This window comes from Paenibacillus gyeongsangnamensis (genome assembly GCF_027533625.1).
Lineage (GTDB): Bacteria > Bacillota > Bacilli > Paenibacillales > NBRC-103111 > Paenibacillus_G > Paenibacillus_G gyeongsangnamensis.
The window spans coordinates 230,687-288,357 of sequence record NZ_JAQAGZ010000005.1 but is presented as its reverse complement, the minus strand read 5'-3'; the positions used below and the strand labels follow the sequence as shown (position 1 = coordinate 288,357).

Below are 57,671 nucleotides of genomic sequence, written 5' to 3'. Positions count from 1 at the left end.
TTCGACGTTTCGCTTGCTTTCGGCTGATGCTTCTTCTCGACGAACTTCTTGATCTTGTCCGTCATACCGTCCTTGATCGTCGTAATCAGCTGATCCTCGCTGATCCCTTTGGACTGCGCAAGCTCGGCAACCGATTGGCCCGACTGCAATGCCGTCATCAGCTCCTGCTTCGTGATTCCGAGAGCTTTGGCCAGGGCAGCCGGATCGGCGAAGGCTTCGTGGCGGCCTTTCTCATGACCTTCATGCTTCACCGTATTTTCTACTTCCTTCTTCAAGCGGTCCGCAAGTCCGGACTTCATCTTATCCGCTTGAGTCTGCGTGATTTTGCCTGCGGTGACAGCCGAATCGATCGCCTGGTTCTCGGCATCCGTCAGCTTCTGCAGAAGAACGTCCTCCGTCACGCCTTTATCCTGGGCGATTTGAGCGAGGGTTTTGCCCTGCTTCAACTGGTCCTTGATCGTCGCTTCATCCACGCCAAGAATCGTTGCCGTTTGCTTCGCGAGCTTGCCCTCGCGGCCGAAGCCGCGGTGCTCGCCTTTTTCCTTGCCGAAGCCGGTGTTCTCCACGACCTTCTTCAGCTTGTCGGCCAGACCGGACTTCCGCTTGTCCGCCTCGGCTTGCGTGATGTTACCGGCGGTAACGGCCGCATCGATCTTTTGGTTCTCGGCATCCGTCAGCTTCTGCAGGAGCACGTCCTCCGTGACGCCCTTATCCTGGGCGATCTGCGCCAGCGTTTTGCCCTGCTTCAGCTGGTCTTTAATCGTCGCTTCATCCACGCCAAGAATCGTAGCGGCTTGTTTCAGCAAGTTATTTTCATGTCCTCGTTTGCCTTGGTCATTCGCTGCCTTCGTCGTGCTGTCGGCGGTTAAAGTTCCCGTCGCCGCATTCGCTTGCGTAATGTGCAGCGCGCCGGCGCCTCCGATTAAGAATGCAGCTGCGATCGTGCCTGTCATCAATTTTTTGCCGATTGGTTTCATGGTTCCTCTTCCACCTTTGTCTCTAGATTTTGTGTTGCTTGCCTTACATCTAGAAGTTTAGACCCCATTTATGAAATGCCCATGAAACCAACATTAGCCAGTCCTAAAAGTTACCTTAAATTCAGATAAAAGGGAGGAAAGCTTGTTCGCACACGAGCACCTGACGGGCAAACCGGCCCTTGCGGATGATGCACCGGTCCAAAACCGTAAAACCCGCATGCCGAAGCCCCGCGTCCATCGGCTCCGTCGTCACGAAAACGGCGCGTCCCGCAAGCCTGCGGGCGCTCTCCAGCATCTGCCGCTGCTCCTCCTCCGGCAATACGGAGCATAAATTATAAGGCATATCCAGGATGGCGGTATCCCAGCGCCCGCTGAGCATGCGCATATCGTGCAGGTGGACGACATCCGGGAAACCGAAATGCGCCAGATTGGCGCGCGCGCCGCGAAGCGCCAGCGGATTGATGTCGAAGCCTTCGATCCCGATCCCCATGGACAGCGCTTCGATCAGAACCGTGCCGATGCCGCAGCACGGATCAACGGCGCGGATGCCGCGCGGGTCCGGTACGGCGATATTGGCGACAGCCCGGGCCACCCGGGTGCTGAGCGCCGTGGAATAATTTTGCGGCTTCGCGTTATGTTTCAGCCAGACCGCCTCATTCCCGGCCAGTTCGCCGAACCGCCAACTCCCTGCGGCGAATGCCAGCCCGAACTGCCGCTCCGGCGTCCGCATCTCCGCCCTCCCCCTCAGACGGGCACCGACTTGGCGTTCCAAGGAACGCCGCTCGTCATAAGCGAAGCCGTCATCCGTGTCCACGAACACGACCTTGAAGGTAGCCCCGTCCAATCGTATCGCGGCGGCTAGCTCAGCCAGCTCCTCCAGGCTGTCGGCCTCGTGCATGACCGTCAGCTTCCGCTTGATGAACGGGCTTCGGCTCGGGTCCAGGCTTCGCGCGCTGAAGAAGTACCCGTCCGCCGGCGTCACGCCGAAGAGCATCCGCAGCTCCAGCCCGCACAGCTCCTGCTCATCCTCGTGGCAGGCATACGTATATAAATGATTGTTCATCTCTTAGACAGCCCCATTCCGCCCATAGCAGTTCGTCCTGTTGATCCGCTCTTATCATACCAAAAGAGAACGCCGCACCGCTATTTGTCGAAATGCCTCCTTTCTCGTGCCCTCCGGCACCCAGCAACAATCCTCCCGCCGGCTGCAAAGCCGCCAGGATAAACGGCTACACCGTCCTTGTCTTACAAGGAGCAGCGCATTTACCAAGGTTGATGCGAAGCTATAAGCTACGAAAACTTATAAATTTTTATCAACCAAAAAAACCGCAGACTCGGCCAATCGCCGGCAGCCTGCGGTTCTCGCGCTAATATTGGAACGGCGGAGCGATCTTCACCGCCGGCGGCTCGTCGATCTTTACCCAGCTTCGGATCATCGACAGCAGCTGTGCGCTGTTGACCGGCTTCGTGATGTAATCGGAAGCGCCCGCCTCCAGGCACATCTCCCGGTCGCCCTTCATGGCCTTGGCCGTGAGCGCGATGATCGGAAGCTCCTTGAATTCCGGCTTCTCGCGGATCGCCCGGGTTGTCTCGTATCCGTCCATCACCGGCATCATAATATCCATCAGTACGATATCGATGTCCGGCGTTTGCTCCAGAAAGGCGATCGCATCATGGCCGTTATCGGCCGGGATGACCTTCATGTTGTGGCGCTCTAGAATCGTCGTCAGGGCAAAAATGTTCCGTACGTCGTCGTCGACGACGAGCACCTTTTTATACTCGATCATCTCGTCCGACTGATACAGCTTCACGAGCGTCTGCCGCGTATTCTCGGGCAAATCCTCCGCCTTGCGGTGCAGGTACAGGGTCGTCGCGTCCATGATCTGCACCGGCGACTTCACTTCCTTGATCACGGCCGATTTCGTTAGCTCCTCCAGCTCGGTCTCTTCGTCACGTGAAAGCTTCGTGCTGCGGTTCAGCACGAGCGGCACATATTTATTCTTCAGATTCTTCTGCATCTCGCGCACGAACTGAATGACGTTCATATCCGGCAGATCGCTGTCGATCAGCACGCAGTCGAAGGCCTTGCTGTTCAGCTGATTGAGCGCCTTGCGTCCGGTATCGACGGAGATCGTTTGGACGTCCTTGCTGCCGACCATGTCCACCATCTGCTTGCGCCGCTCTTCGTCGCCTACGGTCACGAGCAGCTGATGAACACTCTTGTCCGCATATTGGTTCAGCTGATCGAGTGCATTCTCCAGCTCTTCGTTCGTTACCGGCTTGCAGATGTGCTTATATACGCCCTTCTGCAGCAGCCCGATCTCATCCTCCTCCACTGTAATGACGCACACGGGAATGTGACGAACGCTGATTTCGTTCTTCAGATGCTCGATCACGAGCCAGCCGTCCGTCTCCTTCAGGCGCAAATCGAGCGTAATCGCGACCGGATGGAACCGCCGCGCGAGCTCCAAAGCATCCGTTCCCGTGGAGGAAATGACTGTCTTGATGCCTTTCTTCCGCAGCAAATCGAGCAAAATCTCATTGAACTTCCGATCGTCCTCAATGACGAGGAAGACACGGTCCCCCGGCTTGATGTGATCCCGGTCGTCGGCTATTTCGTTGTCCACAGGCGCCGGAGCGGTGCGCGTCTGCTTCGGCGGGGTCACGTCAATGACCTCGGGAACGTATTTGGGCTTTGGCTTCGGATCGGTAAAATCGTGATCGAGCGGCAAATACAAATTGAACGTGCTGCCTTTGCCGACGACGCTGTACAGCGTAATTTCGCCGCCCAACATTGCAGTGATCTCGCGGGAGATGGCCAGACCGAGACCGGTGCCGCCATACTCGCGGTTGGTGCTGCCGTCCGCCTGCTGGAACGCCTCGAATACAATCTGCTGCTTCTCCGGAGCGATGCCGATACCCGTGTCGCTGACCGAGAAGCATATCACCAGCTTCGCACGGTTCAGCCGCTCGTTGTCGGGCGTCCAACCGTCCAAGGCCCGGCGGATCAAGAACATGACTTGTCCTTCCTCCGTAAATTTAAAGGCGTTGGACAGCAAATTTTTGAGGATCTGCTGCAGCCGCTTCTGATCGGTTACGATCAAGGGCGGGATATTCGCCTCCGTCTTGATGCGGAATTCGAGCTTCTTGCTCTCCGCCATATGGCGGAAGGTGCGGTCGAGTCCGTCCGTCAGCTCGTTCACCGGAACTTCGCTGTAGTCCGGCGTGATGGTGCCGGATTCGATTTTGGACAGATCGAGAATATCGTTGATCAGATTCAGGAGCTCGAGTCCCGAGTCCTGAATCGTCTTGGCGAATTTCACCTGCTGCTCGGACAAGTTCGCATCCGGGTTCTCCGACAGCTGCTCGGCAAGAAGCAGCAGTGAATTCAGCGGTGTCCTCAGCTCATGAGACATGTTGGCCAGAAATTCGGATTTGTATTTGGACGTAAGCGCAAGCTGTTCGGCTTTCTCCTCGAGGAAGCGCTTGGCGACTTCGACTTCGTTGTTCTTGCTCTCTACTTCGGCCTTCTGGATGACGAGCAGCTTCGCTTTATCCTCCAGCTCTTCGTTCGTATTTTGCAGCTCCATCTGCTGCTTCTGCAGCTCTTCGGTAAGCGATTGGGACTGCATAAGCAGCTCTTCCGTCCGCTGGTTCGCCTGCATCGTATTGATGACGATCCCGATGGATTCCGTCAGCTGGTCGAAGAACGCGACGTCGATTTCGCTGAAGGCGCGGAACGAAGCCAGCTCGAGCACCGCCAGCACCTGATCCTCGAAAATGATCGGCAGCAGCACGATATTGAGCGGCGTGCTCTCGCCAAGTCCCGAGGAGATCATGACGTAATCGTTCGGGACATTCGTCAGCAGAATCCGCTGCTTCTCGATGAGACATTGCCCTACGAGGCCTTGGCCTGCGCGGAATTCGCTCGCGAGATGCTTGCGCTGCTGATACGCATAGCTGGCGAACAGTTTCAGGACCGGCTCTCCGCCGACCGGCTCATTGATGTAGAATACCCCATGCTGCATCGAAACGAGCGGCGCCAGCTCGGAGAGGATCATGCGGCTGACCGCATACAGATCCCTCTGTCCCTGCAGAAGGCGCGAGAATTTGGCGAGATTCGTCTTAAGCCAGTCCTGCTCGGTATTGATGCGGGTCGTCTCCTTCAGGTTGCGGATCATCTCGTTGATGTTGTCCTTCAGGGTCGCCACCTCGCCCGCGGCCGCCACGTCGATGCTTCGCGAGAGGTCGCCCTTCGTTACCGCGGTCGCTACGTTCGTGATGGCGCGCACCTGCGTAGTGAGCGTACTCGCCATATAGTTGACGTTGTCGGTCAAATCGCGCCACGTCCCAGCCGCGCCGGGAACGTTCGCCTGACCGCCCAGCTTCCCTTCCGCACCGACCTCGCGGGCCACGGTCGTTACCTGATCGGCGAACGTCGCCAGCGTCTCGATCATGTTGTTGATCGTATCGGTCAGCTCCGCGATCTCGCCTTTGGCGTCGACCGTCAGCTGCTGCTTCAGATTCCCGTTCGCGACGGCCGTCACGATCTTCGCGATGCCGCGCACCTGGTCGGTCAGGTTCGTCGCCATAATATTGACGTTATCGGTGAGATCCTTCCAGATCCCGCCGACGCCGCGCACCTGCGCCTGGCCTCCGAGCTTGCCGTCCGTACCGACCTCACGCGCCACCCGCGTCACCTCGGAGGCGAACGAGCTCAGCTGGTCCACCATCGTATTGATCGTGTTCTTCAGCTCGAGCAGCTCGCCTTTGACGTCCACCGTAATTTTCTTCGACAAGTCGCCGTTCGCGACCGCCGTCGTTACACCCGCGATGTTCCGGACCTGGTTGGTCAGATTGCTCGCCATATAGTTGACGGTATCGGTCAAATCCTTCCACGTTCCGGAGACATCTTTCACGTCCGCCTGTACGCCCAGCTTCCCTTCCGTCCCGACCTCCCGCGCCACGCGAGTCACCTCGGCGGCAAAGTTCGAAAGCTGGTCCACCATCGTATTGATCGTGCTCTTGAGCCGCAACATCTCGCCTTTGACATCGACCGTAATTTTCTTCGACAAGTCGCCTTTCGCGACCGCCGTGGTGACGTCCGCAACGTTGCGAACCTGGTCGGTCAAATTGCTCGCCATGGAATTGACGCTCTCTGTCAAATCCTTCCACGTGCCGCCGACGCCCTTCACCTCCGCCTGGCCGCCCAGCTTCCCTTCCGTACCGACCTCGCGCGCCACCCGCGTCACCTCGGAGGCAAACGTGGAGAGCTGGTCCACCATCGTGTTGATCGTATTCTTCAGCTCGAACATTTCCCCTTGAACGTCGGCCGTAATTTTCTTCGACAGATCCCCGTTGGCGACCGCCGTCGTCACGACCGCGATGTTACGCACCTGGTCGGTCAAATTCGAGGCCATGTAGTTTACGCTCTCGGTCAAATCGCGCCACGTGCCCGCCACGCCCTTCACCTGCGCTTGTCCGCCCAGCATCCCGAGCGTACCTACCTCGCGCGCCACTCGCGTTACCTCGGAGGCGAACGTGGAAAGCTGCTCCACCATCGTATTAATCGTATTCTTCAGCTCGAGAATTTCGCCGCGGGCGCCCACCGTAATTTGCTTGGACAGGTCCCCCTTGGCGACCGCAGTCGTGACCTCGGCGATATTCCGCACCTGATCGGTGAGCGTCCCCGCCATGAAGTTCACGCTGTCGGTCAAATCCTTCCAGGTACCCGATACGCCTTTTACGTCGGCTTGCCCGCCCAGAATCCCTTCAGTCGAAACCTCGCGGGCCACCCGGGTCACCTCCGACGCAAACGTCGAGAGCTGATCCACCATTGTATTGATCGTGCTTTTCAGCTGCAGCAGCTCGCCTTTGACGTCAACGGTAATCTGCTTGGACAAATCGCCCTTCGCCACGGCCGTCGTGACCTCGGCGATATTGCGGACCTGGTTCGTCAAATTCGTCGCCATGTAATTGACGCTCTCGGTCAAATCCCGCCAGGTGCCCGCCACGCCCGTCACCTCCGCCTGGCCGCCGAGAATTCCTTCCGTGCCGACCTCCCGCGCCACCCTCGTCACCTCGGAGGCAAACGTCGAGAGCTGGTCCACCATCGTATTGATCGTAATTTTCAGCTCGAAGATTTCGCCCTGCGCGTCGGCCGTAATTTTCTTCGACAGGTCCCCGTTGGCTACCGCCGTCGTCACGACCGCGATGTTCCGTACTTGGTCGGTCAAATTCGAGGCCATGTAGTTCACGCTTTCGGTCAAATCGCGCCACGTCCCGGATACGCCCTTCACATCCGCTTGGCCGCCCAGCTTCCCTTCCGTGCCGACCTCCCGCGCCACCCGCGTCACCTCGGAGGAGAACGTCGACAGCTGCTCCACCATCGTATTGATCGTATTTTTCAGCTCCAGAATTTCGCCCTTGGCGTTCACCGTAATTTGCTTGGACAAGTCGCCCTTCGCCACGGCCGTCGTAACGGCGGCGATGTTCCGGACCTGATCGGTCAGGTTGCTCGCCATGTTGTTCACGCTGTCCGTAAGATCCTTCCAGGTGCCGGATACGCCCTTCACGTCCGCCTGCCCGCCCAGAATCCCTTCCGTACCGACCTCCCGCGCTACCCGCGTTACCTCGGAGGCGAAGGTCGAGAGCTGGTTCACCATCATATTGATATTGTTCGCCGTACGGTAGAATTCCCCGGTGAGCGCCCGGCCCTCAATCTCGAGCTCCACCTGCTGGGACAAGTCCCCTTGGGCTACGGCGTTGATTACCCGGACCATCTCGCTCGTCGGCTGCGTCAAATCGATGACGAGTCCGTTCAAGGAATCGACGACCGAGTCCCAGGAGCCGCCCGTATTTTTACGGGAGAACCGGTGGGAAAGCTTGCCTTCCTTGCCCACAACCTTGGCCACCGATTGGATTTCGTTGACCATGCCTTCCTGCATATCCATAATTTCATTAAAAGTATCGGCCACCTTGCCGGCGATTCCCGTCAAGTCATAAGGCATCCGGTAAGCGAAGCTGCCCTTCTTTAAAGCCATCAACGCATTCAATAATTCGCCTGTGTTCAGCTGGTCTGGAGATGAAGAGGATTGCGGTATTCCCGGATTCAGTTCCTGTTCTGACATAGAGTTTAGTCCTTCCTATGTGTACTGGGATAAACGCTTTCCGTCAACGCCAGAATACCAGCTGCCGAGGCTCGTTTTTTTGAGGGAGCCCCGATGCAGCCGGCACTGTAATTCAATACCGATAAACCACGACTTCTTGCCGGTTGTAGTGAACGGCATCGTCTTTGCAAGCGGCTGCATAATCATGCTGCCCCCTGCACCGTGTCCCCACCGATTTCAAATTCCGGTAGAAGACAGATTTCCTTCCTATTTACCACCGAATCGGGAAGATTAAACACCCTTTTGACATTTTTATAGCGAAAATAAATTGCCGAAGGAGGGACCAGGATCAAACAAAAAACAGCCGGGACGATGAAAAGCCTCATCGCCCCGACTGCTGTTCTTGACATATTTAACGGAACTCGGGATATTGCACCCCTTGCCCTTCCAATTTCTCAATCTGCTCGCAAATGCGGTGCTGCCATTCCGTATCCGCCGTTATGGAAGCGGCCAGCGAAAGATTGTACAAACCGGCCAGCTTGCGGGCATAGATCGCATTATAATGCAGACAGGCCGACATTTCGGATGTCTCGTCCTCCGTCAACTCCCGCTGCTGCTGAAGCGTCCACAATTCGGCGAGCCGCCAATGCACGGATAACATCGTACCCCATCCCCTCTCATCCGTTTTCTTCCTACCTTCCAGTATGGGCAGCGGGAATAGACTTTAGACAGAGGATAAAGATGCGTTAGATTCTTATTTGTTCCGTATGGAAACCACCTTTCGCTTCTTTGGATTGGTCGCAGTTTAGAATAAGCTGTTTGCTGCGGTGCTTGTCCCCGGTTGGCCGGGTCATCTGAACCACCCGGCCGGCGAAAGGACCGTACGCTTTCCCTTTGCTGCCATAAACGGCTTGTCCTTCCTTGAGCAGCATGGCTCAGGCGTCTACCCGTCTACCTCCCTTACACGACTTCGCATAACCTGAGCTCATCCCACATTGTAGCATGGCTCCGATTGAAGAAGGTTTTGATGAAATTGGACTGAAATGTCCTTTTCATGATAGCGTTTACAATCAATCTGTTCCCTCGATGTGACGTTACAATATTTGATATGCTACAATAAATTACATTGAATGCGTTTCCATTCCGTTATTTAGGAGGTGTAATGATGTCCCGGGTAACCCCCTTGCCTTGGTTGAAAAGGTTTCACCTGGCCCATAACGTCAGGGAGACGATAAGGCCTCGCGAGTACTTTCATGCCCATGACGGCATCGAATTTCTATACATTCACGAAGGCTCGGGGCAGCTTGTCCTGAATGACCGCTATTACCGGATCGAACCCCCTATGCTGATGTTTTATCAGCCGTTCCAAGAGCACTTTTTGCATATGGACTTCCCTTATGCCAGAACCGTTCTGAAAGTCAGACTGCAGGATAGCGACCGGTTCGCCCGGCTGTTTCCCACGCTGCATCAGTTCGTCGCGACCCTCGCGGAACAGAAGCCGAACGACCAGGTTTTCCGCCTGGACGAACGGCAGGATGCGGATCTTCGCAGTCTGTTCGGCTTGTTCCATGAGACGCTGAAGCTGATGCCGGAGCCGGAACGCACGGAGCACTTCTACGGCTACTGGGCGCAGTTCCTTTCTTACTTCAAAACCCGCATCTATATTCAGTCCGTCCCAACCGAGCAGGCGTTACCCGCCCGGTCCACGCGGCATATCGAGAAAATCATGAAATGGGTTGAGGAGCATTTTATCGAGGAGTTTCAATTGAATAAGCTGGCGGAGGAGGTCCATCTCTCTCCGAGCTATGTGTCCCGATTGTTCCGCAAGACGACGGGAAGCACCATCATGGAATATATAGGAAAAAGAAGGCTGGAAGAGGCCTGCCTCCTCCTCCGCACCTCCACTCTGCCTGTCAGCGAGATTGCGCAAACCTCCGGCTTTTCCGATGCCGCATACTTTTGCCGCAGCTTCAAGAAGAAATACGGGGCAACCCCGCTGCAGTACCGCAGTACAAGCGGCTGACCGCCTCATCCCGCCACGCTGGAATAGCGCCGCAGCCCCTGCGCCCAAATCCAATAAGCGATGGCTATGATGCCGACCGCCGATACCGGCACCACCCAAGCCGCCCAATCGTATTGATGCGGGCGCAGCAAATAAGCGGCAGGGAAGAAGCTGCCGAGCGCATACGGAATGACATAGGTCAGCAGCCCCCGCAGCACCGGATGAAAGATCTCCAGCGGGTACCGTGTGAAATCGTACAGTGGCGACCTGTGGGACTTGTGCGCTTGAGATGGGCATTTGGGAGGGTATCGCCATTCAGTAGTTAGTAGGGATTGCAAGGCCACTGTTGCCTGTAAACCGGTGGAATTCCTGGATCTTGTGAACCCAGGTTCAGTACAAAGGAACCTAAGGTCATTAACGACGGTCGTGCATCGTTTGACGCTGCTGTAATGAACTTGAGCGTACTTTTAGCGAAACCAGGTTCATTAGTAGAGAACGCAAGGTCACTACAGCCTGTACACCAGCGGTATCCCTTGATCTAGTGAACCCGGGTTCAGTATAAAGGAACCTAAGGTCACTAACGACGGTCGTGCATCGTTTGACGCTGCTGTAATGAACTTAAGCGTACTTTTAGCGAACCCGGATTCACTAGTAGAGAACGCAAGGTAACTGTTGCCTGTAAACCGGCGGAATCCCTGGATCTAGTGAACCCGGGTTCAGTACAAAGGAACCTAGGGTCACTATAGCCTGTAAACCGGGCAACAGAGGAGCTGGAACGATTTCTACGGACAAAAAAAGAGACCGATGATTTCTCATCCGCCTCTAATCCGTTTATCCCAGCGCTTTCCCTCAGAGACTCTCTCTTCCGGCTACAGCTTCTTGATTCTCCCCTTGAACCGCTCGATGAAGCGCGCGTTGGCGGCGTCGCCCCCGCTGGCATTGCCGCTCATCCAGATCGGCGGATGAACGCCTTCCTGCACGAGCAGGTCCACCGTTTCAGCCACAAGCGAGTTCAATAAAAACGCGTTGGCGAACGTGGACATCGCCGCGACGCGCTGGTCCAGCCCTTCGATCTCTACCACGGCGTCGCCTACCTCGATCCGGCTATCGAGCACAAGATCGACGAGCTCATACAGGTTCTGCTTGGAGGGATGCCGAGCCGGGTGGTCCGGAGGCGTCGCCTTCGCGTGCCTCACGGACGTTACGCCGATCGTCTTCACCCCTCTGGCCTTGGCTTCCAAAGCCGCATCGATCAGCGCCGCATTGATGCCGTAAGCGTTGATGAGGATCAGCAGATCGCCTTCGCCCAGACCGTAATCGTCCAGGACGATTCGCCCGTAGCCCGGCGTCCGCTCCATCGCCATCGACCTCAAGGCGCCTCCGCTGAGCAGCGTGCCTTCGTCCAGTATGGCGCTGATATGCATCAGCCCTCCGGCGCGGAAAAAGATTTCCTGCGAGCCCAGATTCGAATGCCCGCCCGGCCCGTAGGCGTAAACCAGCCGGTCCTGCTTGATATGGTCAGCCAGCATCCGGGCCGCCGCCCGGACCGGATGCTGCTCCTCCTGATGGAGAACCTCCAGATGCTGTATGATTTTATGAAAATATTGCGTCATCACGCCGGCCTTTGCCGCTTCCATCCCATGTCACGCTCCTTTTTTCGGAATCGGAATCCCGTCAAAATACTTTCTGCCCTGCCTTATACGTGTGCCGGATCGAAATTCCTTGATCGTCTCGGTCAAACAGGACCAGATCGGCCGCCGCACCAACCTCCAGCCCCCGCTGCGCAGTCAGCCCCATGAACGCGGAGGGGCGCACCGACGCCATCTCCCAAGCTTCCGCGAATGAGGCCAGGCCGCGGCTCGCGAGATGATGAATGCCGGACGGCAGCAGCTGAACCGAACCGGCCAGCAGGCTGGGGTTCTCCGCCAGATGAAGCCGCCCCTCCGGGGTCAGCACGACCTTGCCGCCGATGTGGCTCTCGTAGGCGCCTGGCGCCATGCCGCTGAGATACACGGCGTCGCTGACGATCATCGCCCGCTCGCCCTTCGTTCGGAACACGACCTTGAGCACCGGGTCCGGCAAATGAAAGCCGTCTGCAATGACGCAGGCGGATAGTCCGTCCTGAGCCAGCTGGCTCCATATATAATTCGGATGACGGGGCAAGGCCAGATGCGCGCCGTTGCCCAGATGGGTCGACATGCGCGCCCCGGCCTGCACCGCTTCTGCGATTTGCTCCTCCGTCGCCGACGTGTGGCCGATCGATACCGTAACGCCTTGCGCGGCGCAGCGTTCAATGAATCGGACGGCATCCGGCCATTCGGGAGACAGCGTAACGATCCGAATGCGTCCCTCCGCCGCCTCCTGCCACCGCTCAAACAGCTCCCAATCCGGCGCTTTCACATAGCTTGCGCTGTGGGCGCCCCGAGGGCCGTCCTCGCACGAAATGAACGGCCCCTCCAGATGAATGCCCGCCACGGCAGCCGCGGATACACGATCCGATGCGCAGGCCCGGGCTATCGTGCGAAGCGCCTGCTCAATCTCTTCATCGCCGTTGGTGATCACCGTCGGATAATACGAGGTGACCCCTTCCTGCCATAAAGCGCGGGTCGCCCGCTCGACCGTCCCCTCCGGCAGAGGAATCGTGTTGAAGTCGGCGCCGCCGTACCCGTTGATCTGAAGGTCCACCAGTCCCGGACCGATCCAAGGGAGAGCGGAACCGCTTCTCTCCGCAGGCAGGGGCACGATCTCCTTGATCCGTCCGTCTTCCAAATATAATGAAACGGATTGTTCCGTTCTATAATGAATTCCGGTGATCACCGTTACTTTCTCCTGCATGCTCTCCATCTCCTAACTTCATTCGCCGTAAGAATCCCGATCCGCGTAAAGCGTGCAATGGCTGTGTCTGCGAAGCGCCGTGGAAGGGCATTCCGTCGAGATCGAGCCGTTCAGGGTGCGGCGCACGGCGGCGGTTTTAGTCAGACCCGGAACCATGCAGTATAAATGGGCTCCGGCCATGAGCGCCGGAATCGTCAGCGTCAGCGCATGGGTCGGCACCTCCTCCAGGGCGGCGAAGCAGCCGTCGTTGACCTGCTGCTGCCGGCAGGCCAGATCGAGCTCGACGCTCTTCACGAGCGCCCGGTCTTCAAAATCAGCCACCGGCGGATCGTTAAACGCCAGATGTCCGTTCTCGCCGATCCCGAGACAGACGATATCGATCGGCGCTTCTTGAATCAGCCCGGCGTAACGCTTGGCCTCCGCTTCAATGTCGTTCGAACTGTCGATCAGGTGAACCTCCCCCGGCTTCACCTCGTCGAATAAGCCGCGGCACAGGAACGTGCCGAAGCGCTGCGGGGCATCCGCCGGCAGCCCGATATATTCGTCCATGTGAAAGGCGGTAACTCTGGACCAATCGATCTCCGGGACGGCCTTAAGCGTGCTTAAAAATTCGTTCTGCGACGGGGCGGCCGCGAATACCATACGAACCCGGTCCTGCCGGCCGAGCAGCTCCTTCATCTTGCCAGCGACATCGGATCCGGCCGCCGCGCCCAACTCGCTGCGGTTTGCGTATACTTCCACGTTCAATTGATCAACCTTGTCCTTCCGGACCGGCTCTGCTGCTTTCTTCGTCATCGAAAAGATCACCTCGTATTCATGTATTGTTGAACTGCCTTGCGAATCCTTTCCTCCACCGACGGATCAAACGGAGCCGGCAAACGGAAGAAAGGAACCGAGCCTTCTGCCTCATACCCTCCCTGGGCCAGCATTTCCCGGGTAGGGACGTAACCAAGCATACCGTTCGTATAAGCCAGCGGGAGGATACTCCCTTCGGAAGCCTGCTTGACGAACAATCCGTAGTCCGCCACCATCTCCGCATTAAACGTCAGCAAGATTAACCCTTCCGCCAGCTGCACCCCGGTTATCTCCAGAGCCCCGCCGGTCCGGGAGGACGGATCGCGAAAGGGAAGCTCGACGGCGAAGCTTCGGCTGCGAAGCGCAGCCGGCGCCAGCACGGTCATCGGCTGCTCAAGCGCGCGCAGCACCGCGTCACTGAGTTGCCAGCCGAACCGTTCCACCTCTGCACGGTGTCCCTTGTAGAATTGCCCATCCTCCGCGAGGTAAGGACGAATATCGCCGCAGCAGCCCTGCAGGTAAGCACCTATAGCTTCTCCTCCCAGCGCGTGCTCGATCCGGTCCAGCGCGGCACCCGGGAACTCCGATGATACCGCGTTGTCGTCCGTCGTCGTCGGGTGGCACGTATAGTGAACGAACACGGCTTTCGTTTCCCCGCTTCGCTTCCGGAACCGGATCACGGTCACCTCCGGGTCCACCGGGCCGGCTTCATTCGGTGCCATGACGATGGCCCCTCCCGCTTCCAGCCTTCGATTCACGCCGATCGTGCAAGTCTCGCCGCCCTTCTCTACCGTAACGGGCTCCTTATCCACCAGCGCCCGTTCGATGCCTTCGATCAGCCGCTCCTCCAGATAGGCCAAATACGCTTCGTCCTTCAGTCCGAGGGAATCCGCCAGACTGCCGCTCGTTTGCGGTCCCGAATGCGTATGCGTAGCGTGCAGCAGCACCGTTTCGAAGCCGAAGCGCTCCTGCAGCTTAGGCCTAAGCTGCAGGACAAGATCGGTCCCCCACCAGATGAGATCCGCGGAGACGAACAGCGCGCCGGTGCTCTGGCCCTCCCGGTCGCTCTGCCCGAAGCAATGAATTCTGGCGTAGAGCGGCTGTGCGACCGATTCGAAGCTTCCGGCACGATGAGCGAATCCGGCCAGCGGCACAGGGTGAGGCGGAGTAATGTCCATTTTGGCCGAGCCAAGCAGTAATTGCGGTTCCATACGTCAGATGACCTCCGGCCGGACGATGCCTTCACTGGGTAACAGCTCCAGGATCAGCAGCACGTTCCGAATAATATGAAAAGGGTCCTTTACCGGCAGCGCCACGACCTTATTCAGCGGCCGTCCGCTGCGGTCGCGGATTTGAATCCATTCGCCGACCGTCCGGTCCGGGTTCGGGAACGTACGGAAGACATAATCGTGCGCCTGACTGTACATCGACAGAAACGCCGGATCGCCCGAGTGCTCGTAGGCGAGCAGCGTGCTGTACAGCGCCTCCGAATGCGGCCACCACAGCTTCGTATCCCAGGTGTCCAGGATCAGCCGCTCATACGGATCACCCGTCCGAAGGCCTCGAGGCTCGCCGCCCTCCCGGTCGACGAACCGCAGCAAGCCTCCTTCGGCGGCATCCCATCCAAGCTCGAACGCCCGCTTCACCGCCGGGAGCGCCTCAGCGATCAGATCCCGCCGATTCAGTCGCTCCGCCGCTGCGATAACGAACCACATGCTCTCCAGCGTATGCCCTGGATTCACATGACGGCATAACAACGTATCCTGCGCCCTCTCCTCCTTCGACACCAGCTCTGCTACTTGGCCGTCCGGCTGAAGGAAATGCCGGAGAATCCGCTCCGCATAAGCGAGACAATCCGACCGGACCCGGCTTTCGTCCGGATGGCCAAGCGACTGCAGGGCATCCATGAGCTGCTGGGAACAATTCAGCATAATCATCGAGACCGAATGGGAATCCATGCCTTCCGGGATCGGATACGGCTCGCTGCGGACATGACCGCTCTGCAATCGGCCGCGAATCCGGTCATACAACCGGAGCGCATCCTCCGCGATATCGGCCCGCCCGCTGACCCTCGCATACTCCGAGAAGCCGAGGACCACGAAGCAGTCCGCGTAGAAGCTCGTATCGTAGCCTTGACCGGGGATGCTCTCCTTCTTCGCCCCTTCCTCCGTCAGCAGAAAGGCGCAGTTGCCGTTGTCCAGCATGGCGTGCCGTTTCAAGAAATCGACCGTCTTACCGGCCTGCTCCAAGAAGCTTTCCGCATCGCCGGACAGCACCTTCCTCCCGCACAGGTCGGCAATCCGGGACCACAGCCAGATGAACCGGCCCTGCGACCAAGTATATTTGTCCGTGCTCAGCAGCTCACTTCCCGTATTCGTAAAGCAGGTATACACGCCGCCATGCCGCTCATCGAGCGCTCTCATCCAGAAAGGAAGCAATTCCTGAATAAGATGGCCTTCGTACCACGCCCGAAGCGCTTCTCTATCCAACTGTTCCGTCATCCGAACTCCCTCCCTTTGCTCTCCAGGAATGAGCATCCGGATCCGCAGATCGGCGGATGCTCCCTCCTTTTACTCTATGGGCAGAAGCAACGTATCCGAGGGTTCACAGTCACCCGCCGCTCCTGCCCCGGGTCCATTACGATTCGTACTTCAGTCTGCTGCCCTTCGACAGCGTATCGTCGACATCCTCATTCAAGGAATTCAAGAGCTGGGTTACCTCGGGAGCGACCGACTTGCCCCGGTTAAGCAGGCCCATGCCGATAAACAGGATAGCCGACACCAATACGGGAGACGCAACCAACGTAGCCGTGCTGACAGTAAACACATATTTGACAAGGATAAAGGTAACAATACCGGCGGCCCAAGAGATGATTGCGGCTTTGGAATCGCTGTGCTTGAAGGCAGGAAGTAGTCCGAGCAGCATCGGAATCGAAATCGGACCGACAAGTGCTCCGAACCAGACGATAAGCAGGCTCAGAATCCCGCCGAAGGAGCCGGAATAAATCGCAATGATTAAGGTAATCACTATAAATGTTACCATGGCCGCCCGGGCAACCACCAGCGTCGCCTTCTCGCTGAGGCCGCGGTATTTCTTCGAGATGACCGGCAGGATATCCCTCGTAATGACGGCGGTAATCGCATTGGCGTCCGACGTCGTCATCGCCATCGTATGGGCGAACATCGAGGCCAGCACGAGCCCGATCAATCCGTGCGGAAGCAGGTCCATCGTCATCAGGGAGTAGGACTGCGTCGGATCCTTAAGGTTTGGGTAAAAGAGCGGCGCCGACCACATCGGAAAGAACAGGATCAGCGGCCAAACAAGATACAGCGCGCCGGACAGAATCGCCGCTTTACGGGCATCAGAGCCGCGCGGCGACGCGATGTAGCGCTGCGCCAAATTCCAGGTTCCCCCGTTATAGCTCAGGAAGTTGATCAGCAGATATGCGAGCACGAAGCCCAGCGTATACGGTCCGATCAAAGGCTGGCTGTGCGTAGGCGGCAGCTGGCTCCATATGCCGGTGAAGGCTCCGATTCCGCCCAGCTTCGCCAGAATAATGACGAACATGGCCACGCCTGCAATCAATTGGACAACAAACTGGGCAAAATCCGTCCAGGCATCCGCCCACAATCCGCCGATCGCGGAATAGACGAGGGAAATCGCGCCGGATACGATAATCCCTACTGCCATCGGCACGCCGGCGAAGACGTTCAGGACGACGGCGATGGCCGCCCACTTCGCACCGACGTCGAACAGCTTCAGCAGCACACCGCTCCAGGCCATCAGCTGCTGGGTCGGCACATTGAACCGGGTCGATAAATACTCCATCGGCGATTCGATGTTCAGCCGTTGGCGCAGCCTCGACCACCGGGGGGCGATAAAGAAAGCGCCAACAAAAATGGCAATGGACACCGGAACCGCCCACCAGATGTACAAGGTGAACCCGTACGTGTAGGCTACGCCGGCATAAGCGACGAATACCGCAGCGCTGTAGCCAGACATGTGGTGCGATATGCCCGACAGCCACCAGGGCATCTTACCGCCTGCCGCGAAGAAGTCCTGGGTCCCGCTGATTTGGCGGAAGGACCAAACCCCGATGCCGATCATAAGCAGAAAAAACAACCCCAATACGATCCAATCCGCTAATGACATATTCTTCCCACCCTTACGCAATAATATGATTCTTAATTAATCCTAGTTTAGGACTAATTAGATAATAATAAATTAACACGCTTTTCATTTCGGCGTCAACCCCAAAATAAACGGCTACGCCGTCCTTGTCTTACAAGGACCAGCGCGTTTACCAAGGTTGATGCGAAGCTATAAGTTACGAAAACTTATAAATTCTTATCAACTAAAAAAATCGGTTCCTGATTGCGGCAGGATCCGGGTGCGCCGACCAAGCGGGTCCGGTTCCTGTGCATCGATTGCCTGCAGAGGATAGCAGCGGCGCCAAAACCGCCAATGGCTCCCGACAGGACTTGTCACCTCCGCAAAATAAACGGGAGTCAAGGAGAATGATCCGGGGGAACTCTCCTTGACTCCCGCTACAACAATTGGTTACGATACTAGCGTCGGCGTCAGACCGAACTGCTTTTTGAAGCTGTCCCGGAAATGATCCTAATCCGCATACCCGATCCGGTCGCATATCTCGTAAATTTTCATCGCGGGATCCTTCAGCAGCCGGCCGGCTTCCTCCATACGGAGACGGATGATCCAATGATTGATCGTAAGGCCGGTCACTTCTTTAAACAGCAGATTCAAATATTTCTCGCTTAACTCCACCGCAGCCGCCACATCCGCCAGCGTTAAATCCCTGCGCGCATACTCTTCCTTCACATACCGGATTGCCCGCTCGACCAGCTTCTTCTTTTTCAAGCTTCCGGTCCATTCTCCGGGAGGCAGCGCCACAGGCAAATTCGGCAGCGTCTCCTTAGCTGCTTGCTCCGCGGCAGCCAGTCCCCGGCGCTCCTCCCTTTCTTTGCGAAGCGCTTCGACCGCGCGCGTAACGACTTTCGCGATCTCGTCCGTATCGATCGGCTTCAGGATATAGTCCAGCACTTGAAGCTTAACCGCCTGCCTTGCATGCTCGAACTCGCTCAGTCCGGATAAGATGATGCAGCGGATGTCCGGCTTTCGGGCCTTCATCGCCTCAATCAACTCCAAACCGTTCATCCTGGGCATTCCGATATCGGTCAGCAGCAGGTCCGGCTCCTCTTGGTCCAGCCAGGCCATAACCTCTTCCCCGTTCTCCGCGGCACCGACCAGCGTAATGCCCAGAGCATTCCAGTTGATGGAGCGGACCAACGTTTCGCGGACGATCTTCACATCTTCCGCAATAATCATCTTGAACATGAGATACTCACCCCCGCGCTTCATTCCGACGGCTCAAGACGGCAGGGCAGCACGACTTCGACGCACGTTCCTTCGCTGACCTCCAAATAACGCAAACCATACGCATCCCCATAGTGCAGCTGGATTCTCCGGTGGACATTCATGGTGCCGTAGCCGGTCCCAACGCCGTTCGATTGATCTTTGGAATTGCCCGCAGGCTGCTGCCATAGCCTGAGGTTCATCCGATCCGCCTCGCAGCCTCGTCCGTTGTCCTGGACCCTGAGCACAAGCGCCTCTATAACGTTCAAAAAATGCCGGAATCGTTGATCCGCTTGGCAATATGATTGGCGAGCAGCACCATCGCGAGGCCGATGACGCCCTTGATGACGTCGGCCGCCGCAGCGAGGCTGAGGCTGAACTGTTCGATGCCGATCCGGTAAATGTACGTATCCAGGATGTCCCCCACTTCAAATACCATCGGATTGTACAGGTTGATGACCTGGTCCAGACCGGCGCTCATGATGTATCCGACCCTGAGAATGAAGATGACGACAATGGTCCCCGCAATACCCGGCAGGGTGACGTGAAGGATCCGCCCGAACCGCGTGGCTCCGTCCATAATGGCCGCTTCGTAAACCTCCGGGTTGAGCCCGGCAATGGCGGCGATATAGACGATGGCGGCCCAGCCCATCTCCTTCATCGTATCGGTGACGACGAGGATCGTCCGGAAGTAAGCCGGCTCTACGAGCAAATAAGCCGGTTGTCCGCCGAACAATTCGACGATCTTGTTAATAACGCCGGTTTCCGGCGATAACAGCAGCGTGATGATTCCCCCGTAGACGACCCAGGATACGAACCTCGGCAAATATACCGCGGTTTGCAGCGTCTTCTTGAACCAGACAGCCCGGATCTCATTCAGCGCAAGCGCAAGCAGGATCGGACACAGGAAGCCGCTGATCAATTTGTACAGGCTGATCAGCACCGTATTCATGAAGGCGTGGCGGAACATTTCGGATTCGAACAGCAACCGGAAATATTTCAGTCCTGCCCACTGGCTTCCGGTGAAGCCTTGAATGACGTTGTAATCCGTAAACGCGATGCCGATCCCGTAGAGGGGAAGATAATCAAAAATGAAAACCCATACAATAGCGGGAAGCAGCAAGAGGTATAATAATTTGTATTTCCAAATCCGTCTTAACCGCCTCCTGAGCAGCGTCTCTCTTTCACCCGCGATCCTTGCGGTCGCCAGCTCCATCCCATTCTCCTCCGATCCTCTCTCCAGCAGCGTCCATGTGAAAAGAAAGTGCTTACAAGAATTAGTTTACCTGAAAGGAGCGGACCGAAAAACCGGAGCGAAGGACAATAATACCCGGGAAAAGTCGCATTTTACGATAAATAAAAAAAAGCTGTTATTCCTTTTCAAAATCAAGGATAACAGCGAAAGCGGCTCCGATACTGGAGGAATAGGCATTGGCTACGAACAGTAAGCTCGTGTGATGGAGCGGATATTTCAAGGCGCGGCTTTCCACGGAAGCCTTCACCGCGTTCCTGAACGTCTCCAGCTTCTCGAACGGACTGTCTATGACGACATATTTGGGGTTGAGCAGGGTAATGATTTGCGATACCGCAGTCCCGACATACTCGCCGGACTCTCGGATGATCTTATCCATCGCCGCATCCAGCTCGGCCTCCGGATCCCATTCGTCCAGCATGCTCCCGTCCAGCCCCGCCCGCGGGTCTTCATGCAATATCCGGCCGCGGATGGCGGGAAGGCTGACCAGGGTTTCCAGGCAGCCCCTTTGGCCGCAGCTGCAGAGGGGACCGTCCGCCCGCACGGGCAGATGGCCGATCTCCCCCGCGCTCCAGCTGGCCCCGCTGTATATCCGGCTGTCCACGATATGGGCTCCGCCCACCCCTTCGTCGATCCGCAGATAGAACGAATTCGACAGCGCCTCTGGAGGGACGACGGAAGAAGGCGCGATTGCGGAAGCCTTCACGATATTAAGCACCAGGGATTTCACCGGCAGCGCCTCGTCGAGACGCGCCTTGAGCGGAACCTCTCTCCAATTAAGGTGGGAGGAGAAATGCACGACGCCTTCCACCGGATCTACCAAAGCGGGAACAGCCAGCCCGATGCCGAGCACTTCCGGATGTCTGGACAGCAGTGATTCGCACAGCTTGATAAGCGTCTTGATCGCCTCTTCCGCATCGTTCCCGTTAAGCGGCAGCTGCCCCTCCTCCAGAATGTTCGAGCCGTAATCGGTTACTACATATTGGCAGAATGCATTCTGAATCAGGATGCCGATAGCCTTGTAGGCTTCCGTCACCAGACTCAGCTGGATTCGAGGCCGCCCGACGCCGCCCGGGTCCTCCGCGCCGACCTCTTTTACGACGCCTTCCTTCAGGAATTTCTCTATGATCAGCGATATCGTGTTCTTGCTGACTCCCATCGCTTTGGCAATCTCCTGCCTGGAGATATGCGGCTGCTTGCGAAGCAGCGCCAATGTGCGTTTCTCGTTCTGCTGACGCAGCAGGGCGGTTCCTTTGTTCATGATGGATGCCATCCTTAAAAATTTGATGAAATGAATATGATCTTGTTCCATGATAGCATACATTCAAAAACGACTGCCAATGCCCCGTCTCGGGCGAACCGATTCAGATGCTGGCAGACGGAAGAAGGTTTAGGAGCGGAAGCGGACGCAGACTGCTCGCCTCAAGGGATGAGGTCAGTCCGGCTTGACCTTGCGGGGTACGATGGTCTCCGTACAACATCGAAGCCGCTTTCGAATTGGATGGACAAAATGGATGACAATTGGATGGTTCCAAACCGGAAGCTTCCCTTTAGACTGGACAGAGAAAGGAGCGGGTAAATGCGATGCTGACATGGATTTTGGTCATTGGCGTCCATCTTGGCGCCATCTTGTTCGGAGGAGCGATCTTTATCTTTTATCGAAATAACAAGGATCTTCTATAGTCTCGGCCGCCCGGCGGCAAGCATGCCGGAGCTACCCTTGAATATGCTTGCCCTCTTGCGCTCTTGCGCTTGCAGCGAACCGTTCACAAAACGTTTAACATTCATTCCGGAGTGGCTGCTTGTTCCTTTTGCTTGACATGAGCAGCGATTCCATGTATAACAAATGTAAATATCCCAGCATATGAACCAAATATCAACAACATTGTTGAATGGAAGAGTAGCCTTGACCGACAGTCCAAGCGAGCCGGGTTGGTGAAAGCCGGTACGGAGGTCAGCGGTGAAACGGATCCAGGAAATGGTTCGCCGAAGCCCGGAAGGGAGTAGGCGGATCCGGCCGATGCCGGCCGTTACAGCAACAAAGCGGTTAAACCCTTGCTGCGGTTTAACACTTAGAGTGGTACCACGGGAATTTCAGGCTCTCGTCTCTATCCGGAGACGGGGGCCTTTTTGCATTCCATTCAACGGGAGGTCCTGTCCATGATCCATCGTATCATCGTTTCCGCCGCCGAAGACGTTGTAAGCCAATTGCTGGCCGAGGCCGGACACCGGCGACCGGATGGTCTCCGTCTCCTCCCGCAGCATCCGTCGAATCCTGGACACGGAGATTACAGCCTGAATACGGCCATGCTGCTGGCGAGCCTTCTGAAACGTAACCCCTTGTCCATCGCTCGTGAGATTAAAGACCGGCTGCTGACGCGGCCCGTCATACAGAACTTGTTCCGCAAGCTGGAAGCGGCTCCTCCTGGATTTATTAACTTTTATGTGGATTGGGAAAAATGGGCTGCTGCCCCCCTTCCTGCCGATTCGACCTCAGCCGACCGGAGGCGAAAGGTGGTCATCGAGCACACATCCATCAATCCGAACAAGTCCGCCCATATCGGACACTTGCGTAATTCCTGCATTGGGGATACGCTGGCCCGCATGCTGAAAAAAGCGGGATTCCGTGTGGAGATTCACAACTATATCGATGATTTGGGCAATCAGCTGGCCGACACGGTGGTCGGGCTTCTTCACACCCCCTCACAGGATCGGCATCGCCGGTTCGGTGACTTCTGCTGGGATACCTATTCAGGGATCAACAAGGCTTACCAAGACGATCCGGAGCTGCAGGAAAAACGTGCCCGCGTGCTCCATGCCATGGAGGAGGGCGGTTCGAGCCTCGCCTGGATCGGTTCCCTGACCGCGGAACGGATCGTCCGCGAGCATCTGGAGGAGATGAAGACGTTCAGTATCGGCTATGACGTTCTCGTCTGGGAAAGCAGCATCGTACGCGAGGGCCTCTGGTCCGAGGCATTCAAGCGGCTGCAGGCGACACCTTCGTTCGTTCAGGAAACGGAAGGAAAGCTGGCCGGCTGCTGGGTGCTTAAATCGTCAGGGGAGCCTATGGAGGAGACGGCGGCGGAATTTCAATCCGATAAAGTACTGGTGCGATCGAACGGCATTCTGACCTATACGGCCAAAGATATCGCCTATCATTTGTGGAAGTTCGGACTGCTGGGCAAAGATTTTGTATATATCCCATTCACCGGCGGCATCTGGTCCACCGGCGCTCACGGCATGAAGAAGCGCTTCGGCCATGCCGACATCGTCATTAACGTCATCGATCATCGCCAGGAATACCCTCAGGCCATGGTAAAGCAGGCGCTGCTGGCGCTCGGCTTCGAGGAGCAGGCGCATCAGCTCAGACACGTCTCTTACGGGGTCGTCTCCCTCAGCCGGAATACGGCATCGAGACTCGGGGTCGATACGTCGGACCGCCGGACCTCCTACCCGATGTCCGGAAGGCAGGGCATCGGCGTGAAAGCGGCCGATCTGCTTGACCGGATGGAAGCGATCGTCGCATCCAAGCGTTCAAGGCGTACGGGCCTCTCGAGCCGTACGATTGCCGCCGCCGCGGTGCGTTACTATTTGCTCAGATTCCATCTTCAGACGGAAGTGATCTTTGATTTCGAGCAGGCCACGGAGATATCCGGAAATACGGGCATCTATCTGATGTACGCCTATGCACGGGCCTGCAGTGTCCTGGCCAAGGACGGGGAGGAAGTCCGGTCTCCCGGTTCTTTCCGCAGCGATCGGCTGGAACCCCAGGAGGTGCTGCTGATGCGCCAGCTGGCCTATTGGCCCGAAGCCTGGGATACCGCACTGCAGGAGCTCGCTCCGAATCAGATCTGCGCCTATGCTCATGAGCTGGCTTCGCTCTTCAATCATTTTTATGCGACATGTCCCATTCATAAGGCGGATGCTCCGGAAAAGACGTTCCGCTTGTGGCTGACGGGACGGTTCAGGGAAACGCTCGGGGAAGCGCTAAGCCTTCTGGGCCTTCCCGCGCCGGGAAGCATGTGAGAGCCTGACCCGGGAAGCCGGATCGTAAGGCCGGGTGCTGCAAGAAGGGGGAACACGCCCAGGATAAACGGCTACGCCGTCCTTGTCTTACAAGGACCAGCGCGTTTACCAAGGTTGATGCGAAGCTATAAAGTTGCAAAAATTTATAAAGTCTTATCAACCGAAAAAGGGAAGCAGCCATGCAGGATTCACCGGCTGCTTCCCTTTCATCCTCCCTGATTCCGGAGAGGGGCTATTCCGTTTGAGCTGCTTCAAACACCGAATCCGACGGCACGTTGGTTATCGATTCCTTGTGCCGTACTGCGTTTCGGGCGCTCTCCAATAATCGTTTTTCCGTGGACCGTTCGGCCTGGGCATCACCCTCCGGAGAAACGCTGTCATCCAGGTTCAGCTCTTTCGCATCGGACAGCACCCCATAATACTCAGGTTCCTTTTTCCAATTGGAATCTCCTTGCTTCGCCATCTCCAACCGCCTCCCGTCTCTAATCGTGCCCAAAATTAAATGTAGCCTGCCCACTCGACATGGCCGACTTCCGGCTCCGTCTGATCGTCAGCTTCATCCCCTTCTTGAATGGAAGCTTCCTCCATCTCTTCCGGGCCGAGATCGCTGCCCGCCTCCTTAAACCACATGGAACACACCCCCTTCCTATTGCAGATGACTCGTATATTGTGATCGATAGGATGCCTTTTTATGAATAAGCGCTTGATTAGACGTATAGTCCTACTCATCGGCAAACATAATAATCACAACACTTCGAATCCCGGGGAAGGACTTTCGCAATGAATCGCAACTAAAGGAGGAGCCAAGAGTGCTCAGCTTGATTAGCAAATGGTTTTTAAACGGGCTCGTGGTTGTGCCTTTTTTAGCCGTATTCAGCGAAGCCACTTGGGTGCAAGCGCTCCTTACGTCTACCGCTTTTAGTATCGCAGCTTACCTGATCGGCGATCTGTGGATTCTTAAGTTTACGAAAAATATCGCTGCCTCCGTTGCAGACGTAGGGCTAGCCTATGTATTTCTTTACATGGTCTCCTCTGTTTTCGGTTGGACCTTGTCCAACGCGGAAATGATTACCCTGTCCATGGTCGTCGGTTTCGAAGAATATTTCTTCCATTCCCTTGTAAGGACGGACCGGATGACCGCCGCAGACGACCGCAGTAAAAACTAAGGAAACGCCGTATACACAAGGAAAGGAGATTAAGCGGATGTCCGTAAAGAAAGTCAAAGCCCCTTTGAATCGCCAAAAACAACAGAAGGAAACAAACGCGGAGGCGGAGTCCACGGATTGGTTTCAAACCGTTCAGCGGGCTGCTCTTCAAGCGAAAGCCACATTCCCCGATCAAATGGATAACTACGACCCGGAAATAAACAAGCTTGTTTAGCCCTATGACCCCGCCTCAAGCTGTCATCCATACCGGCTTGTCCTATGCAGAAAAATGCAAAAGGTGGTAGGTGGGGTATCCCCCGTAGGAGCGATAGCGTCCGCCTTTGTTATCGGAAAATTACCGTTGTATAACGAATAAATTGAAAATTTTCCGATAACAACAGCGGCCGGAGGGAGATACCCCACCGGGGTACCATGACAGATTCTCTATTTCATGGGTTTCTCTAAACCCTAACCACTTCGTACGAAGTGGTTTTTACTTTTTCCGGAACCGGCCGTGTAGACGGCTCAAGCGCATAATCTTCCGGAACACGGAAGGCTTCCCGAGCTTATGGAAAATAAACGGATCCGGACGCGTATTCACCTCGAAAATCCACGGCCGATGCGCCTTATCCAGCCCAACGTCGACTCCGATTTCCTTCACCCAGGGAAAGCCGGACTGTAGATGCTTCGCCACCTTCACGCCCAGATCGGCCAAATCCTTCTCCATCTTGGCGATACCATTGGGATCTAGGTGGGGCTTCAAGAGCTTGCCCAGGGGCAGGGGCGTGCCTCCGTTGTGATAATTGGTGACGATGCGCCTCGGATGGGCCATCCGTCCGATCGTTCCGGTATGCTCCCATCGCCGCCGTTCGTTCAGCTGCACCATGACGCGAATGTCGAACGGACGTTTCTGGCAGCGCAGCAGCCGGATGCCCTTTTGCACGACATAGGTTTTCTTGCCGGTGATCTTCCGAATCGAATGGTAGAACGCCTTATACGTATCGAACCGTCTTTCTTTCATGCTGTGTTTATATTGATAGTAATGGGCGTCTCCCCGTTCCTTCCGTTCCGCCTTGATAACTCCGTAACCGCCGGTTCCGTGATTCGGCTTCACATACACCATCCCGTATTCCTTCAGCATCGAATGCAGGCTTTCCCTCGTGGCACGGGTCGTCGTGGGGACAAGCGCCCGGAGTTCTTCCTTCCGGTTTAACAGCTTGGTCTTGCCGAGCTTATTATTGTAGTATCGGATCATATGAACTAACCTCCGATAGGCCCTATGAATTATGGATTAACCGTGTTTAAGCATCCTATCCTCATCTTATGGCCAGCCGTCTTGAAGTTTCCGTTCCCGTTCAAAAATAGGCAGGGCCTTCCGGAATTTGCGAATCGGTCCCTCTGAGAAATGGATGACTACCGGTTTCTCCTCCATGCAGAGAACCAGTCTTTTGGTTTCAGAATCGGGCTATCGGTAACGGAATCGGCTTTTGCCATCGGAATCGGGGGTTCCGGGACGGCGCCATCAGCTGTATAGGGAGCAGTTTCAACAGGCTCGTAAGCGAGAGGTACTTTCGTCACCTTGCTTGTCCACTCGTCAAGCGAGGCGAGATCGCCGGCATTCACTTGCCGCAAGGAGGTTTTCCCCAGTGCGCGAATAGCCAGCTTCATTTCTTCCACATAGGAAGTAAAAAAGTTTTGCAAATACATGGCGGCTTCCTCCTCATTGAACGCATCCGCCAAACTGCCGGGGTAGAAAGTAAGCTGAGTGGGAGGCTCCCACGGGATTGCTTTTGCAACTTGATCATGGGTCATGGCCCAAAGCAGGGCTGTCCCCATGAATACTCCGTCCGCCCCGAGCGCAAGTGCTTTCAGACAATCGCCGGGCTTCGCATATCCGCCCCCGGTCAGGAGACTGATCGATTCCTTTACCCCGCGATAGCGCAGATGACGAATCGCGCGAGTGAGGGCATAAATGGTTGGCAGCCCGAAATCGTCCTCCAAAATAGGAGGGCCTCCTTTGGTTCCTGCTTGTGCTCCGTCAATACTGATAAAATCAACTCCGGCCTGAATCGCGATATCCAGATCGTCCTCGATTCGAGCGCTTGCGCAAATTTTGACGCCGATCGGCACGCCCCCCGTCATCAGACGAAGCTTGTCCACAAGCTTCTTGAGATCTTTTTCGGGTTTTTGGATTTCCTGATGACGGGCGGGTATGACGATCATATCCCGGTTCTGTACTTTCATAATTTGTCTCGCTTTGCCTTGCAAATACTCGGAGGGAATGAAGCTGGCGGTACCGACGGTCGCACCTTGGCCGATATGAATTTCAATAGCGTCAGCCTGCCTTAGGATTTCCGGCTCCTTCGACCACGTTCCGGAATTGTACTGGATAATTAAAAATTTGGCATTCGCCCGGTCTTCCGGCAAAAAACCGCCCTCTCCCGTATTGGTCAGCGTGCCTACGGCAGCTGTCCCCTTGGCTATCGCCATTTTTACTTTTTCGCTTACACCAATGCCATACCCCATCCCGCCGGCCATCAGAGGAATGTCTATAGTCAACGGTTTTTTCGCCTTGGGGCCGATCGTGACCGCCATATCCACCTCCGCATATTCATGGGCGGGCAGTACAGCCAGCTGGGCGGGAGAAAAAATCAAGCCGTCGAAATTCAGAAATTTGCGCGGGCTTCCAAAGGGTCTTTCTATAATCATGCCTGATGCGGCACGCAAACTATTTTCAATGACTGTAATTGGACTCGTCCGGGTTAACGCCGTCACCATTTCCCATATATTGGTCGGGTAGCGGTCGGACATCAACCGTTTAGTAAAGCGTCCAACGATCCATTGGATCATGGGTCTTGCAAACATCAGAAACAAGAGCCCTGCGAACAGAACGGCTGCAAACGCTCCGAAAAATACGCCGATCATAAACTGTCCCGATGTCATTTTCATGCGAAGCTCTCCTTATCCCTTAACCCCAGGTACCCTTGCCTTTAATCGTCACTTTCGTGGAAACACGAACATTAGCTTTGGAGAACGCTTCCTCCCAGTTCTGCTCCACCTTCTTCCATTCCTGATACTGATAGCCTCTCGCGTAATATCCGAATCCTACCGGATCGACCTTGTTTTTCTGTAATCTTTTTACTAATTTTTCGATTTCTTTCGTGACTTCGTTCGCGATGTGTTCCTCGAGCATTTTGTTGTTTTCCTGGATGTCCATGAGAAATGTACGTTCCGTGATCAATACGTTGAGCTTTAGTTTAATATCAATATCAAACCTCCCGTTCTGATACGATACTTTAAATTTCGGTGCCGTATGCCGCATGCTGAAGCTGAGCCTCGGCTCGATCACATCCCCGGTATCCGCTTGTTTCGGCGCCGGAATGGTCAGCGACACGCTTTTTCTCTCCTCTCTCTGCAACAGCAGCAGCAAGGCGCTTTCCTGAAGCCGCAGCAATGTCTTGTATTTCCCTTTTTTAGTTAAAGCCGAAGTTCCCTTGACTTCGATCTCTTTCACTTTTTTGATCTCGGTAATGGAAGCGGTCACCCCTTTGTCGTCCATTTGCCGGTGCAAATCCTGCAAGGTTCGTTTCACTGTGATGTTCCGTTTATTCGACGTATCGATCAACTCGGCCATATGGTAGGGCAGCAGCGGCTTGTCTTTTGGAGCGAAGTCGAATATTTCGGCGACGGGACCGTCCACGGCAACCACTCTTGCGGTGGCATTGAAATGGACGTCGCGGAACATGATATCAAAGAGCGGGAACCAATCCTCGTGCTGCAGCAATCGTTTGCTGAGGAGGACGACCTGGAGTTTCCCGGCAGTAGCCATTCCCGTTACCATGGAATCGAGCCTTGTCCTCGCTTGCCGGATCGATTTGACCTTTACGCCGAAATTTTCCACCTTCTTCTTGGCGGTTTTGCTGAATACCGGACTGGCTGCATATACGATCAAATTGTCTTTGTCATCCAGATCGAATCCCATCATTAATGTGAGGGTACTATGCTCCAAATCCAACCGATCCCAGCAGCCGGTGAGCAAGCTGACAACGATCAATATCAAGAAAGCGAGCCGCAGGCGCCTCATGATGTCCTCCTCCCGCCTATCCACGCACGGAATTGCACATAGATCCATAAGCATAACGGCAGTACGATCGCATACGCCATAGCGGCCTTATTCCAAAATTCCCCCATCCTCTTAATCTGTAAATAGGACGGAACGAAAAAGACCGAGACGAATAAAACTGCCAATACGCTCACGCCAAGAAAAGGGCGATGGTCCTGTTTGCCAAACAGCTGGCTGAGACTGAATACGGAAAAAAACATGTACGGAATCACCGTCGTTGATATAACGAACAGATAGATGGTGAGATACACGATGTCAAAACGCTCCAGATACGAAAACTCGACCACCCGGAACATGGTTAAGGTCGGCCAAGCAGCACTTGTAATTTCATCCGGACTGAAGAGAACAAAACAGACGAGCGTCGGTACGAGATAAAATAACAAGGAAATCGTGTTAGCAACGACAATGCCGACTGATGCATACTGTTTCTTGGTTAAAAACGGATATAGCATCACCGCCGTTTCAAAGCCTACAAACGAAAAAAAAGTCGTTTTAACCGCAAGGAAAATATTCTTCCAGCCTTCTTTCAGCGTAGGAGATAAATAAACCCAATGGCTGTCCTTCAGCGGGAACAAGAAGAAAAAGAGCAGCGGAAGCATTAGAAAAAACATCAGCTCCGTATACCTGGCCAGAATGCGCAAGCCATGGCTCGCAAGTAAATAGCCCGGAAGCATGAATAAAAGCATGAGCATATACACCGGTGTTTCCGGCAAAATCCACGATTTCAAGATGCCGAAGGTGGAGTAAGCAACGGTGATTGCGCCGAGCCCGAAGTAAGCGGCGGACAGCAGCGCTCCCGCTTTTCCCGCCCACTTCCCGAAATGAAAGGAAAGCAGGTCAATAAGCGTTCCCTCCGGATAACTTTTCATGACTTGGATGATGATTAAGCTGATGGCCATAGATAATAACCAGCCCAAGATAACCGATATCCAGCCATCCGTTCCCGCTGTCTTCGCCAAATCGCTGGGGAGCGACAAAACGCCGACCCCCACTTGCGCTCCGTTAATGAAAAAAATATACTGCATTGTTGTAATTTCGTTAAACGCATATTTTTTCATTTGGGGTCACCCTTAGGCCGATTGATGCTTTGTCGTCTGGATTGAACTGCCCGGGTTAGTTTAGGACGAGATACCATTTTCCAAATCGGAACTCGAATGAAAAAATCTTTCCAATCGCTGTAACGCATTGGGGCGAACGGACTGCCGTATGGCGTCCCGAGCGATTCCAGCGCAATCAAATGGATAATCAGCGTCATCGCACCGACGGCGATGCCAATGATACCGAACATAGAGGCGGCCAACATGAACGGAAAGCGAATTAACCGAATAGCCGCGACCATATCGAAGCTGGGAATAATAAACGAAGCGATCGCGGTAAGAGCGACAACGATGACCATCATATTGCTCACAAAGCCGGCTTGGACGGCGGTCTGACCGATGACGATCCCTCCAACGATGCCGACGGTTTGTCCGATCGGAGCCGGCAGCCGGATCCCGGCCTCCCGCAGCAGCTCGAGCGTAATTTCCATGATCAACGCCTCCAGAAGCGGCGGAAACGGCACTCGAGCGCGGTATTCCCCGACAGATAATATGCCCTTGAGCGGGATAATCTCAATGTTATACGAAATGGAGGCAATATATAGCGCAGGCAAAAATATCGCGATGAAGAAAGCCATAAACCGCAGCAGACGGATAAAGGAGGCAATCGGCCAGCGGGTGCTGTAATCGTCAACACTTTGCATGAATGAGATGAAGGTGGCGGGACCGATCAATACTCCCGGCGAGCGGTCGACTACAACGGCGATCCTGCCCTGCAAAATTTGCGAAGCTGCTGCATCGGGCCGTTCCGTTGTCAGAAACTGCGGGAATGGCGAATAAGGATTATCTTCAATAAATTCCGCCAGCTCTCCCGTATTCAGAATGGCGTCGATATCCACTTGTGCGATACGGTCCTCCAGCTCCTGAAGCACCTCCGGGTGGATGACATCGGCTAAATACAAAAGGGTAACAAGCGATTGTCCCCGGGTGCCGACAACCATCTGTTTGCTTTTCATTTCCCGATGCTGAATATAGCGACGGATCATCGCAATGTTTTGCTCGCCGGTCTCAACGAAGCCTTGATGCGATCCTTTTACCGAAGTTTCGATTTGCGGATCTTCAATGCTGCGCTGCGGCCAGCCCTGCGTTTCCAATAAATAAGCTTCCTGCCGTCCTTCGACAAACAGGACACTTTCTCCGCTAAGAATGGATAGTTCCACCTGATTCCAGGTTACCGCGGTTTTTACATTGCCCAGGCTTACCAATTGAATCGGGTCGGCATCCATGGTCCCTTCGATCATAAGCGGATATAGCACATTGTTGTTAAGCCCGTTACGATCCGTCAAGCCGCTCAAGTAGGCGACCATCGCCTGAGTTTCCGATTTTTTAACCGTAAACTCGCGGATGATCAGATCGGACATATCGCTAAAGGTCCGGTTCAGCTCCGCCTTGTTAACGGGCAGATCCGGACTGATAGCCACATAGTTGGAGAAGGCCGTATTTCCGCTCTTTCGCTGCGGAGCCTGGTTCCTTCTTGTGTCGATCAGCCACTTTAGTATGGCTCGCATTGTTCCTCATCCCGTCTTTTTAATGGCGTGATTGACTCGTAATGGCGAGTAATTGACACTTATCAACCCCGAAATCAACGGATATTCGATTTTACTAGTATGTTTCTGAAATGGGAAAAATATGTGCTGACCGGATAGGGTCTAGCCCTTGGCGGCGCCCGATTCCTAACGGGTCCACAAGAAACGAAACAAGCTGACACCTGAGAATTCAGATGCCATTCTTGAAGCCCGATTTCTCTAAATTATCGACGGAGTCGGCCCTTGTCGCTCTCGGTCACGCCTTCTTCTCGCTGTCGCTCGGCATGGGCATTATGATCACCTACGGAAGCTACATGCAAAAGGAGAAGTCGATTTCATCGGCGGCCTTCGCCATCGGCGCCGGCGATTTGGTTTACGCCCTCATCGCAGGCCTGATTATCTTCCCGACTTCGTTCTCGTATCACATCGAGCCGTCTCAAGGCCCCGGGCTCGCCTTCATCGCTCTGCCGGCGGCCTTCGCCGCGATGCCGTTCGGGAACCTGTTCGGGGGCTTGTTCTTCGTACTGCTGGCGATCGCCGCACTAACGTCCGCCGTATCGATCCTGGAGGTGCCGGTAGCCTATGCGATGGAACGCTGGAGCCTGAGCCGCAAGAAAGCAACCTTTATTCTCTCCGCCGTCTGCTTCGTGCTCGGCATTCCGTCCGCGCTGTCTACGGGCTCGATCCTCGGCAATTTCAAGATTGCGGGGCTTACGATCTTCGACGCGATCGACTTCGCCGCCTCCAACATCATGCTGCCGGCCAGCGGACTCGTTGTTACCCTGTTCACCGGCTATGCGTGGAAGCGCGCGGGAGAGGAAGCAGGGCTCAGCGGCACCGGCTACAAGCTCTGGATGTTCCTGCTGCGGTACATCTCGCCGCTGCTGGTTGTGGTGGTGCTGCTGTACAGCACCGGGCTGCTTTCTTAATTGATCGCTTTCCAGGATAAACGGCTACGCCGTCCTTGTATTACAAGGACCAGCGCGTTTATCAAGGTTGATGAAAAGCTATAAGTTGTGAAAACTTATAAAGTCTTTTCAACGAAAAAAAGAACCTGTCAATCCGCCGCCGGGTAGGCGAATTGCAGGTTCTTTTTGCCGCTGCCGGAAATTCCGGCTCCTCTACTTCTCCGTGAACTTCATCGATTGCACCGCGGAATTCAGCCGCTCCCATTGCTCCTCGGTCTTCACCGCATCGTTGATGCGGGAGCGCACCGTGTACACGATGCCGTTCTTTGCGAAAGTATATTCGTTCAGCGTATAGGGCACGTTCTTGGTTTTATACTGTACGGCAACCTTCTTCACGGAAGTGTCGAACAAGCTTTCGTCGGTCGCCTGGTACTGGTAGGCTGCGTCATTCTCGGCATTCTTCTTATAATCCTTCTCGGACTTGCTCCATACCTCCCCCAGACTCGAACGGTCGTCCGCCGAAATGCTCAAGCTGCCGCCTTCGAACGAGAACGACTTCGACGCGGAATCCGTTTCGCCATCATATGCGCCGCCGCTGCCCCAGGTTTCCGGAATCCAGACGGAGTAGCGATATTTCTGACTGGTGTAAGTCACATTCTTGCTCATGTATGCCAAGTCGTCCTCGTCTTGAATGATGCCAAGAGAGCGGTTCACCGCCTCCTTGGAGAAGCGGATGGATGAGGTCAGCGCGGACAGCATCGAATCCGCGTCATCCGCAGAGCTCTTCGGATACGATACCTTGACTTCATATTTGTACTTGTCTTTGAGCAGGTACAGCACGTAGCTTTGCTTCCACTTGTCCCCCATGGTCGTAGCATAGCGGTTCTCGATGGCGGGCATTCCCACCGCCGTCGTATCCTTGGAGCCCTGGATCTCGCGGTAGCCGTCCACGTACGTATCCTTGATCTTCTTCTCCTGGCGGGCGGCCCAGTCCTTCAGCGTATCGCCCGAAGCGGCGGAGCTGACGCGAACGGTCACGGACTGATCGCCGTCTTTGTTCGTGTAGACGAAACCTTCGCCGTATTCCTTCTTCCTCCACTCATCCGGCAGGTCGAAGGCCAAGCCGTAAGGCGTCGTAACCGTATTCTTGTCCTGATACGCCGAGATGTCCTTCAGCGCGGTATTGGCCGCATCGAATTTCAAAGTGAACGAATCGAGCAAATCCATGAAGCTGTTCTTCTTGGATACCGTGTTCGCGCCTTCTTCGCTGCTAAGCGCCAAGGTGACATAGTAAATTTTATCGTCCTTCAAGAAAGCGCGCGTCTCGTAATAGCCTCCGCCCGTCCGTTCTCCCGCGAGCTTGGCGTAAGGCAAAGGACCGGCATCGATATAGCGCTTCTCCAGAATCGTATCGCCGCCTCTTGTATTCAGCTTCTTCAGCAGCCCCAGCGGCGACAAATCGCGGCTCACCTTCTCCTGAATCCGGATATTGACCGCGAACTCGCCTTTGGCATCGGCGAAGACGACGTTGTCCCCTGTGGCCGATTGATTGGTCTTTACCAGGCCGGCAGGGTATTTTATAGACCAGCCGTAATGGCTGTCGCCAATGAGCGTCTTGCCTTGATCGGCGTCAATATAGGAGCCGTCCGCATCTTGCGTCACGCCGCTCTGAGCGGCGGCATCCTCGCCGAGCGTCACGTCGAGCTCTTTGGTTTTGCCGTCCGACTGCAGCGTCAGGCGCACCTTTTGGCCGGGCAAATATTTCTTGAGCGCCTCGTTATATTCAACCAAATTGTGGGTTTTGGCCGCATCGATGGACAGCAGCAAATCCCCCTGCTTGATCCCCGCCTGCGAAGAGGGCGAATCCGGCTGTACATAGGTCACTTCCAGCCCGTTGCCGGAGGGCAGGCCTACGACCGCTTCCCAGCTCTCGCCCAGCTCCAGTCCCAGGGATGGCCGCTTGACCTTGCCGTATTTGAAAAATTGATCGAGCACGTACTGCACGGTGTCGACCGGGATGGCGAAGCCGAGGCTGTCCACGCCGTATTCGACGTATTTCATCGTATTGATGCCGATGACCTCGCCCTTCATGTTCACCAGCGCTCCGCCGCTGTTCCCCGGATTGATCGCCGCGTCGGTCTGGATCAGCTGGTATTTCGATTGCACGGTACGCTCCATCCCGCTGACGATGCCGGAGGTCACGGAATTGCGAAGCGCAAAGGAGAGCGGTGTCCCGATCGCCATGACGGCTTCGCCGACCTTGATGTCCGAAGGCGAAGCGAAGGTGGCCGGCGTCAAGCCCGCTGCCTCGATTTTGACCAGCGCCAGATCGCTTTCTTCGTCGTAATGCGTCGTCTTGCCCGTGAAGGACTTGCCGTCGGAGGTGACGATCGTCAGATTGCGCATGTTCTTGACCACATGGGCGTTCGTCAGAATGTACCCGTCGCTTCGGACGATAACGCCCGTGCCGTGCGCGAGCCGGTACCGGTTCGCTTCATACACTTTCTTGCTGCCGTCGCCCGGCTTGCCGATGATCGCTACGACCGAAGAGGTCGTCTTCTGAATGACCGCAGGCAGCGTGCCCCCGGCCGGCGAAGCATCCGCATATACGCCGGCTCCTCCGCTAAGCAAAGCGGCGGCCAGCACAACCGCGGCCGAGCTCATTCGTACGCTTTTGCCCCAATGTTCCCATGTTTTCATTCCTTTGTCTCCCCACATCAATAAGTATGTATGAAAAAAAAGAACGCCGGTTAGTCAGCAAAAATTTGTTTTGCCGCCGCCAGCGCCCGTAGCGAAACCAAGATGTCGTTCTTCTGTTCCTCGTTCAACTCGAATCGAATGCCGTAATCGCTGCCGTTCTCCGTCCGCTGCTGCCAGCGTATGTTCCCTTGCAGCTCCAGCAGTGTATCCCGACAGCGTATATGAAAGCAGCAGCTTAATATCGTGTTCTTCGGCATTCAGGTCCAGAACGGAGCGGATCCGGCAGCCGGATTTATGGAAATTGACCATGCTGGCTTCCGCGGACCTGCTGGATATGTCCCGGCCGTCCACCTCACGTATCGAGAATAACCCCTTGGCCGACACGGCAAATACGTAGCGGAACGGCTCTTTCCTTCTGCTTAGCAAATCTGGATGCCCCTCTCAAAATATGCAAACTTATCAGTAGTATAGAGATAAAATCCGAATCTGACAATTGATGTAAAGAATATTTTATATTTCACCGCGCAAACCAGCAAAAAAAGGGCAGCCCTCTCCTAAGGGAGGCTGCCCTGTCCGAACGGACTCATGGCCGTCAGGCTGTAGTGAAACCCATGAAACAGAGAAATCTGCCACGGTACTCCGGTGGGGTATCCCCCTCCGGCCGCTGTTGTTATCGGAAAGCTGCTCCTCTTTCGGCTTCCAGGTTCAAGTCCACCACCGTGTCAAACAACCGGGTACCGCTCGCTATTCCGCTGGATTCACCTCATACACGCAGTGAAACCGCTCGACGCCCGGATATAGCTCACCCAAGCTGACGATATCGAAGCGGACGTTCCGGTAGAAGTCAACCGTCTCCTCGTCCGTCTCCGCCACAATCTCCTTCGGCTGCTTCAGCTCAATCAGCTCCAGGATGAGCCCCCGGCCGTAGCCTTGGCCCCGATGCTCCGGATGCACGGCGATATGCCGCAGATGCAGCGTGCCGTCCTCCTGCAGGGTAAACCCGGCCAAGCCGATTACCGCTCCATTTTCTTCAATGCCGTAGATTTCGTGCGACGGCTCATTGCGGTATTGGTTCAAGGTCTTCTCCACCCGTTCCGGGTCCGGGAACATGGCATATTCCAACAGCTCGACGATTTCCAGCTCGACGAGTCTCGGTTTTAGATTGATAAACAAAGCCGTTCCTCCTAGGCATCAGATCGTTATCGTTCCCTCTGATTATAGCGCCCGGGTCCCCTCCCGCGCCAGCTCCGTCTCGGCGATTCCGCTTAAGAATACGGGCTTGGCGACTTTAAGCCCCGGTACCCGGGCTTCCAGGCCCACCCTTTGATCTCACTCGACCCGGATCTCCTGCATCGTCCAAGGCGCTTCGGCATAGGCCAGCGCGATGCCGTGCTCCGCGATCCGGTCCTTGGCAACCCGCTTCGACCGGAGATGCAGGACGAACGCCTCGCGGAACGGAGTACCGTCCACCGTCATTGTCCGTTCATCGAGCCAACGGCCGACCAAGGGACGATCTCCGAGGGAATGGAATGCCTCCGAGCGCGCAAAGCCGCTGCGGAACCATGGATGCTCCGCCTCCTTGGCCGTACCGGGCTCGTTCAAGCATACGTACAAGGACAGGTCGTCGCACAGCTGAAGCAGCTTGAAATGCCGCTCCACCGTTCCGCCGGGCGTTTGGATCTGATCGCGCAACCGCTTCTGCCGCTCCCGCTCGTGACGATAAAACATCTCCCCCTCAGCCTCCTCGGTCTTCACGAAGAAAGACGCGTAATGCAGGCTGGCAAGCAGTGCCGCGTACGGATTCATGCGCTCCAGCTCGTCCAGTCCCTTCCGGTAGGAGCCCAGCTTCGGCGCTAGCGGATAATCCATGAACGAATAAGGCCTGTTCGCCTGGTCGTTCCATAGCGGAACGGCATCCAGCCCGATCCAGCTTCGATCGTGCTCATATGCGGCGAGCACTGTATCCTCCCTCCGTCCATCGCCGGCCTCGCCGTAACAAGCATCCTTCAGCCCCTGCGCAAACTCGCCCGAGACAAAACCGTGATCATGCTGGGCAATCAGCACGAACGCGTCCGCCTGTTCCCGGATAATCATCAGGATCAGCTCCCTCTCCATTAGGATGCATGATTCTTTAGCCGCTTCGTCAAATTTTCTTGCCGCCATGCCGGTATGACCTCTGCCGGTTCTTCTCCATCTTGCGGTGGATGGCCGATTCCAGGTCGAGCCCCATGTGCCCGCACGTATCGAATACCCGGATGCACACGTCGGCCAGCTCCTCGGCGATCGCTTCCCGCATGGCCTCCCCCTCCAGCTTCCGGTACGCCTCCAGCGCCTCCGACAGCTCGGAGTGCATTAGAGCGACGGCCGTGCCGAATTCGGGCGGATGCTCATACCAGCCTTTGTCCACCGCCGTCCGGTGCGCTTCCGCTACAAGCTCGCTAATCCGCTTCATGGCATTCGCTCCTCTAACCGCTTCGCTTGGACTCCTACTTCGACGCAGGCCCCCGGTTTCCCTTCCATCCGGCTCGCTTGGGGAATCGATCCTGTGTAAGGATCTTCAGGCTGCCCTAGAAACCCATGAAATAGAGAAATCTGCCTTGGTACTCCGGTGGGGTATCCCCCTCCGGCCGCTGTTGTTACCCGTAAAATTTTCAATTGATTCGCCTTTACAGCGGTAATTTTCCGATAACAAAGGCGGACGCTATCGCTCCTACAGGGGATACCCCACCTACCACCTTTGGCATTTTTCAGCATATTAGGGTTTCTCGTCAATCTGAACTCCTTATCGGAGTCCTTCAAAGCAGCCAGATCAAGATAAACCGTCCGGAATTACCGGACGGTCCTATTGTGTGCCAAATTATTTAAATGCCTCGGCAAATTTATTAACGACTACTTTCTCGAACGGGACGTTAATCCCTTCAAACGTCACATTCATATCATAGCCTTTCTTCGTTATTACCGGCTTTTTCGAAAAGGCCTCGTAGTTTATCTCCTTGGAGAATTTATTGGACAGCTGGTGGAAGGACCATTTTTCTATCCCGCCAACCATTACAATGGAGGTAGACCATATGGAAACCTGCAAAGAGATGGTATCCAGCGGATTCGGGTATGCCATACTTCCCGATATTGTGCTTGGCGATACCGAATACAAGTATCGAATCCAGCTGAGAACAAAACATGGGGAGCCGATCCTGCGTAAATCCTGGATGATTTATCGGAAGGATTCGCTGCAAATTTCTTTGATCCATGCGTTTGTCGATTTTATCAAGAGTTTAAATTTAATGTAATGATTATAAAGTAAAAATATTTTCATTTATGTAATTAGATAAAAAATTATTATTTCTAATATTGAACAGTTCAAAAACGGAATTCCTCCGGGCTGCACTCCCCTTCCCTAATGCTAATGGAACTCGGAGCAACTGCTTGCCCCCTGCATTCATCCCCCGAAACCTAAAGTTTCCTAATTATAACTATCCTCCTATTCCTACCCTTTACTGAAAAAAACAAAAATACGCCGGAGGAAAGCTTCCTCCGGCGATTTCATTAATGTCATTGCTTCAGCTCCGCGATCAAGCGCTTCGCGTCGCCGAGCGGGGTGGAGATCGTCTCGTAAATCTTCAGCACGAGCGGCGCCTCCATTTGGTCGGTGCTGCCGTTGTCGAAGGCGATCGTCTGCTCTCCGCTCATTAAGCGGCTGTCTCCCGTAAGCGCAAAGCTCTTGTAAGTGAGCCGTGTGCCGGCGCCGTTCTCCAGCTGCATGAAGAGCTTCTGGTTTACCGGATCGGCGACCACCTCGTCGGTCGTGTTCACATCCAGCGACATTTTCACTTTGTAGGTGTACGTGTAAGCCCGCGTCGCCGGGTTCGTGCCCGCCACCGTTGTGAGCACCCAGCTGCCGAGCTTCAGCTCATACGGGTACATCTGCAGCGTCGTCGTGCCTAGATCAGTATTCTGCACTGCTGCAAAAGCTTCCGAAATCGGCGATTTCACCGCAGCTGCGGCGGATGGTGCTGCGGCAGCGGCAGCGGACGCGGCCGGGGCCGTTCCCGCAGCCGGAGTCGCCGGCGTGGAAGAGGCTGTCGCCGGAGCGGCAACTGCCGCCGGCTCAAGCAGACGGAACTTGAACTGCTCTTCCTTCTCGGATTTTGGAACGGTGAACGTGTAGTTCACAATCGCTCCCAGACCCGGAAGCACTTCCTTCACGGGACTCGCCATCCGCACGCCGCTGTAATAGACGCCTTGACTGTTGCCGAGATCCGCGCCGACCTCCGGCACCGCGAGGGAGCTGCCGCCGTTGTTGACGTATCTTACCTTCGCCACGACCGTACGGTACTGCTGTCCCTCGTTCTCGAACCACTGCAGGCCCATGAGCGATACCGCCATTTGCGGGCTAATCGCCTGGCTCACCGGATCGACCGCAAGCGGCTTGCCGAACTCATACACCGGCAGCGCGCTCCCCGAAGCCGAAGCGTTGTCGCTTGGCAGCTGTACGCCGATTCGGCCGATGTAATAGGTCGACGGCGCGGTTTGCCCTTGCTTCAGGAATGATTCGGGTGTCAGCACATAGAAGGCGGACAACTTCGCATCGTTGGTTGTCGTGATGCTGAAGTGAATATATTTCTGTTCGCCTGGATTCAGCGCGACTGGCCCCTGCTCGGCTCGCTTGCCAATAAAGGACTGGCCTTCCGACTTGCCGCTCAGCGTGAAATCCGGCACCGTCTCCGTAGCGGAGCCGGGATTATCCACCTTCATCTGCACGGTGTAGGTCGGGGCTTGGCCGCTGAACTGCTTGGTTACGCTGACGGCCGTGTATTTCAGCCCCGACGTGATGCCCGGAATGAGGAATGATTCGCTCCATGCCTTAAGGGAAGCGTCCGGCAGTACCGCGTCGCTGCCGTGCCATACCTTGGCGCTGACCGGCGCGTCGGCGAGCAGCGTCTCCACCTTCGGATACACCTCCATATTGACATCGACGAGCGCCAGGTCCGTTACCGCGAGATCGGCCTGCGTATCCGGCTCCGCCATATAGCTCAGCTCGACATAGCTCTGCGGCGGAATCGATTTCGGATTGGCGGCGCTCGGCTGCAGAATGTAAGGCGCGCCGCCGGTCGTCAGGGCGCGAAGCTCGTAGTCCGGAATCCGCGAGGCGGTCAGCGATGTGTTATACAGCTTGATCACCGCTCCGATGCGCCAGCCGGTCGGCGTCTTCTCCTGCAGGACGCTCTTCACCTGCGCTTGCGTGGAGCTGTTCAATACGTACAGCTGCTCGGCGGCAGGAGCGGCAGCCGGCTCGGCGGCATAGGCCGGGGCCACGCCCAGTGCGACGGACGATGCGAGCAGTACGGTGGACAATCGGGTTTTCCATTGCATGTTCATAACTTAATTCCTCCTGTTTACCTTAGATGTAAGAATGGGTTAAGCCTTGGACGGCTCTTGAGCCGGCGCCGGGACCTGCGAGGCCGCCCGGTCCGAGGGAGACGGCGCAGGGGCGGCGGCCTGCGCCACCTTGCGCTTGGTCTTGAACAGCAGGACGAGCGGAATGCACAGCAGTACGGGAATGGCGGATACGTAGAACGTATCGGCGATGCCCCGGACGAGCGCTTCCTTCTGCATGATCCCGGCCAAATAGGCAGCCGCCGAACCGCCGGCCGTAGCGGCGTCTACTCCCCCCTGCATAATCGCGGAAGAAAGCATCGATATCGTTTGGTTCGCCGGCAAGGAATCCACCGTGACGCTTTCGTTGATTTGATTGTAATGCATCGTTTGGCGGCTGCTCATGATTGCCGTCAGGATCGTGATCCCCATCGAAGCGGCAACCTGCCGGACGACGTTGGATAGCGAGGAAGCGCGCGACACGTCCGGCGTCGGGATGTTGATCATCCCGATCTGGGTAAGCGGCATCATGCACATGCCGATCCCGATGCCCCGAATGATGAGAAGCGTATCAAGCCAGTGGTTCGGCGTATCCTGGGTCAGCAAGTGCAGCTCCACCGTGGTCGTACCTAGAATGGTGAGTCCGATTACGCCGAGCACCTTTACGCCCACCTTCTCTACCAGCTTGCCGGTAATCGGCATCATGAAGGCCATCGCGAGCGATTGGGGCATCAAGAGCAGCCCGGTTTGCATCGGCGTGAGGCCTTGAATGTTTTGCAGATAGATCGGCGTCAGGAAGGTTCCTCCGTACATGCCCATCATAACGAGCGACGACGCGATGACGCTCATCGTGAAGTTGGAATCCTTAAATACCCTCAGATTGAGCAGCGGGTTGCTGACGCCGAGCTCGACCCAAATGAACAGCAGCAAACTGAAGAAGCTCACATAGAACAAGCTTACGATGTAGAGCGAGGTCCAGCCCTCCGACTGACCTTTACTGAGCGCCAGCAGCAGGCAGCCGAAGAACAGCATGGAGAAGATCATTCCCCATACATCCAGCTTCAGCCCCTTCTTCTGCGGGGTAGGCTTCAGCAGCACCTTGCCCAGAATGACGGCGGCGATCCCGAACGGGATCGACATGAAGAACAGCAGCCGCCAGCTGTAATACTGAATGATATAGCCGCCGAGCGTAGGACCGAGCGCCGGCGCCACCATCGTCGCGACGCCCCACATACCGAGCGCCGTGCCTACTTTTTCCCGGGGGAACGTGGAGTAAATGATCGACATGCCGATCGGCATGATGAAGCCTCCGGCAAGTCCCGTCACGATCCGGAATAAGATCAGGCTGGAGTCGCTCCAGGCCAGACCGCACAGGATTGAGCCGACGGTGAAGCCGGCGACGGACAGGACGAATAAATTTTTGGCGCCCAGCGTATCTCCGAGGAAACCGCTGAGCGGAATGACGACGGCGGAGGCGAGCATATACCCCGTGATGACCCATTGAATCGTAGCTACTGTGGAACCGAACACCGTGACGAACTGGGGCAGCGCCACGTTCATCAGACTGCTGTTCAGCACGGCCACGAACGTCCCCATGACGATGGCGATCAGAGCCAGAGAGCTGCCTCCTCCTTCAGCGGGCTTCGGAACTGCATTGGAATCCGACATGCGCGTTCCTCCTACTCCGCTTTAACTTTCGTACCTTCGGCCAGCTTGTCGCCGGGGCTTACCACGATCGGCTCGCTGCGCTGCAGCTGCTCGTTCGGCTGAACGTACACCCAGTCCTGGTTCTTGTCTTCCGTCTTCACCTCGACGAGATGAGCCGTTCCGTTCTGAACCTTCACCACGAAGGTTTTGCCGTCCTTCTTCACGAGCGCCGACTTCGGCACCTCCAGCTTGCTTTGCGGCGTACCCTGAAGATTCACTTCCGCCACCATCCCCGCAAGCAGTAGCCCGTCCTTATTGTCCACGGTAACCTTCACCGGGAAGGTGCTGCTGTTCGGATTCGATACCGGGCTGACGAATTGAACGGTGCCCTGGAATGTCTTGCCCGGTACGTTCTGCGTTTTCACTTCAACCGGCGAGCCGGCTTTGATCGAGCCGATCTGATTGTCCGCCACGCTCAGCTCAACCTGTACGTGATCCATCGCCACTACCGAGAAAAGCGGAACGCCGGGCGAGGCCATTTCGCCGGCCTGAATGCTCTTCTTCACGACGATACCGTCGATCGGGGCAGTTACGGTAGCGTTGGACAGGGCGCTGTTCGCAAGCGTGAGTCCCGCGTTCAGCCGTTCGATGTCGGCCTGCATGGCCTTGATCGTATTGTCCGTCGGGCCGATCTTGGCGAGCTCCAGCTTCGCCTTCGCGCCCTGCACGGCAGCGGCCGCCGATTTCTGCGACGCGACGGCCTGCGAGTAGCCGGCGCGGGCCTTCTCGTAATCGAGCGTGCCGCGCTCAAGGTCTTCCTTGGCCACGGTCGAGCTCGTATCGTACAAGTTGCGGAGCCGGTTGTACGTGCTCTGCGCGAGATCGAAGCCCGCCTTGGCCTGATCGGCTGCGGCATTCGCCGTATCCAGCGCCGCCTGCGCCTGCTGGACCGCGCTCTCGAGCCCTTGAATCTCCTGCGAGCGCGCTCCGGCCTCGGCATCGTTCAGCTTCGCCTCGGCTGCCGTCACGCCGGCCTCCGCCTGCTTCACCTGCTGGGTCAAATCGTCGGTCTCCAGCTGCAGGAGAACGTCGCCCTTCTTCACCTTGGCGCCTTCTTCGACCTGGATGGCGGACACCTTGCCCGCCACCTTGGAGACGACCTTGACCTCCTGGTCGGGAATGATTTTACCGCTGAGGCCCGCCTCGGACGTCTGGCCCAGCTTGATCGTCTTCACGGGCGTTTCGCCGCCGGCCGCTCCCTGGACGCTCGGCGTGCCGCAGCCGGGAAGCGCCGTGAAGGCGGCGAGTGTCAGCATCGCAGGTACCCAAAGCTTCTTATGTTTATTCCTCTTCATCGTATCGTTTACTCCCCTTCGTCAGTTCCCATTGACGTGAATTTTGACGGTTGTGTTCATTCCGGGCGACAGATCGAAGCCCATTTGGTCATCGATCGATATTTTGATCGGCACCCGCTGGGTCACTTTCGTGAAGTTGCCGCTCGTATTCGTTGCCGGCAGCAGGGAAAAGGTCGACGCCGTCGCTTTGCTGATGTCGATAATCTTGCCGGTGAGGTGCGCGTTCGGGTACGTGTCGACCGCAATGTCGACCTTTTGGCCGAGCTGCAGCCGGTTGATGGAAGTTTCTTCAATGTTCGCGGATATGTATAAACGCGCCTTATCCACCACCATGGCAACCGTTTGTCCGGGAGAAGCGATTTCGCCCGCTTTCACGAGCTCCTTAATGACCGTGCCTTCGATCGGCGACCGCAGCGTCGCTTGATCCAGCATGCTCGTGGACAGGTTCGTGCTGTCCTGCTGTCCGATAATTTGGTCCGCGAGCACGTGATCCCCTTCCGCCACCTGCAGCGAGGTGACTTTGCCGCTGACCCGCGGAATCACCTTATAAATGTCGCCGGCGATGCGCGAATCCTCCGTTTTCACGAAATTGTGGCCCTGATACCAGAAGTTATAGCCGACGCCGCCCCCCACGACGACCGCTGCGGCCAAAATAACTACTAAAACGCTCTTACGCTTCATGGCTTCTCCTCAACCTTCTTCTCCAAAATAATCTCTGCGAGCCGCTCCGGCTCCTAGGCGGCATCTCTTGCAAAGCTATTGCATCTCTTGCAGCGCAGGGGTCCCGCCCCAGACCGGTCTTTGCTCCTGCATCTTCGCGAGATTGGCGGCAAAGCAAGAATAGACGCGGTTCAGCGCCTGCAAATCGTCCTCCGTCACGCCTTCCATCAATCGGTCGATCAGACGCCCTTTCAGCATCCGGATTTCCTGCACGACCCGCTTGCCTTCCTCGCTCAGCTCCAAATAAATCACCCGGCGGTCCGCTTCGTCCCGGTTGCGCTCGATGAGTCCCTTCTCCGCCAGCTTGTCGCACAGCATCGTGAGCGCCCCGGATGAAATGCACATGAAATCGGCGGCATCGGACGTTTTATGCATCGCCTTGCTGTCCAGGAACTTCAGCAAATTCGCTTGCGGCATCGTCAAGTGCAGCGGACTCATGTGGCTCCATTCGGAAAAAATTCGTTTGTAGATCAACCGGTGCATCTGCTCCAAAAGATCGACACGGTTGCTCGGCTCCATCTTACAATCACTCCTTCTGCAGTTCCTCCCATCCGCTCCTATCCTTTAACCATTGAATCTTTCCCTTCAGAAATATTAAAAATCATAACATTTCGCACTACGAAATATTTACTTAGAAAATAATATCAGTTTTTTCTCCGGCTGAAAATGGCCCAAACCGGGCATTGTTGGAACTGGCTAACGCCCAGGACGGAATAATCTAGCTCTTTCTCCTCTTTTTGCATCGGGGCTTGCTTTTTCATCATGATTGGAAAATATTCCCTCAACATTAACAAAACCTTAATATAAGATTAATAAAAGTCAGAGGGAAATTTTACAATTCGACTATATAATCGAATTGTTCTATAAATTTGGAGGTGTTCACCACTTATGGGAAAGACTTTTAAAGTAATTTCTTCGCTCGCGTTGAGCAGCTGCCTCTTGACAGCCGGCCTCTTCAACGTCGATGGTAACGTATCCCCTGCCTACGCTGCCGAACAAGCGGGACAAGCATCCATCTATATCGCTCCGATCGATCGTGCCAAATTTTTGGCGGGATCCAAATTCGACTTTCGCGTGGAATTGAATCAATTGAGCGCTATGCCTGGCTCTGTAAGCATTACGGTTAACGGCCAGGATGCCGAGGCGTTTTTCGGTAAAAAGTTTGTCAAAACGAATACCGACAAGAGCCAGGAATTCACGATCCGCGACGTATCGATCGATAAAGCAGGTACATACGAAGTAGCCGTGAAGGCGGACGGCTTGTCCAAGACGGTGAAATACGAAGCGGTAACGGCCGACAACAGCGGCAAAAAAGCGAAGAATGTCATCCTGTTCATCGGCGACGGCATGGCGTTTCCGGATATTACGATCTCCAGAATCATGTCCAAAGGCATGACCGAAGGAAAATACAACGGTCTGATGGAGATGGACAAGTTCGATCAGCGCGCCGTTGTCACCACCTCCGGCATGGATTCCGTCGTTACGGACTCGGCCAACAGCGCAAGCGCCTACAATACCGGCCACAAATCCGCCGTGAACGGCCTCGGCATTTACCCGGACAATACTCCGGACTCGCTGGACGATCCGAAGGTGGAGACGCTGGCCGAAATGATTAAGCGGACCAAAGGCATGTCCGTAGGGGTTGTCAGCACTTCCGAAATCGAAGACGCTACGCCGGCCGCCGTCGTATCCCACACGCGCCGCCGTTCCGACAAAGCGGAAATCGCGGAGATGCTGTACAAAGTTCAACCTGAAGTGATTCTGGGCGGAGGCTCGGCTTATTTCCTTCCGAAATCCACGGCAGGCTCCAAGCGCAAAGACGAGAAAAACCTGTTCGATATGTTCCAGCAAAAAGGCTACGACATTGCAGAAAATGCGACGCAATTGAAGCAAGCGAGCGGCTCCAAGCTTCTTGGCCTGTTCCACCCGGCCGATATGAGCGTTTATTACGACCGGTCCACGAATAATAAAGCCGAATTGAAATCCTTTACCGATCAGCCGAACCTGTGGGATATGACGCAAAAAGCGATCGACGTGCTCAGCAAGAACGACAAAGGCTTCTTCCTCATGGTAGAAGGCGCGAGCATCGATAAGCAGCTTCATCCGCTTGACTGGGAGCGCGCCGCCTACGATACGATCGAAATGGACAAAGCCATCGGCGTTGCAAAACGTTTTGCCGAGAATAACGGCGATACCTTGATTGTTGTAACCGCCGATCACTCGCATTCGGTAAGCATCGCAGGCACGTATTGGGAAGGCGACGGGAAATCGGGCAGAGACGCCGTTCGCACCTACGCCGAATCGGAGTTCCCGACTTATGTCGACTCGAACGGAGACGGGTTCCCGGACAGTCCGGACGTAGACCGCAAGCTGGCTGTCGTCTTCGGAGCTCATCCGGATTACTACGAGGATTACAAATTCGACTCGGTTCCAACGTCCCCTACGGTAAACAAGGACGGCAAGTATGTGGCGAATCCGGCCAAGCTGGCGGATCCGAACGACCCTAACCGGGACCGCTTCCTGCAGACCGGCTCCATCCCTTACAATGAAAGCCAAGGCGTCCACACGGCGGATGACGTTCCGCTGATGGCTTACGGACCAGGGGCGAGCTATTTCAAAGGCACCATGGACAATACGGATGTCTTCTACGGCATGGCCAATGCCCTCGGTTTACATTTGGTTGACGTTCAGTCGGACGGTAAAAACTGGATTCCGCTTGCTACCTTCGTCAACCTGATGGGCGGCACGGTCAAATACGATGCGGCCCGCCGCGAAATTACGATGCTTGTCAATACGAATACCGTCACGTTGAACTTGAACAGCGGCAAAGCTACCAAGAACGGCAAGGATGTGGCGCTGGACTTCAAATTCGATAACGGCACGACATATGTTAACAGCAGCACCATTCTGGATGTCCTGGCGAAATAATCGGATTCGCCCGGCACACAACAGCCTAGAAGACTGGAGGCGTTCCCTATGCTGTTAAAGGTAAACAGCAGGCTCGTTTCGGCTGCCTGCTTGACTGCCCTCACGCTATTCGCTTCCGGATGCAATCAACCGGCTCCCCCGCTTACGGGGGGGGCGGTTGATTTGTCCGTTCAAGGGACGCAGGCGGCGTCCGGCACCGAAGCTCCCAAGCAGGCCGGCGAGAAGGCGAAAGAAACCGCGAAGCCCGCTCCGCCGCAGGAACCAATCGCTTCAGACCAGCCGCAAATCTCTTCTGATAAAACAGCTTCACCTGCAGATCGTTCCGGCTCGGTTGCCGCGAATGGAACGGAAGCACCTAAGGAACCTGCGCCCGCAGCCGCCAAATCTGCCGAGTCCCCCAAACCTGCTCCGCCCGTTAACCAAGCCCCGCCTGATCCGGCGCAGCCCCCGGTATCCGGGCAGCCGGCCAAGGCGGAACCCCCGGCCAAGCAAGCCGAAGCTGCCGGGAGCGCCGCGAAGGCCGAGGAAAACATCGTAAAGCAAGCCGGCAAGCCGGGCACGTTGACATTCCAGGAGCTGTATTCGGAGGTTACGGTGCGCGGAATCAAATTTTCGGAGAAAGTAAACGGTCTGAACGGAAAGAAAGTCGAGATGTCGGGGTACATGGCGCCGCCGCTTGCGGCCAAGGTCGATTTCTTCGTCCTGACGAAGGTCGCTCTGACGATCTGCCCTTTTTGCTCTTCGGATGCGGATTGGCCGCAGGACATCGTGGTCGTCTTCATGCCCAAGGATAAAGCCATCGCTCCGACGGACCATCCTGTGAAGGTAACCGGCACCTTAAGCGTGGGCTCGCAGACGGACGACAAGACAGGCTTCGTCAGCTTGGTCCGCATCATGGCCGATAAAGTGGAGGTACTGAAATAATGCTTGATCTGGAACACGTCACTAAATCCTACCGACTGCCCGGGAACGAGTTCGTCGATGTTCTCTCCATTGAGAGCTTTCGCATGGATGCCGGAGAACGGGTCGCCCTGATCGGGCCGAGCGGTTCCGGGAAAAGTACGCTGCTGAATATTATTGCGGGGATCATTCGGCCTACTGCAGGAACGATCCGCATTCTGGAGCAGCAGCTCGATCAGCTCCCTGAACCAGAGCTGGACCGTTTCCGCGCGCGCCATATCGGCTATGTGTTCCAGAGCTTCAACCTGCTGCCCGGATTCACGGCGCTGGAGAATGTGCTGGCCGCCATGCGATTCGGCGGCATAGTTCCAAGGCGGGAGCAGAGAAAGCGCGCCTCCGAGCTTCTCACGCAGGTAGGGCTCGAGCATCGGCTCCATCACAAGCCGTCGCAGCTCAGCAGCGGAGAGCAGCAGCGCGTATCCATCGCCAGGGCGCTAGCCAACCGTCCTTCTCTCGTACTGGCCGATGAACCGACAGCCAGCCTGGATGTTCACCATGCCTCGCAAGTATTCTCTTTGCTGGTCGAGGTCTGCCGCGCCAACGGCGCGGCGCTCCTGCTGTGCACTCACGACCTTGAATTAGCCGGCCGGCTGGAGCGGATCGTGAACCTTCGGGATATTTCAGATGCAGGAAAAGAGGTCGGTTGAGCATGTCTTTACTCTATATGGCTTGGCGCAATCTCATCAACCGCCGTATTCAAACCTTGATTACCGTCATCGTCGTGTCCGTCGGCATCGCCATGACGCTCAGCATTCTGCTCCTTTCCGGAGGCATCAAGCAGGGGATTGTGAAGGCTAGCGAGCCCTTCGGGATGATCGTCGGCTCCAAAGGCAGCGCAAACCAGTTGGTCTTCAATACGATTTTTATGATGGATAACCCGCTGGCCAATATTTCTCTCGGCTACTACCAGTCGTTGGAGCAGGACCCCCGCGTTACGCTGGCTGTGCCGTTTGCCCTGGGGGACAATTATAAAGGGTTCCGTATCGTAGGAACGAGCCCCCGTTTCTTTACTCTCAAGGGGACGCCGGTGGACCCTCCTTATTTCCAGCTGGCTTCCGGGCGGATCTTCGAGAAGCCGTTCGAAGCGGTGATCGGTGCCAAGGTAGCGAAGGAAACCGGGCTACGCGTCGGCGACACCTTTATTTCCGGCCATGGCGTGGCCCGATCGCTTGAGGAAGACCACACGCATGATCAGAATCCTTACACCGTTGTCGGCATTCTGCGCCGTGTCTCCGCTCCATCGGATCAAGGCGTTTATGTAAGCATGGACAGCTATTGGGTCAGCCATGAGCACGGAGACCATCATGAAGGCAGTCCCTCCGGGAATTCCGTGCCTACCGGGAACGGTAAGCCGGCCGCGGATGGACACGACGGGGATGACCACGATGAAGCTCTCGGTGTGACCGCCGCGCTGATCAAACCGAAAAGCTATATCGATCTGATGAAGCTGTATCAGGAGATCAATCAGACCAAGGATGCGCAGGCCGTATTCCCGGGCCAAGTCATTGCCAAGCTGTTCGATATGATAGGCAGCGGCGAAGCCGTCCTGAAATACATCAGCTATGTCGTCCTCGGCATGGCGGGACTCACGATCGTCCTGGCCTTGTACGGCTCCACCCTGGAGCGGCGCCGTACCGTGTCCATTCTGCGTGCGCTGGGCGCCGGAAGAAACAGCGTCCTGTCGATCGTGATGCTCGAATCGCTGCTGGTGGTTTCGCTCGGATGTATCGGCGGCATTGCGCTCGGCGCCGTATTATCCGGCGCTCTCTCCTATTACATCGGCGCACAGAGCTCCATTACCGTCGCCTACACCTACGATTGGAGTCTGCTCACCGTCATCGCTGCCGTAGGCCTGCTGGGTCTAGCGGCGGGCATCGTGCCGGCATTGGGGGCATACCGCACGGAAACGGCGCGCTATTTGAATTTGAATTAGCGGCTCTTAGCCTCAGCATGCTATAACATGGCCGGGTAGTGAAGATAGGTTCCACTGAGCTGTGGAGAACCTGCCTTCACTAATGCCCGGCCTTCGGCCGTTTTACGGGGTAACGGGAGTTCCTTCGGAACCTGGGCGGTAGTCCCCCTACCGTTCGTTATCGCTGAGTGATCCTAGGTCCTTCCATGTACTCGGAAGTTCACTATAGCCCGTCACATGGTGCGTCTGACGTTCCGTTAGTGAACCCAGGTTCCTTAGTAGCGACCCTGGATTCACTAACGACAGGCCATCGGCCGGTTTGCGGGCTGTAGTGATCCTCCGTTCGTTACTAGTGAACCTGGGGCCCCCCATGTACCCGGAAGTTCACTATAGCCCGTCACATGGCGGTCGCATACGGTACTGAACCTAGGTTCCACTAGGTCCTTTTTGCTTCGGAAACCCATACGTTTGAGCATAAAGAGGGCAGGGGTATGGGGTTCAACAGCTTCCCCATACCTCTGCCCTCTTCTCTCTCTTTGCTATTATCGTCGGCTAATCGGTATTCAAATCCTTACGCGCCCTAATAGTACCTGGTAACCTCTCTCCGCGGCAAGCTTCCCACTTAAACGGCCGAGCATCCCCATGTTCCCACTTATCGTTCTTGCTGCAGCAGGAGCTTTATTTTATTCTGCAACGCTGCAGAATCGGTCGGACCAAGGATTCGCTCGGTAATTATGCCTTCCTTGTTCACCAGATAAGTCGTCGGAATTTGTACGATGCGATAAGCCTCCGCCGCCTCAGTCCCGGGATCCAGCAGTACGGGAAAAGGAATCTTATATTCTCTAACGAAGGCATTCACCGCTGACGCTTCGTCTTTACCTGTGACGGCCACGAGCTCGATCTGATCCCGATAAGTTTCGTATATGGCCGACAATGCTGGCATTTCCTCCTTGCACGGCTCACACCAAGAAGCCCAAAAATTAATAATCATCGGCTTACCTTCTCCCGGCTTCAGCGTGTACGCTTGTCCGTTAAGAAGCGATAGGCGGAAAGGCGGGGCCGGCTGGCCAATCTTCGCCCATACCTCCTGAGGCTTTCCCTTATGATTCCAAAGCGTTAAGATCGTCGCGCACAAGATAAGTATGATAAGGAAGACCTGCTTTTTCATCGAGCTGCTCCCGTATCCAGAGTTGAACAAGAAGCTCATCCATCACTTCGTCGTTCGTCCTTTATTCTAGCGGTTGCCCCGAACCCAGGCAAGAGATTCCGCACAAGAAATGTAAGCCCTGCAGTAACAAAAAGCCCCGCTCCAAAGAGCAGGGCCTGGTGCGCACGCGCGCCGCCGTTCGTATTGTAAAAAGCCTGCGGCTGAAGCGGCCGGACATCCGGCGCGCGGTGTGGCGTTGCATGACGGCGGTCTAAAACATCGCGGCCCTCCTAGCTTTACCGCCTGATCACACCGTTCCCGGCGTCCTCGCCCATCCGTTCCTTTAGTTGCTGCAAATACAAGCTCCGCGGCTCGACATGAACGCCGTACCTGTCCCAATGTCCGTCCTGCCGCGGCCGCATATCGTGCTCGTTGGGAAGGAACGGCGGCGTCTGCTTCCCGACATGTCCGACCGCATAATTTTGCGCGGTCGGGGGCTGCTGAAGGGTCAGCTCGCCTTCCGTGTTCCACGCAACGTAGTTCGCTCCCGCCCAGCCGTGCCCGCTGCCCATCCAGCCGCGGTCGCGGATGTAGATCGGCGCCTTAACGCAATCGAACAGGCCGCCGACCGACCAGCGGTGATGCGGCTCGCTGGCGTTGAAATCGATCCGGGATTCGCAGTCCAGGAAGACGTTCGGACCGCAAACTCTGGCATTGAATACAAACGCATGACGGGCCGTCTCCACATCGCAGCGCTGCACGAGCGACAGCTGACCCGTTACATGAAAGGCGTAGCGCCGACCGCCGGTAATGATGCTGACCATCTCCCGGACCTTGCAGTCTTGCACGATGACCCACTTCGCATGCCGATCGATCGTAACGAGCGAATGATCCAGATGGAAGCCGGTCACATCCCTCACCCAAGCATGCTTCACATGGTTCAGAACAACGAAATTCACCAAGTGGTTTTCATCCGCGAAGTAGGCCGCGCCACCCGGCTTGCCGTCCACCTGGGTATCCGTTACCGACGGGTCGAAGTCGGATTCCACCCGCAGGTTCTCCACGCCCACTTGTTCGATGCGCCCCGAATCATCATAGCGCGCGAGAGCCCCGCTGCCCCAACGATGCTCGATGGCGCAAGTGATTGGAGCGTCCACCGTGATGCGGCTGCCGCAGATTTCCCTAATGACCCGGTCGAATTTCAGGTCGAACGGCTCCCACTGCTTCGTCCCCCCAGCCTTCGGCCGCGGGGTGATCGAGTCCATGCCGATCGCCGAAATCCACTCCGCATTCCCGCGCCGGATAACGGCCACCGTATCCCCTACGGCAAACGATCCGGCGTCCGCCACATGGAACGTTTCGGCCCCGGACGGAACGTACAAATCCGTAATTTCCGCAAACGCGTCGGCGGATATCACGGGTTCCCCGGCGCCCTCGATGCGGAGCATATCCCTTCGGCCCGCTCCAACGGCGTGAAGCACGGTGCCGTCCGCTTCCTGCCCTTCGCCCCGCAGCACGACGCCGCCGGTCCGGATATACAGCGTACCCGCTATCCGGTAGAAGCCCCGCCGCAGAAGCAGCGCCCCGCGGAACCCGTCCGGTCCGGGCGGCATCAGCGACAACCGGTCGATCGCCTCCTGAATTCTTGCCGTATCGTCGCCTTCCCCAGAAGGACCGAGCGTAAGCTTCACAGGCACGTCAGGCAGCGGTACGCCGCCGCCCATGTAGCCGCAGCGGGAAAAATCCGGAATCCGGTTACCCTTCGCATCCGGCACATAAACCAGCGTTCCGTCCGTGTCCAAATAGGCCGCCCGCGCCCCTTCCTCGCCTACGGTAAACGAGAACGCATCCTGCACCGGGGCTCTCCCGGGAATGCTGAGCACGAGACGGATTTCATACAGGCCTTCAGCCTGAGCCGCCTCTTCAGGGAACGCGACGATCCGCTCCTCTCCTGCCGGGATCGGCCCTTCGCCGGCCCGCGCCTTCACTTGTCCCGTCTTCACATGCACTAGCTCCGCCGATACGCCGAGCGAGAGCTCCGCCTTGATCCAGATGGAAGGCGGAGCTTCTCCCGCCGCCAGCACCGCGGGCCGGCCGGTCTCCTGCCGCAGCGCCGGATGCCGCAGAGCGATTCGTCCGAAGTCGCAGGCCTGGTCATTGGCAGGCCCCATCTCGTTCATTGCCTTTGTCATGACCCTGTCACTCGCTTTCCGCCCCGGAGACAGCCGCTTCCCCGGCACCCGCGCTTTCGGGGAACCGGTAGGTGACCCAGCGCTGCGTACGGGCCGATTCAATGGCGCCGCTGACCATCAGGAACGTCCTGATATTATCGGTAATATCCGTAGCGGCCTTCGTTCCCTCCAGGACGGCATCCTTGAACATATCCAGCGTAACCTTTTTGCTCTCGGCCGTGCCGTCCGGAAGCGCAAGCTCCTCCCGGCTCCCGTCCCTTCTCACCACGTATGGCACATCTTCCGTCAGCTCGACGGCGCCTTCGCTGCCCGTAATCCGGAAATTGCCGTTCCATGGCGTCAGCGAACCCGTTTCCTCCAGGCTGCCGAAATAATTGACCCGGATGCCTCCCGGGAACTCGAAGAACGCTCCGTTCACCATGCTCCCCTCGCACCAGGTCCAGGACGGACGGAAGCCCTGCGCGCAGACCGATATCGGGTCGGAACCAAGCAAATACCGCATCAGATCAAAATGGTGAACGCTTACATCGGTAAACAGAATATCAGGCGAGGAGACGCGCCACGTTCCGCGGCGGACATTGTGCAGCCGGCGGAAGCTCCACTCCACGTAAGCGGGGTCTCCTATTATACCGTCGTCCAGCGCCCGCTTGACGGCGCCGATCGGAGCACTCCAGCGGTAGTTCTGGTTCACCACCACCTGCTTGCCGTAGACCGAGCGCTTCTCGTAAAGGGTCATCGCTTCCTCGATCGAGTAGGATAACGGCTTCTCGGTCAGCACGTGCAACCCGGCCTCCAGCGCCTTCAGCGCCAAAGCCACATGCGTCCGCGGCGGCGTAACGATCAGTACGGCATCCGCCGAGACGGCCCCCAGCGCCTCTTCCAGCGTTCCGAACGCAGGGATGCCCTGGTCCTGCAGGATGGTCCGGGCCTCGTTAACGGCCTCTTCGGACAAATCCACCAGCGCCGCCATGCGGTATTCCGGATGAGCTGCGATAGATTTTAACCAGGCTCGGCCGAAGCCGCCTACGCCAACTTGAATCAAGGACAGGGTCATTAGGTAAATCCTCCTAAATTTATCGTCTTTTGAGTCATTTTATATCAGCCGAGGTGCATGCTCAATGGGGTAACTTACTTTGCTATGTGCTAATTTACTGTGTTATGTGTTTTTTAAAAGGCAGTGCGGCCAAAAATTAAGCATGAAATGTGTTTTTTGTCGTTTTTTGCCGGAATTCGGGCAGGAAGGCTTGGTTTTACGGCGAAGGAGGGATATAATAAGAGTACATGAATCTACAGATTGGACTGAACAATAGCCATGAAAAAAGTTGGAAGAAACGACGCCTGCCCCTGCGGCAGCGGGAAAAAGTATAAACACTGCTGTCTGCCGCTGGACAACGCCTCCGGGATCATTCGGCTGCTGCCGGACCCGGAAGTGGTCGAAGCCTCGCGGGCGAACGGCGAAAGAATGCTGACATCGCTCCTCGAGAACGCGCCGTGGGGAACTCCGCAGTACCGCGAGACGGCGCAGGATTTGCTCAACCGGATGAAAGACAGCTATGAGACGTCCGTCATTGAGAAAGCGCTCCAGCTGTGGCTGATGTATTCGACGCGGGAAATGCCGCAAATCCGCAAAGCCGGTGTGATGCAGGCGGCCATCGAATATTCGATAGCGACGCTCTACGGCATGCCGGAAGTGACCCAGTCGCATTTGGCTGAAAAATATGAAGTCTCCCCCGGAACCATCTCGCAGCGGGCGCAGAAGATTCTGGAAGCGGCGCAGGATGCCGGTTTTGCCGTACGGGAAGCGGCGGATCCTTCCGCTAACGGCGAGCCGGACCAGTTAAGCGTGGAGCGCGCGATGCGGGATCTGACCAAACAGCTCGAATCCAACAAATTCGAGACGATTCAGGAGGCCCAAGCCTACTTCCAGCAATTGTTGTACGGCAAGAACGGCGGCTCCCAAGAGAAAGAATAAGCGTTCAACCGAAGAAGACCGAGCTTCCGATCCAAGGATCAGGAGTCTCGGTCTTCTTCTTTTTGCATGTACTGCTTGCGGTACATGCGCGGGGTCATCCCTTCGGTCCGCGCGAAGCAGCTGCCGAAGTAGGAGGCCTGGTTGAAGCCCGCCTCCTCCGCAATGCGGCCGATCGGCAGGTCGGTGTTCAGCAGCATTAATTTGGCCTGCTCCAGCCGGTAGCGCGTCAAATATTCCAAGGGCGTCAGTCCGAACACCTTGTTCATGCAGCGGGAAATGTAGGCCGGATGAAAGCTGAGGGCAGCCCCAAGCTCAGCGTAGCTGATCGGTTCCTTATAATGAATGCGAAGGTAGGTGGCCGCCTGCTCGGCCACTTGAACCGCCGGACCATCGCTGCCGCGGGTTTGCGCCGCCGCGAGCTCCTGCAGGATCTCCTGGAAGACGAGCTGATGCTGCCACTTGTTGCGGGAGAGGGTCTGCTCCTCGAGATACGCGAGGCGCTGCAGCTTCTCCGTGAGCGCGGGCAGCCTCGGAAGGCGTGTATATTGCGACAGCTTGATCGGGAAGGTGGCAAGGAAGAATTCCTCGTCCCGCTCCTGAAGCTCCTCCCGGGAACCGCCCGGTTCCGTATCCCCCGGCTCGATTCGTTCCCCTCCCCTCTGCCAGCTATCCGATACCGTCTCGCTCCAATGCCCCGCCGTCTGAAAATGCAGCCAATAATACTCCGTCGGCTCCGTGCAGGGAGCGGTGCCGTAATGAGGCTTATCGGGCCTCAGGATGACCGAATCCCCGCTTTCCAGCCGCCACTGCTGCTTCTCCTCGCCGATGTACAGCGTTCCGCTGCATACGACGAGCAGATCGAAGACACCGATCTTATTGCGGTTCGGATGCCTGAACCCTTCGGGCACCCGGGCCAGCCCGCTGACGATATAATGCGGCAAGGGCGGCACGTAAAATTGGATAAACGACATCATCCCACCTGCTCCCGAAGCAATTATAAAGAAATATTGAAGGTTCAGATCGTAATAATTTGCGTTTGAAAATTGATAGTTCCGTTCCACTATACCATTTATAATTTTCATATTCCAACACGAGCAATCACGCCTTGATTCCAGGGCAATTCTTAAGAAAAAGGGATGAAACGCTTTCATGAAAGATCCTGCTAAATTGACACTGTGGGGACTCGGCTGGCCGATCATGATCGAGATGTTTTTGCAATTTATGATCGGTACGGTCGATACCTTGATGGTCAGCCGTATTTCCGATGAGGCGGTAGCCGCGGTCGGGATATGCAACCAGTTTTTTCAAGTCGTGCTGGTCCTGTTCGTTACGATAGATAGCGGCATGGGTGTCGTCGTAGCCCAAAAGCTCGGCGCCGGCCGGACAGAGGAAGCCCGCAGTGCGGCCATTACGGCGCTGATCCTCAATATGCTCATCGGCCTGGTGCTCAGCTTGATTCTGCTGTTCGCCGCGGAGCCCATGGCTCGCCTTCTCCAAGTGCCGGAGGCCGTCATGCCACTTGCCGTTCCGTACCTGTCGATTGTCGGCGGAGGCACCTTCTTCACCGTGGTCGTCCTGACGCTAAACACCGTCATCC

Annotated in this window: 49 protein-coding genes, 1 pseudogene and 1 other annotated feature (2 of these 51 running past the window's edge); of the genes and pseudogenes, 12 read left to right on the top strand and 38 right to left on the bottom strand. The window is 56.1% G+C overall.

Annotation, left to right across the window (positions count from 1 at the left end):
• The 6 genes from O9H85_RS09995 to O9H85_RS09970 all read right to left on the bottom strand — a co-directional run.
• On the bottom strand, positions 1–977 hold the 5' portion of the coding sequence (locus tag O9H85_RS09995; RefSeq protein ID WP_269881187.1) for a hypothetical protein. It extends 67 nt beyond the left edge of the window; the window shows 977 of its 1,044 coding nt (coding positions 1–977); the start codon lies at positions 975–977; its stop codon lies beyond the left edge, outside the window.
• A 121-nt stretch (positions 978–1,098) separates the two neighbouring features.
• Complete coding sequence (locus O9H85_RS09990; protein WP_269881186.1) at positions 1,099–2,040, bottom strand: TRM11 family SAM-dependent methyltransferase; 942 nt, start codon at positions 2,038–2,040, stop codon at positions 1,099–1,101.
• 304 nt (positions 2,041–2,344) lie between these two features.
• Positions 2,345–8,107 (bottom strand): HAMP domain-containing protein, encoded by a 5,763-nt coding sequence (locus tag O9H85_RS09985; RefSeq protein ID WP_269881185.1) that lies wholly within the window; start codon positions 8,105–8,107, stop codon positions 2,345–2,347.
• Between the two features lie 15 nt (positions 8,108–8,122).
• The gene (locus O9H85_RS09980; protein WP_269881184.1) at positions 8,123–8,287 is read right to left on the bottom strand and encodes a hypothetical protein; all 165 of its coding nucleotides are present in this window, start codon (positions 8,285–8,287) and stop codon (positions 8,123–8,125) included.
• Positions 8,288–8,498: 211 nt separating this feature from the next.
• Positions 8,499–8,747, bottom strand: coding sequence for a DUF7667 family protein (locus O9H85_RS09975; protein ID WP_269881183.1), 249 nt, complete (start codon positions 8,745–8,747; stop codon positions 8,499–8,501).
• 85 nt (positions 8,748–8,832) lie between these two features.
• Positions 8,833–9,018 carry a hypothetical protein gene (locus O9H85_RS09970; protein ID WP_269881182.1) on the bottom strand — a complete coding sequence of 62 codons (186 nt, stop codon included), beginning with the start codon at positions 9,016–9,018 and terminating at the stop codon, positions 8,833–8,835.
• A 233-nt stretch (positions 9,019–9,251) separates the two neighbouring features.
• On the opposite strand from O9H85_RS09970, the gene O9H85_RS09965 reads away from it, so the two are divergent.
• Positions 9,252–10,109 (top strand): AraC family transcriptional regulator, encoded by an 858-nt coding sequence (locus O9H85_RS09965; protein ID WP_269881181.1) that lies wholly within the window; start codon positions 9,252–9,254, stop codon positions 10,107–10,109.
• A 5-nt stretch (positions 10,110–10,114) separates the two neighbouring features.
• On the opposite strand, the gene O9H85_RS09960 is transcribed toward O9H85_RS09965, so the two are convergent.
• From O9H85_RS09960 to O9H85_RS09910, 11 genes are all read right to left on the bottom strand, one after another.
• Positions 10,115–10,432: an ABC-2 family transporter protein gene (locus tag O9H85_RS09960; protein ID WP_269881180.1), complete on the bottom strand. Its 318-nt coding sequence runs from the start codon at positions 10,430–10,432 to the stop codon at positions 10,115–10,117.
• 525 nt (positions 10,433–10,957) lie between these two features.
• The gene (locus tag O9H85_RS09955; RefSeq protein WP_269881179.1) at positions 10,958–11,725 is read right to left on the bottom strand and encodes an SIS domain-containing protein; all 768 of its coding nucleotides are present in this window, start codon (positions 11,723–11,725) and stop codon (positions 10,958–10,960) included.
• 37 nt (positions 11,726–11,762) lie between these two features.
• The gene (locus tag O9H85_RS09950) at positions 11,763–12,923 is read right to left on the bottom strand and encodes an N-acetylglucosamine-6-phosphate deacetylase (protein ID WP_269881178.1); all 1,161 of its coding nucleotides are present in this window, start codon (positions 12,921–12,923) and stop codon (positions 11,763–11,765) included.
• A gap of 18 nt (positions 12,924–12,941) precedes the next feature.
• Positions 12,942–13,718 carry a glucosamine-6-phosphate deaminase gene (locus tag O9H85_RS09945; protein WP_269881177.1) on the bottom strand — a complete coding sequence of 259 codons (777 nt, stop codon included), beginning with the start codon at positions 13,716–13,718 and terminating at the stop codon, positions 12,942–12,944.
• A gap of 8 nt (positions 13,719–13,726) precedes the next feature.
• On the bottom strand, positions 13,727–14,929 hold the full coding sequence (locus O9H85_RS09940) for a neutral/alkaline non-lysosomal ceramidase N-terminal domain-containing protein (protein WP_269881176.1): 1,203 nt from the start codon (positions 14,927–14,929) through the stop codon (positions 13,727–13,729).
• A gap of 3 nt (positions 14,930–14,932) precedes the next feature.
• Positions 14,933–16,219 (bottom strand): AGE family epimerase/isomerase, encoded by a 1,287-nt coding sequence (locus O9H85_RS09935; protein WP_269881175.1) that lies wholly within the window; start codon positions 16,217–16,219, stop codon positions 14,933–14,935.
• 136 nt (positions 16,220–16,355) lie between these two features.
• Positions 16,356–17,870: a sodium:solute symporter family protein gene (locus tag O9H85_RS09930; RefSeq protein WP_269881174.1), complete on the bottom strand. Its 1,515-nt coding sequence runs from the start codon at positions 17,868–17,870 to the stop codon at positions 16,356–16,358.
• 468 nt (positions 17,871–18,338) lie between these two features.
• Positions 18,339–19,073, bottom strand: a complete 735-nt coding sequence (locus O9H85_RS09925; protein WP_269881173.1) for a response regulator transcription factor — start codon at positions 19,071–19,073, stop codon at positions 18,339–18,341.
• Positions 19,074–19,093: 20 nt separating this feature from the next.
• Positions 19,094–19,339, bottom strand: a complete 246-nt coding sequence (locus O9H85_RS09920; protein WP_333474187.1) for a sensor histidine kinase — start codon at positions 19,337–19,339, stop codon at positions 19,094–19,096.
• A gap of 17 nt (positions 19,340–19,356) precedes the next feature.
• Positions 19,357–20,307: an ABC transporter permease gene (locus tag O9H85_RS09915; RefSeq protein WP_269881171.1), complete on the bottom strand. Its 951-nt coding sequence runs from the start codon at positions 20,305–20,307 to the stop codon at positions 19,357–19,359.
• Between the two features lie 154 nt (positions 20,308–20,461).
• Positions 20,462–21,604 carry an ROK family transcriptional regulator gene (locus tag O9H85_RS09910; protein ID WP_269881170.1) on the bottom strand — a complete coding sequence of 381 codons (1,143 nt, stop codon included), beginning with the start codon at positions 21,602–21,604 and terminating at the stop codon, positions 20,462–20,464.
• A 618-nt stretch (positions 21,605–22,222) separates the two neighbouring features.
• Positions 22,223–22,456, top strand: a binding site (T-box leader).
• Positions 22,457–22,503: 47 nt separating this feature from the next.
• Between O9H85_RS09910 and O9H85_RS09905 the strand changes: the two genes are divergently transcribed.
• Positions 22,504–24,369 (top strand): arginine--tRNA ligase, encoded by a 1,866-nt coding sequence (locus tag O9H85_RS09905; protein ID WP_269881169.1) that lies wholly within the window; start codon positions 22,504–22,506, stop codon positions 24,367–24,369.
• 232 nt (positions 24,370–24,601) lie between these two features.
• On the opposite strand, the gene O9H85_RS09900 is transcribed toward O9H85_RS09905, so the two are convergent.
• Entirely contained in the window at positions 24,602–24,832 is a 231-nt protein-coding gene (locus tag O9H85_RS09900) for a hypothetical protein (protein WP_269881167.1), read from the bottom strand.
• A 35-nt stretch (positions 24,833–24,867) separates the two neighbouring features.
• Positions 24,868–24,999 carry a hypothetical protein gene (locus O9H85_RS09895; protein WP_269881166.1) on the bottom strand — a complete coding sequence of 44 codons (132 nt, stop codon included), beginning with the start codon at positions 24,997–24,999 and terminating at the stop codon, positions 24,868–24,870.
• Positions 25,000–25,178: 179 nt separating this feature from the next.
• Between O9H85_RS09895 and O9H85_RS09890 the strand changes: the two genes are divergently transcribed.
• Together O9H85_RS09890 and O9H85_RS09885 are read left to right on the top strand one after the other, a co-directional pair.
• Positions 25,179–25,535: a DUF2512 family protein gene (locus tag O9H85_RS09890; protein WP_269881165.1), complete on the top strand. Its 357-nt coding sequence runs from the start codon at positions 25,179–25,181 to the stop codon at positions 25,533–25,535.
• A 37-nt stretch (positions 25,536–25,572) separates the two neighbouring features.
• Positions 25,573–25,749: a hypothetical protein gene (locus tag O9H85_RS09885; protein ID WP_269881164.1), complete on the top strand. Its 177-nt coding sequence runs from the start codon at positions 25,573–25,575 to the stop codon at positions 25,747–25,749.
• 258 nt (positions 25,750–26,007) lie between these two features.
• Here the strand turns inward: O9H85_RS09885 and O9H85_RS09880 are convergent, their stop codons facing one another.
• The 5 genes from O9H85_RS09880 to O9H85_RS09860 form a co-directional block, all read right to left on the bottom strand.
• Complete coding sequence (locus tag O9H85_RS09880; protein ID WP_269881163.1) at positions 26,008–26,769, bottom strand: YheC/YheD family protein; 762 nt, start codon at positions 26,767–26,769, stop codon at positions 26,008–26,010.
• Between the two features lie 158 nt (positions 26,770–26,927).
• Positions 26,928–28,463 (bottom strand): FMN-binding glutamate synthase family protein, encoded by a 1,536-nt coding sequence (locus O9H85_RS09875; RefSeq protein WP_269881162.1) that lies wholly within the window; start codon positions 28,461–28,463, stop codon positions 26,928–26,930.
• A gap of 19 nt (positions 28,464–28,482) precedes the next feature.
• Positions 28,483–29,598: a Ger(x)C family spore germination protein gene (locus O9H85_RS09870; RefSeq protein WP_269881161.1), complete on the bottom strand. Its 1,116-nt coding sequence runs from the start codon at positions 29,596–29,598 to the stop codon at positions 28,483–28,485.
• Positions 29,595–30,695, bottom strand: coding sequence for a GerAB/ArcD/ProY family transporter (locus O9H85_RS09865; RefSeq protein WP_269881160.1), 1,101 nt, complete (start codon positions 30,693–30,695; stop codon positions 29,595–29,597). The genes O9H85_RS09870 and O9H85_RS09865 overlap by 4 nt, the downstream gene beginning before the upstream one ends.
• Positions 30,692–32,242: a spore germination protein gene (locus tag O9H85_RS09860; RefSeq protein WP_269881159.1), complete on the bottom strand. Its 1,551-nt coding sequence runs from the start codon at positions 32,240–32,242 to the stop codon at positions 30,692–30,694. Before O9H85_RS09860 ends, O9H85_RS09865 begins: the two co-directional genes overlap by 4 nt.
• Positions 32,243–32,460: 218 nt before the next feature.
• On the opposite strand from O9H85_RS09860, the pseudogene O9H85_RS09855 reads away from it, so the two are divergent.
• Positions 32,461–33,189, top strand: a pseudogene (locus tag O9H85_RS09855) (sodium-dependent transporter); the annotation flags it as partial.
• A 192-nt stretch (positions 33,190–33,381) separates the two neighbouring features.
• Here O9H85_RS09855 and O9H85_RS09850 read toward each other — a convergent pair.
• The 5 genes from O9H85_RS09850 to O9H85_RS09830 form a co-directional block, all read right to left on the bottom strand.
• A complete protein-coding gene (locus O9H85_RS09850; RefSeq protein ID WP_269881158.1) occupies positions 33,382–35,868 on the bottom strand; it encodes a trypsin-like peptidase domain-containing protein in 2,487 nt (828 codons plus the stop codon).
• Positions 35,869–35,922: 54 nt separating this feature from the next.
• Entirely contained in the window at positions 35,923–36,294 is a 372-nt protein-coding gene (locus O9H85_RS09845; RefSeq protein WP_269881157.1) for a hypothetical protein, read from the bottom strand.
• 318 nt (positions 36,295–36,612) lie between these two features.
• Positions 36,613–37,041 (bottom strand): GNAT family N-acetyltransferase, encoded by a 429-nt coding sequence (locus O9H85_RS09840; protein ID WP_269881156.1) that lies wholly within the window; start codon positions 37,039–37,041, stop codon positions 36,613–36,615.
• A 156-nt stretch (positions 37,042–37,197) separates the two neighbouring features.
• Positions 37,198–38,031, bottom strand: a complete 834-nt coding sequence (locus O9H85_RS09835) for a DUF3891 family protein (RefSeq protein WP_269881155.1) — start codon at positions 38,029–38,031, stop codon at positions 37,198–37,200.
• Complete coding sequence (locus O9H85_RS09830) at positions 38,012–38,320, bottom strand: MazG nucleotide pyrophosphohydrolase domain-containing protein (protein ID WP_269881154.1); 309 nt, start codon at positions 38,318–38,320, stop codon at positions 38,012–38,014. Before O9H85_RS09830 ends, O9H85_RS09835 begins: the two co-directional genes overlap by 20 nt.
• Before the next feature lie 541 nt (positions 38,321–38,861).
• Between O9H85_RS09830 and O9H85_RS09825 the strand changes: the two genes are divergently transcribed.
• Complete coding sequence (locus O9H85_RS09825; protein WP_333474183.1) at positions 38,862–39,155, top strand: substrate-binding domain-containing protein; 294 nt, start codon at positions 38,862–38,864, stop codon at positions 39,153–39,155.
• A 262-nt stretch (positions 39,156–39,417) separates the two neighbouring features.
• Here the strand turns inward: O9H85_RS09825 and O9H85_RS09820 are convergent, their stop codons facing one another.
• The 5 genes from O9H85_RS09820 to O9H85_RS09800 form a co-directional block, all read right to left on the bottom strand.
• On the bottom strand, positions 39,418–41,244 hold the full coding sequence (locus O9H85_RS09820; protein ID WP_269881152.1) for a hypothetical protein: 1,827 nt from the start codon (positions 41,242–41,244) through the stop codon (positions 39,418–39,420).
• A 39-nt stretch (positions 41,245–41,283) separates the two neighbouring features.
• The gene (locus O9H85_RS09815) at positions 41,284–42,909 is read right to left on the bottom strand and encodes a DHA2 family efflux MFS transporter permease subunit (protein WP_269881151.1); all 1,626 of its coding nucleotides are present in this window, start codon (positions 42,907–42,909) and stop codon (positions 41,284–41,286) included.
• 11 nt (positions 42,910–42,920) lie between these two features.
• Positions 42,921–44,243 (bottom strand): efflux RND transporter periplasmic adaptor subunit, encoded by a 1,323-nt coding sequence (locus O9H85_RS09810; RefSeq protein WP_269881150.1) that lies wholly within the window; start codon positions 44,241–44,243, stop codon positions 42,921–42,923.
• 21 nt (positions 44,244–44,264) lie between these two features.
• Complete coding sequence (locus tag O9H85_RS09805; RefSeq protein ID WP_269881149.1) at positions 44,265–44,924, bottom strand: efflux RND transporter periplasmic adaptor subunit; 660 nt, start codon at positions 44,922–44,924, stop codon at positions 44,265–44,267.
• Between the two features lie 75 nt (positions 44,925–44,999).
• Entirely contained in the window at positions 45,000–45,482 is a 483-nt protein-coding gene (locus O9H85_RS09800) for a MarR family winged helix-turn-helix transcriptional regulator (RefSeq protein WP_269881148.1), read from the bottom strand.
• A gap of 369 nt (positions 45,483–45,851) precedes the next feature.
• Here O9H85_RS09800 and O9H85_RS09795 point away from each other — a divergent pair, with 369 nt between their 5' ends.
• The 4 genes from O9H85_RS09795 to O9H85_RS09780 are packed head-to-tail and all read left to right on the top strand — an operon-like array spanning position 45,852 to position 50,784.
• Complete coding sequence (locus tag O9H85_RS09795) at positions 45,852–47,891, top strand: alkaline phosphatase (RefSeq protein WP_269881147.1); 2,040 nt, start codon at positions 45,852–45,854, stop codon at positions 47,889–47,891.
• A 48-nt stretch (positions 47,892–47,939) separates the two neighbouring features.
• On the top strand, positions 47,940–48,815 hold the full coding sequence (locus O9H85_RS09790) for a hypothetical protein (RefSeq protein ID WP_269881146.1): 876 nt from the start codon (positions 47,940–47,942) through the stop codon (positions 48,813–48,815).
• Positions 48,815–49,498, top strand: coding sequence for an ABC transporter ATP-binding protein (locus O9H85_RS09785; protein ID WP_269881145.1), 684 nt, complete (start codon positions 48,815–48,817; stop codon positions 49,496–49,498). The genes O9H85_RS09790 and O9H85_RS09785 overlap by 1 nt, the downstream gene beginning before the upstream one ends.
• 2 nt (positions 49,499–49,500) lie before the next feature.
• Positions 49,501–50,784, top strand: coding sequence for an ABC transporter permease (locus tag O9H85_RS09780; RefSeq protein ID WP_269881144.1), 1,284 nt, complete (start codon positions 49,501–49,503; stop codon positions 50,782–50,784).
• 631 nt (positions 50,785–51,415) lie between these two features.
• Here the strand turns inward: O9H85_RS09780 and O9H85_RS09775 are convergent.
• The 3 genes from O9H85_RS09775 to O9H85_RS09765 all read right to left on the bottom strand — a co-directional run bounded on the left by O9H85_RS09775 (position 51,416) and on the right by O9H85_RS09765 (position 55,156).
• Positions 51,416–51,931, bottom strand: a complete 516-nt coding sequence (locus O9H85_RS09775) for a TlpA family protein disulfide reductase (protein ID WP_269881143.1) — start codon at positions 51,929–51,931, stop codon at positions 51,416–51,418.
• A gap of 275 nt (positions 51,932–52,206) precedes the next feature.
• On the bottom strand, positions 52,207–54,102 hold the full coding sequence (locus tag O9H85_RS09770; RefSeq protein WP_269881142.1) for a hypothetical protein: 1,896 nt from the start codon (positions 54,100–54,102) through the stop codon (positions 52,207–52,209).
• Positions 54,103–54,109: 7 nt separating this feature from the next.
• Complete coding sequence (locus O9H85_RS09765) at positions 54,110–55,156, bottom strand: Gfo/Idh/MocA family protein (protein ID WP_269881141.1); 1,047 nt, start codon at positions 55,154–55,156, stop codon at positions 54,110–54,112.
• Between the two features lie 258 nt (positions 55,157–55,414).
• Between O9H85_RS09765 and O9H85_RS09760 the strand changes: the two genes are divergently transcribed.
• Positions 55,415–56,074 (top strand): SEC-C metal-binding domain-containing protein, encoded by a 660-nt coding sequence (locus O9H85_RS09760; protein ID WP_269881140.1) that lies wholly within the window; start codon positions 55,415–55,417, stop codon positions 56,072–56,074.
• Between the two features lie 38 nt (positions 56,075–56,112).
• Here O9H85_RS09760 and O9H85_RS09755 read toward each other — a convergent pair whose 3' ends face one another.
• Positions 56,113–57,048, bottom strand: a complete 936-nt coding sequence (locus O9H85_RS09755) for a helix-turn-helix transcriptional regulator (protein ID WP_269881139.1) — start codon at positions 57,046–57,048, stop codon at positions 56,113–56,115.
• A gap of 175 nt (positions 57,049–57,223) precedes the next feature.
• On the opposite strand from O9H85_RS09755, the gene O9H85_RS09750 reads away from it, so the two are divergent.
• A protein-coding gene (locus O9H85_RS09750) for an MATE family efflux transporter (RefSeq protein WP_269881137.1) crosses the window boundary here: on the top strand, positions 57,224–57,671 show its start. The gene runs 911 nt beyond the window's last position; 448 of the gene's 1,359 nt are visible here — the first part of the coding sequence; its start codon is at positions 57,224–57,226; its stop codon lies off the right edge, out of view.

Excerpts from the sequence above, each read along its gene's own strand:
- O9H85_RS09990 (WP_269881186.1), bottom strand. The coding sequence starts at position 2,040 with ATGAACAATCATTTATATACGTATGCCTGCCACGAGGATGAGCAGGAG.
- O9H85_RS09985 (WP_269881185.1), bottom strand. The coding sequence starts at position 8,107 with ATGTCAGAACAGGAACTGAATCCGGGAATACCGCAATCCTCTTCATCT.
- O9H85_RS09980 (WP_269881184.1), bottom strand. The coding sequence starts at position 8,287 with ATGCAGCCGCTTGCAAAGACGATGCCGTTCACTACAACCGGCAAGAAG.
- O9H85_RS09975 (WP_269881183.1), bottom strand. The coding sequence starts at position 8,747 with ATGTTATCCGTGCATTGGCGGCTCGCCGAATTGTGGACGCTTCAGCAG.
- O9H85_RS09970 (WP_269881182.1), bottom strand. The coding sequence starts at position 9,018 with ATGCTGCTCAAGGAAGGACAAGCCGTTTATGGCAGCAAAGGGAAAGCG.
- O9H85_RS09965 (WP_269881181.1), top strand. The coding sequence starts at position 9,252 with ATGTCCCGGGTAACCCCCTTGCCTTGGTTGAAAAGGTTTCACCTGGCC.
- O9H85_RS09955 (WP_269881179.1), bottom strand. The coding sequence starts at position 11,725 with ATGGAAGCGGCAAAGGCCGGCGTGATGACGCAATATTTTCATAAAATC.
- O9H85_RS09950 (WP_269881178.1), bottom strand. The coding sequence starts at position 12,923 with ATGCAGGAGAAAGTAACGGTGATCACCGGAATTCATTATAGAACGGAA.
- O9H85_RS09945 (WP_269881177.1), bottom strand. The coding sequence starts at position 13,718 with ATGACGAAGAAAGCAGCAGAGCCGGTCCGGAAGGACAAGGTTGATCAA.
- O9H85_RS09940 (WP_269881176.1), bottom strand. The coding sequence starts at position 14,929 with ATGGAACCGCAATTACTGCTTGGCTCGGCCAAAATGGACATTACTCCG.
- O9H85_RS09935 (WP_269881175.1), bottom strand. The coding sequence starts at position 16,219 with ATGACGGAACAGTTGGATAGAGAAGCGCTTCGGGCGTGGTACGAAGGC.
- O9H85_RS09930 (WP_269881174.1), bottom strand. The coding sequence starts at position 17,870 with ATGTCATTAGCGGATTGGATCGTATTGGGGTTGTTTTTTCTGCTTATG.
- O9H85_RS09925 (WP_269881173.1), bottom strand. The coding sequence starts at position 19,073 with ATGTTCAAGATGATTATTGCGGAAGATGTGAAGATCGTCCGCGAAACG.
- O9H85_RS09915 (WP_269881171.1), bottom strand. The coding sequence starts at position 20,307 with ATGGAGCTGGCGACCGCAAGGATCGCGGGTGAAAGAGAGACGCTGCTC.
- O9H85_RS09910 (WP_269881170.1), bottom strand. The coding sequence starts at position 21,604 with ATGAACAAAGGAACCGCCCTGCTGCGTCAGCAGAACGAGAAACGCACA.
- O9H85_RS09905 (WP_269881169.1), top strand. The coding sequence starts at position 22,504 with ATGATCCATCGTATCATCGTTTCCGCCGCCGAAGACGTTGTAAGCCAA.
- O9H85_RS09900 (WP_269881167.1), bottom strand. The coding sequence starts at position 24,832 with ATGGCGAAGCAAGGAGATTCCAATTGGAAAAAGGAACCTGAGTATTAT.
- O9H85_RS09895 (WP_269881166.1), bottom strand. The coding sequence starts at position 24,999 with ATGTGGTTTAAGGAGGCGGGCAGCGATCTCGGCCCGGAAGAGATGGAG.
- O9H85_RS09885 (WP_269881164.1), top strand. The coding sequence starts at position 25,573 with ATGTCCGTAAAGAAAGTCAAAGCCCCTTTGAATCGCCAAAAACAACAG.
- O9H85_RS09880 (WP_269881163.1), bottom strand. The coding sequence starts at position 26,769 with ATGATCCGATACTACAATAATAAGCTCGGCAAGACCAAGCTGTTAAAC.
- O9H85_RS09875 (WP_269881162.1), bottom strand. The coding sequence starts at position 28,463 with ATGAAAATGACATCGGGACAGTTTATGATCGGCGTATTTTTCGGAGCG.
- O9H85_RS09870 (WP_269881161.1), bottom strand. The coding sequence starts at position 29,598 with ATGAGGCGCCTGCGGCTCGCTTTCTTGATATTGATCGTTGTCAGCTTG.
- O9H85_RS09865 (WP_269881160.1), bottom strand. The coding sequence starts at position 30,695 with ATGAAAAAATATGCGTTTAACGAAATTACAACAATGCAGTATATTTTT.
- O9H85_RS09860 (WP_269881159.1), bottom strand. The coding sequence starts at position 32,242 with ATGCGAGCCATACTAAAGTGGCTGATCGACACAAGAAGGAACCAGGCT.
- O9H85_RS09850 (WP_269881158.1), bottom strand. The coding sequence starts at position 35,868 with ATGAAAACATGGGAACATTGGGGCAAAAGCGTACGAATGAGCTCGGCC.
- O9H85_RS09835 (WP_269881155.1), bottom strand. The coding sequence starts at position 38,031 with ATGGCGGCAAGAAAATTTGACGAAGCGGCTAAAGAATCATGCATCCTA.
- O9H85_RS09830 (WP_269881154.1), bottom strand. The coding sequence starts at position 38,320 with ATGAAGCGGATTAGCGAGCTTGTAGCGGAAGCGCACCGGACGGCGGTG.
- O9H85_RS09820 (WP_269881152.1), bottom strand. The coding sequence starts at position 41,244 with ATGAACATGCAATGGAAAACCCGATTGTCCACCGTACTGCTCGCATCG.
- O9H85_RS09815 (WP_269881151.1), bottom strand. The coding sequence starts at position 42,909 with ATGTCGGATTCCAATGCAGTTCCGAAGCCCGCTGAAGGAGGAGGCAGC.
- O9H85_RS09810 (WP_269881150.1), bottom strand. The coding sequence starts at position 44,243 with ATGAAGAGGAATAAACATAAGAAGCTTTGGGTACCTGCGATGCTGACA.
- O9H85_RS09805 (WP_269881149.1), bottom strand. The coding sequence starts at position 44,924 with ATGAAGCGTAAGAGCGTTTTAGTAGTTATTTTGGCCGCAGCGGTCGTC.
- O9H85_RS09800 (WP_269881148.1), bottom strand. The coding sequence starts at position 45,482 with ATGGAGCCGAGCAACCGTGTCGATCTTTTGGAGCAGATGCACCGGTTG.
- O9H85_RS09795 (WP_269881147.1), top strand. The coding sequence starts at position 45,852 with ATGGGAAAGACTTTTAAAGTAATTTCTTCGCTCGCGTTGAGCAGCTGC.
- O9H85_RS09790 (WP_269881146.1), top strand. The coding sequence starts at position 47,940 with ATGCTGTTAAAGGTAAACAGCAGGCTCGTTTCGGCTGCCTGCTTGACT.
- O9H85_RS09785 (WP_269881145.1), top strand. The coding sequence starts at position 48,815 with ATGCTTGATCTGGAACACGTCACTAAATCCTACCGACTGCCCGGGAAC.
- O9H85_RS09780 (WP_269881144.1), top strand. The coding sequence starts at position 49,501 with ATGTCTTTACTCTATATGGCTTGGCGCAATCTCATCAACCGCCGTATT.
- O9H85_RS09775 (WP_269881143.1), bottom strand. The coding sequence starts at position 51,931 with ATGAAAAAGCAGGTCTTCCTTATCATACTTATCTTGTGCGCGACGATC.
- O9H85_RS09770 (WP_269881142.1), bottom strand. The coding sequence starts at position 54,102 with ATGACAAAGGCAATGAACGAGATGGGGCCTGCCAATGACCAGGCCTGC.
- O9H85_RS09765 (WP_269881141.1), bottom strand. The coding sequence starts at position 55,156 with ATGACCCTGTCCTTGATTCAAGTTGGCGTAGGCGGCTTCGGCCGAGCC.
- O9H85_RS09760 (WP_269881140.1), top strand. The coding sequence starts at position 55,415 with ATGAAAAAAGTTGGAAGAAACGACGCCTGCCCCTGCGGCAGCGGGAAA.
- O9H85_RS09755 (WP_269881139.1), bottom strand. The coding sequence starts at position 57,048 with ATGATGTCGTTTATCCAATTTTACGTGCCGCCCTTGCCGCATTATATC.